Here is a 55445-nt window from a genome sequence, read left to right as displayed (position 1 = left end):
GTTGCACCAGCTAAGGAACGCGGGTATGGTGCTGCTCTTGATTCAGGAATTAGAAATGCAAAAGGTGACATTATAGTTTTTGCCGATGCTGATGATACCTATGATTTTTTAGAGGCACCTGCTTTGATTCTTAAGCTTGTGGAAGGCAATTACGATATGGTTATTGGCTCCCGGCTTGATGGGGAAATCCATAAAGGGGCTATGCCTTTTTTGCACAGATATTTAGGGACTCCTGTTATTAATTGGATTATAAATTTATTATATTCTAAAAAATTTAAGATTCGTGATAGTAATTCTGGGTTTAGATGTTTCCGCAAGGATAAATATTTGTCCTGGGATATTAAAAGTAAAGGTATGGAATTTGCTTCAGAATTATTAATAAAAGCATTGATTCATGACTCAAAAATGGAACATGTTCCCATCTCACTTTATCCAGATAAAGAGGGCAGAATTCCGCACTTAAAGACCTGGCGTGATGGAATGCGTCATCTTCTTAGAATTCTTTTTTATGGACCCCATTTGTTTGAAAGATGTGGACTTACATTATTTTTCTTCTTTTGGTTGCAGTTGTTGATTGGTTTTTTCGCTGGAAGGGTTTTATCGATTGCTGGAATGAATCTATATGGTATCCATTCAATGGTCTTTTTTTCTTTTTTATCAATCTTTGGTTTAAGTCTCTGGGGAACTGGTCTACTGATTGCAACAAAACAACCTCGAGTAAGTAAAATGTATCAGTCAATTCTATCAATGGAAGAAGACCGATTGTTTTTTGTATTACTCAGCGGTCTTGGGATCATTGTATTATCAATTGTTTTGATATTTATCCAATGGCAAAAGAGTGGGTTTGTTTTTATAAATTTAGAGCGTGAGTTTATTGTTGCTACAAATCTGAGTTTAACATTGCTCATTTTTGCACTTCAAGCAGTAACTGCTCATATTATAAAACGGGATTAGGAATGAATTTTACCAAAAGACTTGGTATCTATTTTCTCATTGTATTAATTCCGACCTTTTATCGTTGGAAGTGGAATGAAAATACAGTATTTATTTCTAGTGATCCTGAGATAAAATACTACCAAGTAGTTAATAGTTTGAATGGAGGTAATGCTGAGGAGTGTTACTTTCCTGCTAAAGAACTAGGTTTTGATATTTCAATGATCCCATTTGGTTATCCCTGGGCATTTGAATTAAAAGATGGTCGGTGTGTTTTTCAATATCCTGTTCTTTTTACCTGGCTTCAGAAATTGTATTTGTCTGCATTTTCGCTAAAGTGGCTAACGTTCTTTCCTATTTTATTTTTCTTTTTCAACTTCATTCTTTTAGACCGTATCATTTCCAAAATTGATACGAATGGTATACGGATACTATCTTCGGTTGTTATCATTCAATGTTTGACGCCGATCTTTTTGTCAACGTTAGATTATTCCGAACTGACGCTGACTAATTTCTTTTTCTTAGCGGCTGTTTTATCCTATAATTTGTTTTGCGAGAAAAAACAATTTAGATATGGAATTCTTTTCGCTGTTTCGATTGTTTTTAATTTTCAGCTTAGGCCTGAATCTACGATAGCTCTGTTACTTTATTTGAGTATTTCTTTCTTTTATGAAAGGGAAAAACTGCAACGCATAAGAGTTCTTTTCCCTTATATGATTTTAAGTATCATACTATTGGTTGTTTTCTCTATTTGGAATCAGTCTGTATATGGCCATTATTTGGGAATGCGTGGCTTGAATACAATGACTGATATGGGAACTGGGATCTCTCGAAATTTTTTGTCTGAATGGATCGCTGATCTTTGGGGAAGTGAGTTTAAGATTGGGATTTTTAAAGGTTACCCAATCCTTTTTTTAGGAGTTCTTTGTTTGTGCGGAGAAAGAAAGAAAGAGATTTTTTCTTTTTTCATAGCCGGAATTTTATTTATCCTTTGTCTACCGATTATTTCACCTTATCGAGCCGGTGTAGATATCTTTGGCATGCGGTATTATGAAAGTGGAATTTATCTTTTGATGCTTGGAGTATTTCTTTCCCTTTCGAAAAAGGATTCGCCATTAATGTATTATCTCCTCATTTTGCCGTTTGTATATTTTTGCTATAAATCAGATTTACGGGCAATTAAACAATGGTCTTCCTCTGCAAAGTTATACCAACAGGTGATGAATTCTTTTGATCATTTGAATCCAGATTTAATCGTACACAGAGGACTTTCTTTATCCTATCTTGTTGGGATTAGTTATATAAAATACCCTCAGGTGGCTGTTTATTCTAATGAGGATTGGTTAAAAGTAGAAACTATACTGAAAAACCAAGACAAAAGAATTCTATATTTGGAATGGGAGGGTAATCAGTTAGTAAACAATGAATTTCCTGAAAATATTTGGAAACAAAAGTTCGATATCAACTTTAAACTTAATCCAAAACAATATGTAATTCGATCAGAACACAACCTTGCCCATTTCAAAGGTTATGTGTTGGAAAAACCAAAGTGAAGAAAGTTATGAAATGGATCTCTACTTTTCTGCATTGGGTTACGTCGATGCGAGTGCTTAGTCTGATTCTCGGATTGTTGGTGTGTTTCCTTGTTTACAAGAGAATATCCTGGGATTCTGGAATTAGTCCATTAATCCAATCAGATTCGCAAATCAAACTTTATCAAACCATTCAATATAAAGAAAAAGGGATTCAAAACCACGAATGTTATTCCAAAAATATTGAAATTGATCCAGAGTTCAGGTTCTATCCCTTCCGATATCCTTGGGTATACTTTATTCAAGACGATGGAAGTCGGAAGGAATGTGTATTTCAATACCCGACATTCTTTGCTCAAACTTTTTCTCTCCTTCCCATTCCTTATCGTTTTCTAAATGGGATGGTTTTATTATTATATTTTTTTCTCACGTTAGGTTGTGTTTATGTCCTTCGATCTGTATTTTATGTTAGAAAAGTTGAAATTCTCTGTTTAGGTGCCATTTTATTCTTAGTAGGTTATAGTATTTCAAGTGCTATTGAGTTTTCAGAAAGCATTCCATCCCATATATTTCTATTATTTTTTTTCTATGGTGTTTTGGTTTTGGAAAGTGCAAAGAAACACCTCCAGATTACCTCTTTTTTGGCTGGAGTATCTGGAGGTATATCGGTTTTTCTTCGTTCTGAATCGGTGATTTATATCGGAATTTTAGGTTTGTTTGTTCTAATTTCGAATCGTCGCAAAATCATTCCTCTTTTAAAGATTTATTTACCCTTACTCATCGGTTTTTCTTTAGCAGTAGTACTTTTAGGTTTTTATAATTTCCATGAATTTGGTGAAATTTTTGGTGTCCGAAGTAAGGTAAGTCTCAATGATTTTGGTCGATTACATTTCAGTGATCGATTGCATTTTTTCAAAGAGTTTATTTTCGGAAACACCTACCGGACAGGTTTTTTATACTATTGTTTTCCTATGGTTTTACTTATCATAATTTCATTAATTAAGTTGAGTTTAACGCAAGTTCAGAAACTTGTGATTGGAGTCGCTTTCGTTTCATTGGTTTTTGTTGTTTTACTTAGCCCGTATTCTCAAGGCGGTTTATATCTTGGTCTTCGTTATACGGAATTTTCCTATGTATTGTTTTCAATATTCGTAATATCGTTGCTTTCTAAAGATGAACATTTTGAAAGCAAACAATGGATATTGTTATTTATAATACTGCAAATTCTTTTAGGTTTTTATCATGTAAAACAGAATTTCAAAACGATAGACTTTGTAAAAAAATATCATGAAATTTTGCAGTCCGAATGGCGCAAATTTCCTGAAGCACCAGTGGTTCATTTGAGCACATTCGATTTGTTATTAATTTCTGATTCCTTTCTGAAGAAACCGCATTTTATAGCCAATAAACAGAGCGAATTTGAGGTTCTAGAGACTAAGTTTTTTAACCAAGGTATACCGAAATTTCAAGTTTTTGTTTATGATTTTAAACCGCCCAAAGATGATAATATTTCCGATGAGTTTTATAATGAATGGGTAAACTCAAAATATGAAATTGAATCTAAATTTTATAAAAAGATTTCTGATTCTAATACGGCAGGCTATCGTTACATGCTTTGGGAAAAGAAATAGAATACCAAAGACTTAGGTTTCTAGTTTTTTCTTTAAGATTCGTTTAAGCTGTTTGTTTGACTCTTGGCAAACATTAGCAAACACTTTCGTTATTGTTTCTTCATTTTCTTTGGCAAATTTCCAAAAAATGACTAGTGGAATTAAAAATAGCTGAAAGTGAATCCGATCATAGGCTTGTTCCAAGTGCACTTGAGGTTCAAGTGACGTTAGAAGGAAAATTCCAGAGTAAATAGAAACACAAACGAAGTAGAACAATACACCGATCCGAAGATTTAAACTACCCCAGATTAGAGCAATGAGTAGAAGGACAAAAGACAATCCTTTGGTGAGCGAAAGATAAAATTTAAGAAAATACTTTGTAACCAGAAGCCAAAGGTTCCCATCCGAAATTCGTTCCATGATGAAACTTGTGTGAGAGGAGGATTGATTTATTCCTTTGAAGTCTGATGATAAAAAACTTCCCTTTCCAAATAGATACCAAGTTGGGCTCCCAAATAAAGCCAAGAGAAGTAGAGCAATCAGAAGAAATTGTAGCTTATATGTTTTTTCGATCACGTTATACAAAATACAGAATCCGAACAATACGATTGAAATCAATAAAGCTTCGCTTTTTAAATTGATTAACAAAGCAATTGTTAGAAATAACCAATAAACATTTTCCTTTTTCTCTTTTTTAATGAGAAAGAATGTCGCAATCGCTAGTGTTACAGAAACGGGGAAATCTGCACAGAGGTCAGAGATAACTAACAGGTAATTCGGATGAAATAGAAAGGCACCAGTTAGAATTAAAAATCCCCACTTCACAACTGGTTGTTTTAGGTCAAAAGTCCTTTCTATAATAAAAAAATACAAAAGTAGTAGGTATAGGTAGTTTGGAATTTTTAGAGTGATCAGAAATTCACTTACGCTGGAAAAAACAAGAGATAGGTCTGCATGAAGCAAAGGAATACCTAACGGATAATTTGGCATCCTCCAATACCCATTCCATATCGGTAGTGGGTTTCCATCAAGGATGGAGAGAGCTAACATCCGCCCCTTTCCCACCCACATTGCATAAGCGTCTAACATTCCAAAGGGATTAAGATTCCAACGAATTTCAGAAATATAACTAATCAATAGAAATAGGAATGAAAAAGAAATGATGAAAAGTATATTTTGTTTTTTGTTTTTATAATGGATTAAATGTTGGAGGAGTCGAAAAAAGCTTACTAATGCCAATACAAAAAGAAGAAAAAGGAGTCCGAGAAAAAAATCTGGGAAAAAACCTAATACAATAAAAGAGACTAGGTTTGTTAATACAAGTGCGACTAGTAGAATTTTCATTGTATCTCCCAAAAACATATTGAGTAAAATTCACCCGGTATCTTCTCTTTACAATTTTGGAAGAGTATTGCGTCTTTGTTTTCAATTTTTGAATTTTGGTTGGCTAAAACGATATAGGCTGATTTTGGATGTGCTGCCTCGAAGGATTTTAGTAGAGTAGGTGCAGAGGCCATTTGTAAAACATCAAATTGGAAAATTTGGTTATCTATATAATACAACTCTTCTTTCCCTTTTAGTTTTCGAAATTTTTCAGAAAGTGAATGGATATCATAAAAATGATTTGGATAAAAGAGATGAGGATATCCGCTTACGAGTTGTTTCATGGAATCCATGCTGCGTTTTGTTGATCGAACTTGTTTGGTTAATTCCCCCCAGGTTTGAAGAGATACTAAAAGCAGATAAGCACTGAGGATAATTGTTAAAACTGTCTTCGCTTTTTCTTTCATACGAGTTTGGATTTTAACGATAAAGATAAACCAATCTTTCATTTTGATCAAAAATTGGAAAGATAAAACTCTTTTTGGTCTATAGTCAGTTCTATTTTTTAAGGAACTTTTTGTCCGGCCAGAATGGCTTGACTAAATTCTCCAAGATTTTAGTTTTTATGAGTTAACATGCATTGTTTTTTAGTTCACTATACATCATGAAAAAAATATTAAATTCTTCTTTGTTTTCCTCATTACCTTTTCGCAATTGTTTGGTTTTTGTTTTTTTTCTCGCTTTTGCCTTTTTTCTACGGTACCCATCGTTTGGATACACCGCAATTGATTGGGATGAAATCACCTATTCCTTGATAGGGGAGGGCTGGTTGCAGGGAAAACTTCCCTACCGGGATCTCTGGGACATCAAACCTATCGGGATCTACATAATTTATGCAATCATTCATGGTTTTCTTGGGTTTTCCATTTTTGCAATCCGAGTTTCTACTTTAATTGTTGTTGTTTGTTCAGCTTATGTCATTTGGTTGATTCTCAGAAAAAGCAATCGTTCCTTTGCATTGGGTGCGGGTCTCGGTTTTTTAATACTTTTTAGTTATTTCCTAAACGGACTTTCGGGAAATACGGAATTATTTTATTTATGCCTTGAGGTAATTGGTGTTTGGTTTCTTTTTTATGGAAAGAAAAAGTATCGGTTTCTAAGCCCGTTAGTATTGGGTTTTGCATTTATTATTAAATACAATACAGCTTTTGATATTTTAGGTTTTTATCTGCTCCATTTGTATTTGCATAGAAAACATATCTTTAAGAATCCAAAATCTTTTGTCGGTTATGTTTTGTTTTATGCGATTACGATGTTACCTTTTTTCATTAGTACTATTTGGATCTTTGGGGTTGGTCTTGGTGATTCCTTTTTAGAAACTCATAAAATTTTATTTTCTAATTATGCAAAAAAAGTAACGTTTGTTGAAAAAATAGTTTCGTTACAAACATATCCGGTTCTTGCCACCATCATCCTGATTCAGTTGGGAACTTTTTTTCTTTATCTTGGAAAAAAGAAAATCCCTAAAGTTCTACTCGTTAGTTTTCTTTGGACCATCACCTCTTTTTTTGCTGCAACTTGGACGGGATATTTCTTCGAACACTATTATCTTCCCATGATCGCACCTGCCATCCTAGGTTCTTCCTTTCTCTTTCGATTTCTAAACGTAAAATACTTTTTTCGTTATAAACAAAAAGTAGCGATTGTATTTGTGATTTTCATTTTGATCCCTTTAGCTGTGATTGTCCGAAAAAGAGTCATTAAACTTTCTAAGGTATATCCTGATATTGCCAAAGAGATATTTGTCGATATACAAAATGCAAATTTGGATCCTCGGCCAGTATTTGTTGCTAAAGGAACTCATGGAATTTATTCTTTATTCAAACAAATTCCTATCAATCGAGTGATACAACCCGGTAACTTTACGGACAAAACGAACGCTAAAGCAATGTTCATTGATAACGAAGAAATTAAGGATAAAATTTCAAAAAGTAAACCTGGCCTAATTTTGTTTTGTGATTTGGATGTTTTACAAAATCCAATCACAAGTTTTGATTCTTCTTGGAACCAGGAGCTTTTGGTTTTTTATTACCAATATATCCGAAAAGATTATTATTATTTTAAGACTTATTTTCCGAACTGTCACGTTTATTTAAGGAACGGGACCCTTTAGTTTTAAAGCCGATTGTGTCTTTGGCAATATAAACGGGTCTTCCCTTCACTTCGATAAAGATTCTGGCGATATATTCGCCGAGAACACCGATACCAATCAATTGGATCCCGCCTAAGAATAGAATGATGACAAGCGTGGAGTCGTAACCAGGGACATCGACTCCTTTGAGGATCACTCGAATGATCCGATAGATTAAATAAATAAATGCACTGAAGGAGACAAAAAAACCAAAATAACTCCAGATCTTTAATGGCATCGTGCTAAACATCAAAATTCCATCTAAAGCAAAGTTCCAAAGTTTCCAGTAGTTCCACTTTGATGAACCTTTAAACCGCGCCTGCCTTTCATATTCCACGTCTATCTGCTTAAAACCTACCCAAGCAAACATTCCTTTTAAAAAACGATTTTTTTCTTTCATAGTAGAAAGTGCTTCTACTACCTTTCTGTCCATGAGCCGGAAATCTCCTACATCTACAGGAATCTCTACTTCACTCATATAGCGAATGACACGGTAAAAATGTTTTGCTGTAAATTTTTTTAAAAAGGATTCTCCTTGTCTGCCAGACCGTTTGGCCGTGACAACATCATAACCCTCTTTCCATTTCTCAATTAAAGCGGGAATCAGTTCTGGTGGATCCTGTAAATCAGAGTCAATCGGTATTACTACGTCACCTGTTGCGTAATCTAAACCTGCAGATACCGCTGCTTCCTTGCCGAAGTTTCTAGAAAAGTCGACAACCTTAATATTTGGATTTTTTTTATGATGAAAAATTAGTCTTTCTATAGTGCGGTCCCGGCTGCCATCGTTTACACAAACAATTTCATAAGTTGTTTTTAATGATTGGAGGTGGGGGATAATTCGTTCAAAGAACTCATCTGCTCCCGATTCTTCGTTATAAAAAGGAGTAATAATGGAGATCTTCTTTAGCTGACGATTCATTGTTTCCTGTCAACGATCTTTGAAAATATACGCAAGGCAACTTTTTTTACTGGTTTTTTTGTGGTCATTTCGTTTATTTCCTTTTAGAATCACTTAAGTTCCTTCAAGCAAATATTTCTTATGCACTATTATCTAATCCCACGAAAAAATCCAAAATTATTGTCTATCATTATCCCTTGTTATAACGAAGAATCTTCTCTTCCTTTCCTTAAAGAAAGACTTAACGAATTAATCAAAATTTTACCAACAAAGGTAGAAGTCATTTTTGTAAACGATGGGAGTACTGACCAAACGATTTTCCAACTGGTCTCGTGGTCAAACAGTGATCCTCAAATTCAAGTCATTAGTCTATCCAGAAACTTTGGCCATCAGTTAGCTGTTACAGCCGGAATGGACTATGCTAAAGGTGATGCTGTTGTGGTGATGGATGCTGATTTACAAGATCCCCCCGAAGTGATTTTGGAGATGCTTGCGAAGTATAGAGAAGGATTCGACGTAGTTTACGGACAAAGGTTGGCTCGTTCGGGTGAATCATTTTTTAAAAAAACAACTGCCTGGGCATTTTATAGGCTTATGAAGATTTTGGTTCATAAAGATTTGCCTTTGGATTCCGGGGACTTCCGCCTAATTTCGAGAAGGTGTTTGGATGCCTTAAATGCGCTGAGAGAAAACCATCGATTTCTTAGGGGAATGAATGCTTGGATTGGTTTTCCACAGACTCCCGTGTTTTATAAACGTGATCCAAGGGTTGCTGGCGAAACAAAATATCCATTGCGCAAAATGTTAAAACTTGCAATGAATGCAGCTGTATCTTTTTCTCCATTACCTTTGCGATTTAGCTTGGGACTTGGTATTATAGTGGCGATGATCGGATTTGGAGTTGGTGTTTATGCTTTATTCCGAGCTTTTCAACACTTTATACTAGAAATGCCAATTGTTTATAACCCAGGATGGGCCACAATTGTGACTCTCATTTGTTTGATCGGTGGTTCGATTCTTATTTCGATAGGAATTTTAGGTGAATACATTGCTCGCATTTTTGAAGAATCAAAAGGTAGACCACTCTATGTAGTTGAATTTGTAAACGGTTTTTCCATTGGAGAAAAACCAAAAAAATAATGAATAAATTGTTTGGATACATTCTGCCAGTCAGCTTTCTGATTGTCACCCTTTTGATTGCTGGGTTTACAAGACCAAGTTATAGTTTTGCTGGTGATAGCATCGCAAAAGTTTTACGGTCAGTTTTCTGGATAGAAAGCGGATTCAAAAAGCAGGGAATTCATTATCCGGCTAAAGCCATCGACCCGGAATATAAGCATTTTTATTTCAAACATTCTTATAATCTTCAGATTGACCAAGAGGGGAGTCTGATTGCGCCTTTTCCTTTTCTTAATACTGTATTAATCACACCATTCATTCAATTGAATTGGCCTGAAGGAATTGTGTACTTAGGTGCTGTTTTGTTTTGGCTATATTCTTTTTTGATATACCGTGTAACGAAGAAATGGTGGGTTTTTTTATTCATTCTTTTATTTACTCCTCTATTACAACATTTCCTTGCTTTTTCCGACATTGCACTCGCTTCTTTCTTTTTAACTTTTTTCTTAGTCACGTATTTTAAAGAGCCTCGATTTCATTTTATAACTGCAACAGCTGTCCTCTTCACTATTTTGGCTTTGTTTTTAAGAACGGAGATTCTTTTGCTTTTTGTGCTCTTGGTCATAATCCATCTTTTTTCCATTTTTAATAATAGAATAGGTGTTTACCGGAAGAAATGGCATTCCAAACGGATATTGCTTATTGTTTTGGCCATTTTTGTTTTTGTGGGTTTGAACTATTTTCTTTATGATTCGATACTTGGGCCTAGGTTCGATAATAATAAAACTGGCATTTTTCGTTTTGAAATGGATGTAATTCAAAAATGGAAAAGTCTTCTCCTTTGGGGGAATTCCAGAGTTGGTCTTTTCGGATATTCCCCTTGGCTTTTAGTCTTTATTGTTATATTTATGTTCTTCCATTCCCAGAAAAGAAAGACAATCGCAAGGAATCTTTTTTATGTTTGGATTTTAATTGTGTGTTTAGTTTCGATATTGTCACCTAACGATTCTAATATTGATTGGGGTACTCGTTATTATTCCTGTTTCAGTTTATTCCCCATTTTACTTTTATCAAATTTCAAATGGAAGAGACTGGTCGGAAGAAATAAATACATTTTGATTTTGTTCCTGGGAGTAGGTCTATTGTATTCGGTTTATATAAATTCAAAAGTTTGGAAGGAGATGAAAAATATCTCCGTTCAAATTGAGGAATTAGTAATGAAACTAAACCTAGACGCACCAGACTATTATATTGTCGAAGATCCTTCCATTGCGAATTCTCTTGGAATTATGCATGTTCGAACTCACGTCTTTTATGGCAACCCGATAGAGGTAGTAGAAAGCCTCGGTGCCGCATTGAAAGGGAAACGAGTGCGTTTTTTACTATTTCCTTTGGCCAAACTGGCAGTAGAAACGGAACCATTTTGGGGAAAAATCACCGCAAACCAGTCTTGCGTTTTTTCTCCCGTAAAACTTCGGAAAACGGTAATGTTCTCTGCCTTGTGCAAAATAGACTAAAGGTTAAAAATTAAGATTGGAAGGCAGAGAGAAGGCCTTCCTTTAATTTTTGCCTCGTAACCTCTGCTGATTTAGGCAACGTTAGTTCCTCAAGCAATTTTAATAAAAATCCTTCATCTACCAATTTCCCTTCTAACACCTTCCCAATCATCCCTGCCACCACCGCTAGAGTCTGCTCGATTGTAAAATATCCTTCCGATTCGAAAATCATCGCCATTCCCATTGCACCTTCTGTTCCGTAAAATGCCTGTTTGGTTCCGAAAACAGAGTCATACATTCCCGCAGGTAACGCATTTTTTACTTTTTCACGCATATCCAATTCACTTGGTCCGTGGCTAGTTCTATTGATGATGCTGAGTGTTACGGGATTCGTGGTTCCATGGATTCTGTGAATTTCTTCGGAAAGGAGTCGGATTTTTTTTGCGGCATCTCTTGTGATCGCATCCCGACCAAGAAAGTTCAGTTTGTAAAGATACTCTTCTAATTCATCTCCGGTGAGTTTTCCCATACAGATGATTTGGTAAAGAGTAAAGATCATATAATCCGATTCTGTATTGTCACCCAGAAGAATTTCTTTGGATTCAGTTGGGAGATACACGCGATCATAAAGAAGAATCGAAAGTTTATAGGACATTTGATCAAAAAGACTTTGGTAGGAGGCTCCTAAGAATTTTTTTGTTCTCGACCAAGCTGGTTTGAATCCATTCTGCAAAAATTCGATAGGGTTAAAAATCGTCCCAAGCACTTTATCAAAAACACCTTTGATGGTGCCCTCTAAATATTTTAAATGTAAAGATTCAATTTGGATATTGTCTTTGGCAATGGTGGCAAGCATGGTGCGGCGGAAGAAGTGGGGACTTGCGGAAATAAAAGCTAAGGGAGCATTGGATAAAGAAATCCTAAGTTCCCGGTAGAGCTCAGGCATTCCCGGTAGCGCCTGTTTTTGGTTAGGTGTCTCGAAAACTGCTGTAAACTTTCCTTTTCCGGAATGGATGTCTGTCGCCAAATACGTTTGGTCTATGTCAGAAGTGACCACCATCCCTTTGTAGTCTTCGGCAAGAATTCTAAGTTTTCCCTTACCTACAATGGTAGTCTTTCCTAAAATCGAATCTTCTGTTGTATTCAAATGGGCTAAGTCTTTGGAGTATTGGCGAAAGCTATCTAGGCCTTCTAGTATCACTTGGAAGTCATGAAACCCAACGGGAAGTTTGTCGCGAATTTCGCAGGAAAAAAATCCATCTTCATCGGCTTTGATTTTTCCAGATGTGTAGATTTTATTTCCACTGGCATCAAACACTTCCAATTTCAATACGGGCTTTCTTACCGGTGCCAGAGAAAAATCGAGAAAAGGTGTGATTTTTGTTTCTTCCCCAATAAATAGTCCTGTCACTAAATCCCATAAACCCTCAGCCTTCATGAGATCGGTTATCCCCACATCCACCACTTGGCCTCGGACATAGGAGCGCCTTTCTCTCCCTAAAGATCCTCCGCAGACTGCAATTCTTTTGATATCGGTAATGATTGGTTGTGTGGTATTTGGTTCTTGGGACATAGAATTTATGCCCTATAGCGTCTAAGAAAACAAGGAGCCGTCTATTCCTTTTTATGGTTTCACTACGATCCACCAATGATTTTGTCCGACTTTTGCAAAAGGAAGGGGAACTACATGTTGTTTCCGACCCTGTGGATCCTTATTTGGAACTGGCAGAGATCCAAAGGCGTGTGGTGGCCAAAAAAGGTCCCGCCCTTTTGTTTACCAATGTCAAAGGAACCAAGTTTCCTGTGGCCACCAATCTTTATGGATCAGAAAAAAGAATCCACCTTGCCTTTGGACCAAAACCCGTGGCGACCATCCAGCGTCTTGCCAAATTGGCTAAGGAGATTTTCCCACCAAGGTTTTCTAAACTTTGGAAGGAACGTTCCCTTGGACTTTTGCCTTTCCAAGTGGGTTTAAAACAAGTGAGAAGGGCACCAGTTCTTTCTGGTAGCGTTCTTTCTACAAACGAGTTACCTCAGCTGGTTTCTTGGCCCAAAGACGGAGGAGCCTTTGTCACCTTACCACTCGTCTATACCCAACATCCCGAATCGGGAAATGGAAACCTGGGAATGTACCGGGTCCAACTTTTTGGAGACAAAACCGTTGGTATGCACATCCAAATCCATCGAGGAGGAGGATTCCATTATTATGAGGCAGAAAAAAAAGGCCAGGCTCTTCCCGCTCACGTTTATATCGGGGGACCTCCTGCGCTCACCATTGCTGCGGTTGCTCCTCTTCCCGAAGAAATTCCCGAACTTGTTTTTGCCTCCTTTTTAATGGGAGAAAAACTTCGGATGACAAAAGACAAAGAGGTCTCACCATACCCCATCGTTGCCGATGCTGACTTTGCTCTGATTGGTACCATTCCACCTTACTCAAGAAAACCAGAAGGTCCTTTTGGTGACCACTATGGATACTACTCGTTGTTACATGATTATCCTTATATGGATCTAAATCATATCCTTCATAGAAAGGATGCGATTTGGGCTGCGACTGTAGTGGGAAGGCCTCCCCAAGAAGACCACTACATCGCAGAGTTTTTGCAAGATTTACTTTCTCCTATGTTTCCACTTGTTATGCCACAGGTACTCGGTGTTTGGGCCTATGAAGAATCTGGTGTTCACTCTCTTGCTGCTGCGATTGTGAAAGAGAGGTACTTCCGAGAAGCCTTTATGGGAGCACTTCGTATTCTTGGAGAAGGGCAGTTGTCTCTTACCAAATGTTTACTTGTGACAAACGAAAAAGTGAATCTAAAAAACTTTTCGGAAACCTTCCGAGTCATTACAGAAAGGTGTGATCCAAGAACTGATTTTTTTATCTTTAGCCATATCAGCCAAGATACTTTGGATTATACCAGTGGCACGGTGAACAAGGGAAGTAAGATGTTATGGATGGGAATTACAGAAGCCAATGCTCCTTTAAAATATCCCAACTTACCCAAAGAATTTGTCGGAAATTTCCAAGACAAACGTTTCCAAAATCCAAAAGTGTTTTTGCCCGGAGTCCTTGTGGTTAAGGGTTCGCCTTATACAAAAGATGATGGGCTTGCAGAAAAATTACTTAAGGAAAACTTAAATCCTTTCCATTATATTTTTCTTGTGGATGACGCAGAAGATGCCGTGCGAACTGATTCCGATTTTATTTGGACTATGTTTACACGGATGGAACCGGCATCGGATATTTATGCCAGAACAGAAACAAAACACAACCATATCTCTTACGAAGTCCCGATTGTGTTTGATTGCCGAATGAAACCTTGGATTCCGGAAGTTCTTGTTCCTCTTTCGGAAACCATAAAACAAGTAGATGAGAAATTTGGAAGGATGATCGATCTAATCTGATCTCATTCCATTGAATTTGACCGAATTTCAGAGAAGTTCAGATCAGATTTTTTTCTTTGTAAAAAAAGTTTATAGAAAAAAACCTTGGATAGTAAAAACTAAAACGAAGACATGGCAAAAAAACTAACTTTAGTCACTGGTGGTGCGGGCCTCATTGGTTCGCAAATCATCGAAGACCTCAATCATAATGGAAATACCGATATCTTGGTAGTGGACCATCTTGGGACTACGGAAAAATGGAAAAATCTACAGAAGAACTTTTTCCAAGATTACTACGAAAAAGATCAGTTCGAATCCCTATTCGATTCCAGAAGTCCCCTCTTAAACGATATCTCTGAAATTTACCATTTGGGAGCTTGTTCTGCTACTACTGAAAAAGATGCCACTTTTCTTATGCACAATAACTTCCATTATACGAAGAAGTTGGCCGAGTTTGCTGTTTCCAAAAGAATTCCTTTTCTCTATGCCTCGAGTGCTGCCACTTATGGAGAAGGTGAGTTTGGATATGATGACAAAGGACCAATCGAGAACTTAAGGCCACTCAATATGTATGGTTATTCCAAACAGTTATTTGATCTTTATGCAAAAAAAACGGGAATTGCTGACAAACTCATTGGTCTCAAATACTTCAATGTTTTTGGATATGGAGAAGCCCATAAGGGTGATATGCGTAGCCTAGTTCTGAAAGGTTATGAACAGATTCGTGATACGGGAGAATTAAAATTATTCAAATCCTATAAACCCGAATACAAAGATGGAGAACAAAAACGAGATTTTCTTTATGTAAAGGACGCAAGTAAAATCAGTATTTACCTTTGCAGTGAACGAAAATACGGATTGTACAATGTAGGTAGGGGAGTTGCTGAAACTTGGAATGATCTAGCGAACGCTTTGTTCGCATCCATGAACAAACCAGTGAACATCAAATACGTAGATATGCCAGAATCATTAAAAGGCAAATACCAATACTACACTTGTGCAGCGATGGAAAAGATAGGGCAAACGGGATATCCCTTCGGTTACACCAACCTAAGGGATGCTGTGGGAGAATATGTTCGTTTTTTATTAGAAGAAAAGAACTAATGTTTACTTTTTATACACTTTGACGATGGTTTGGATTAGATCTTTGAACTTTGGATCTTTCAAACTATAAAACACTTGGTTTGAAGATTTACGCGATTCTAAGATTCCGTTGTTTTTCATCTTACTTAAGTGTTGGGAAGCTGCTGATTGACTAGTACCTAGTAATTCTACAAGTTGGCCGACAGTCTTTTCTTCTTTGGCTAAGGTATATAGAATCAATAAACGAATAGGGTGAGCGATACCTTGTATCCCTTTAATGGCTTGTTCCAATTGTTGTTTCGATAGTTCTGTTTTTATTTTCATCGGTAAAGATTCCGTTATATCCTTATGACGAATGTATACTGATTTTACCTACGAAATTTTTTTCGTTTATAAAAAAAATGACAAATACATGCAATAAATTTCGGGGACCCTCGGAAGGTACCGAGGGCAAAAAGGATTAATCAAAGTTAGATTCGCACGCCACCAGAGATTTCCAAAACCACACCGGTAACTAAATCATTGGAGATGATGAACTCAGCAGTGGATGCAATTTCATCTGGTTCACCCAATCTTCCCACAGGAATGATGGATTTCCATTTTTCTAAAGCTTCTGGATTCATATCTTTTAGAACCATTTCTGTTCCTATAAACCCAGGTGCAATTCCTGCCACGCGAATTCCAAATTTGGCAAGTTCTTTGGACCAAGTTACAGTCATAGCCGCAACTCCGGCTTTCGCAGCACTGTAATTGGTTTGGCCTGAGTTTCCGTGCATAGCGATCGAAGCAATGGGGATGATCACTCCCTTCTTTTGTTCCACCATTTTTGCCGCAGCTTCTCTAGCGGTTAAAAATACACCGGTCAAATTTACATCGATCACAGATTGCCACTGGTCGATTCCCATTTTGCCTTTTACCTTTCCTGTTTCTTTGTCCACGCGAATGAGTAGGCCATCTCGTAAAATTCCAGCATTTAAAATGGCCACATCCAAACTTCCTTGGAAAGCGGCCGCTTCGTCCATAAGGCGAATGCTGTCTTCTTCTTTGGCAACATTGGCAACAATACCTGTAGTTTTGATCCCATCTTTTTGGAAGAGGGCGACGGTTTCGTCCAATTTGTCTTTTTGAATGTCCGAGAGAATGATATTGGCTCCGGCTTTACCTAAGCGGTAAGCCATTGCTTTTCCGAGTCCACCGGCAGATCCGGTGACGAGAATGTTTGCACCTTTTAATTCCATGTCCGCCAGTTTCGAAAATGGCGAACATGAGGTCTATCGAAATAGAAGGTTGATTTTCTTAGATTTCTGCCAGTTCCGCACTGCGAAACGACACATAATTGTCGTTAAATGGAATTTCCACTCGAGCTACCGTTCTATCCGCATGTGTGATGATGCGGAATAGGTTAGGGTCAACCCCTTCATTTTTGAGTAAAATCATAATGAGGGCAATGCCAAGGCCAGCACCTTCCGTGTTGTCCATATTATCCATATAGAACTCGGCGATGTCATTGTAATTCATCGACTTTTTCATTTTTTCCCGCATCCGAGCTTCTTCGGTTTTGATTACGGGTGTATTGTTTGTCACCTCAACAAGAAGTCCATCTAAGCAGTAGTGGAATTTGATTTGGACATAGACCCCACGGGCCAAACAACGTTTGCCGTATTCGTCAGCCATCTTTTCGGAAAACTTTTTGGAGTAATCTTTGATTCCCTGGAAGTAGTCGTTTTCATCGGTGATGTCTAAACCTTCATCTTCAAAGAAAACTCGTTTTTGATTGGCTTTGATTCCGTTGATGGTTAATTCTTTGGAGATGGTATAAAGCATTTCCACAAATTGGGTTTGACCCACTTCGGCAAGAATGTTGGTGATAAGACCGAGGACATATTGTTCCAATTGGCGATTCATCCGAGAAGATCGGACGACTATTTTGGATTTTGCCTTTACCAAATCGGGGATTTGTGTTTCTAATTCTACAAAGGGTTTCGCCACGAATCATTCCTTAAAGCGGGGACTTCTTCCCACATGGTTCTATTATCGAATGGGGAAATCCACAACTAAAATCTCAAGGGAAATTCATTGTTTTTCTTGTTTTTTTAGCATTTCCATGAAATAAACTCATTTTCCATTGACCAAAGAGCCTCATTTAAAATAGTGTAAAAAACCTAGCCTTGCTTGGAAACCCGCGCTTGGGTGGGAAACGTTTGCCCTCTTAGCTCAGTGGTAGAGCACTTCCATGGTAAGGAAGGGGTCACCAGTTCAAGCCTGGTAGAGGGCTTGTTTAGGGCTGTAGTTTAATGGTAGAACTAGGATCTCCAAAGTCCTTGGTGGGAGTTCGATTCTCTCCAGCCCTGCCAGATACTGCAGAATATATAGAATAGAGAACAGGACAAGGATCAATGAAAGCTACGAGTTTCATTCAGGAATGTAAAGCAGAACTTGAAAAAGTGCATTGGCCTACGCGCCAAGAGGTAGTGAGTTCTACCGTTGTCGTCCTAGTTACAGTATTTATCTTTTCCCTATTTTTATCAGCTTCGGATTTTGTTTTCCTTAAGCTGTTAAAATGGTTCTGGGCATTAGGAACATAGGTAGGGAAGTGGGCGATTCTTTAGAAAAAAAATGGTATGTGCTTCAAACTTATTCCGGTCACGAGAATAAGGTGAAGACAAACATTGAAAAGATGGTCCAACAACAAAAACTGGAAGACCAAATTTTTGCGGTAAAAATTCCTTCAATGGAAGTTGCCGAGATGAAAAACGGCAAGAAGAAGGTCACAAAGAAGAAACTCATGCCGGGTTATGTTCTCGTTGAGATGAATATGACCGATGACCTTCGATTTAAAATCCAGAACTTACCTTCTGTGTCTACTTTTGTAGGCGGAAAAGGAAAAGGTCCGGAGCCACTATCCCTGGATGAGATCAAAAATCTCTTTAGTGATGTGGGAAGTGTGGAATCGGAAGAAGTTTCGAGACCACGTTTCCTATTCAAAGTGGGCGAAACATTGAAAATTATAGATGGTCCGTTTGCTAATTTCACTGGACTTGTGGATGAAATTTTCCCTGACAAGGGAAGGCTCCGCGTTCGTGTAGAAATTTTCGGAAGATCCACTCCCGTAGAGTTGGATTACCTCCAAGTAAAATCGGAACAATAGAACTGATAGATTGACTTTTAGTAAGGAACTTGAAACGAGATGGCTGCAAAGAAAGTAGTAAAACAAATTAAACTCCAAGTGGAAGCAGGGAAAGCAAACCCGGCTCCTCCAGTAGGTCCTGCGCTTGGTCAAGCCGGACTCAATATTATGGAATTTTGTAAACAGTTCAATGAGAGATCAAAAACTCAAATGGGACTCAAACTCCCAGTGGTTATCACTGTTTATTCCGACAGAAGTTTTACATTCGTAACTAAATCTCCTCCAGCGGCCCTTCTTGTAATGAAGGCGCTCGGCTTACAAGGTGGATCTGCCACTCCACACACTGTAAAAGTGGGAACAATCAAACGAGCTCAACTAGAAGAAATTGCAAAAACTAAGATGGAAGATCTCAATGCGAACGATATGGATGCAGCAATCAACATTATTGCTGGAACTTGTCGTTCCATGGGTGTAAACGTCGAGTAATCATAGGAAACGGGAACTGAAGTCATGAAACGCGGCAAAAAGTATATCCAACTCAAAGAGAAAGTCGATCGCACTAAGGTTTATACCCTTGGCGATGCAGTCGGTTTGGCAAAAGCTACTAGTTTTTCCAAATTTGATGGAACATTAGAGATTTCGACTAAAATCAATTATAAATCTCTCCAAAACGTAAGAGGGACAATCTCTCTTCCCCACGGAACTGGAAAAACAATCAAAGTTTTGGTTTTCTGCAAAGGAGACAAACAAAACGAAGCAAAAGAAGCTGGTGCTGACTTTGTAGGAGATATGGATCTCATTGAAAAGGTTGCTGGTGGTTGGACTGATTTTGACGCCTGCGTTGCTACTCCTGATATGATGAAGGAAGTAGGTAAACTCGGTCCGGTACTCGGTCGTAAGGGCCTTATGCCAAAACCAAAAGCAGGAACTGTTACTACTGATGTTACACGAGCAGTAAAAGAACTAAAAGCCGGCCGAATTGAATACCGCCCTGACAAAGGGGGAGTGGTTCACTTAGGAGTTGGAAAATGTTCCTTCTCTGATGATAAACTTTCTGACAACATCAATGCGGTAGTGGCTGCCCTTATGAAAGACAAACCTTCCGATGCGAAGGGTGATTATCTAAAGTCTTTCTCTGTTGCGGCAACTATGGGAATCGGCGTGAAAGTCGATGTGAAAGAACTAGTAAACGCGAACATATAACGAGTAAGAACAATGGCAAATTCATCTAAAATTGAAGCAGTAGCGGAACTTAAAGGTCGTCTTGAAAAAAGACCCAATTTTATTTTAGCATCTTACAGCGGTTTAACTGTTGAAGATATGTCTAACCTTCGTGCGAAACTTCGCAAAGAAGGATCGGAAATGAAGGTAATCAAAAATAACCTCTTTCTCCGTGCTTTAAAAGAGTCTTCTGAACATAAAAATAACTCCATTGATTTTGGAGATATTTACAAAGGCCCTCTAGCAGCTATTTTCTCTCTGGATGCACTTCCAGCAGTAGCGAAAGTTTGTAAGGACTTTGCAAAAGATAAGAAGGAACTCGAAATTCGAACCGGCTATATGGACGGGGAAGTTTTGGGTAAGTCTGGAGTAGAGGCGATTGCTGGACTTCCGTCCAAACAAGAACTTCTTGCGCAAATTGCTCGTGGGATCAATGCTCCTGCAACACAAATTGCTTCTGGAATCAATCAAATCATGGCATCATTGGCACGCGCCATCAATGCTGTAGCCGAGAAAAACGGCAATTAGTAATCATAGTGATTAGTAGGATAAGGAGAATATAGGATGTCTGTTGACGCGCTATTAGAACAAATTGGAAGTCTTACACTGGTTCAGGCAGCTGATCTAGTGAAAAAGATGGAGGACAAATTCGGGATTTCTGCTGCTGCACCGGTTGCGGTAGCGGCTGTTGCGGGTGCAGGTGGTCCAGCTGCTGCTGAAGAGCCTGCAACTTTCAATATAATCTTGAAAGCACACGGTGACAAAAAGATCGACGTTATTAAACTCGTTCGCGAAATCACTGGTCTTGGATTGGCAGATGCGAAAACGCTTGTTGAAGCTGGTGGAAAATCAGTGAAAGACGGTGTTTCTAAAGACGAAGCTGCTGATATTAAGAAAAAACTCGAAGGTGTTGGGGCTCAAGTAGAAGTTGCTGCTGCCGGTTAATCGGTTGCCAATTTTTAAACCCATTCTTCAAAAATTTAGAGGCAGGGAGGCCGTAGGCGTCCCCACCTCTATTTTTTCGTTTATCATACCATCTATTATTTTGACGTCTCTAGGGAGAGTATTCCATGCATACCCGAATGCAAATTAGAAACCGGGTAAATTTCGGTAAAATTACCGACCTCAATTTACTTCCTAATCTTATCTACGTACAGAAAAAATCCTTTGATTGGTTTCTCCAGTCGGAAGTGAAAGATCCGACGAAACGTTTGAACCAAGGGTTGGAAGCGGTATTTCGCGAATCCTTCCCTATCGAATCGCCAAACAACGATATGGTCATGGAATATGGCCATTATGTCTTGGGAGAGCCGAAACGCGATCCACAAGAGTGCAAAGACACTGATTCTTCTTATGCTGTGCCTTTAAAAGCAGTCATTCGACTCATCATTAAAGATACCGGAGAGATCCGGGAACAAGTTGTCTACATGGGAGACCTTTCTGTGATGACAGACCACGGAACTTTCATCATCAATGGTGCGGAAAGAGTCGTGGTAAGCCAGTTGCACAGATCCCCTGGTATTTTCTTTTCTTACGACCAAGTGCGAGATACATTCTCTGCAAGGGTGATTCCTTACCGAGGTTCTTGGTTGGAATTCGAGATGGACAATAAGGGAATCCTTGTTGCCAAAATCGACCGTAAGAAAAAATTCCCAGCAACTCTTCTTGTAAAAGCTATGGGTATGGGCACAAACGAAGAAGTTTTACGCCTTTTCTACGGATCTAGTAAGATGAAGATTGCTGGTGCCAATCCCAAAGACCTCAAACGTTTGATTGGTCGCCGAACCATTGCTGATATCATCAATATGGAAACCGGAGAGGTCATGCTCGATGCCGGTTCCAAAATCAATGAGGATAACATCTCGATCCTTCGGGAAATGAAGGTAAAAGATGTGGATGTCATTGAATTTCCGAAAGGAAAAGACAACCCAGTTCTTATCAACTGTTTGGAAAAAGACGGTGTCAACGACTACGAAGACGCGGTTAAAAAATTCCACACGATCATGAGACCGGGCGAACCTTCCACGATTGAAAACGCAGAAGGGGAACTCCGACGACTCTTTTTCTCTCCTAAAACTTTTGATTTGGGGATTGTTGGTCGTTATAAAATCAACAGTAAGTTTGAATTTAATAATCCGAAAGACTTTGCTAAGGCTGATGAGCGTGTCCTTCGTAAATACGACATCATTGAAACCGTTCGTTACTTGGTGATGTTAATGTCAGAAGCGGAGAACTACTATCCCGATGATATTGACCACTTAGGAAACAGAAGGATCCGTTCTGTGGGTGAGCTTATCGCAAACCAACTGAAACTTGGATTTTCTCGGGTTGAACGAGTGATCAAAGAAAGAATGACAGTTCAGGAGCCGGAACAACAAACTCCGCAACTTCTCATTTCCATCAAACCAATTACGGCTGTGATCAATGAATTTTTTGGTTCCTCGCAACTTTCACAGTTTGTGGACCAAACAAATCCACTGGCAGAACTTACCCACAAACGTAGGTTAAACGCTCTTGGGCCTGGTGGACTTTCTCGTGACCGAGCCGGTTTCGAAGTTCGTGACGTTCATTATTCTCACTATGGTCGTATGTGCCCGATTGAAACACCGGAAGGTCCAAACATTGGTCTCATTCTTTCCATGTCTAGTTTCGCTCGTGTGAACGATTACGGGTTTATTGAAACTCCTTACCGACTTGTGAAAAATGGTAAAGTTCAAAAACAAGTAGAGTATCTCACTGCAGACAAAGAAGAATACCACTACATGGCGCAGTCGAATTCGACTGTCGATGAGAAGGGTGAATTTACATCCAAACTCATTTCCACTCGCCATAGAGGGGACTTTCCTTTCCGTAGCCCGGCTGAAATCCAATATATGGATTTAGCTCCTCTCCAAGTTGTCTCTGTATCTACAGCTCTTATTCCATTTTTGGAACACGATGATGCGAACCGCGCACTTATGGGTTCCAACATGCAACGACAAGCGGTACCACTCCTCACGGAAGAAGCTCCGTTTGTAGGAACTGGGATGGAAGCCCGTGCCGCTTACGACGCAGGGGTTTGTATCGTTGCGAAAAAAGATGGTGTGGTTTCTAAAGTAGATGCTACAGGCGTTTGGATCAAAGAAGACCAATCGAAAGAGATTGTTCATTACCCACTTATTAAATTCAAAAAAACCAACCAAGGAACTTGTTTTAACCAAAAACCAAACGTGGCTATGTTACATACAACCACAGGTGGAAAGGTAAGTAAAGTTTCCAAGGAACGAGTGGAACTCACGGCTCCTAACGGAGAAAAAGAAATCCACGAACTTTTCCATTCGGAAGAAGTTCAATTTGTGGCCGTTGTGAAAGAAGGCCAGGACTTAGGAATTGGAGCACCTGTTGCCGGACAAATCATCAAAGGGGAAAAATACGGTGACTTTGGTCAGATCCTACAAAAAGGAACTGTCCTTGCCAACGGTCCATCCACTGATGCGGGTTATTTGGCACTTGGTCGTAACGTTCTTGTGGCGTTTATGCCTTGGGAAGGTTACAACTTTGAGGATGCGATTCTAATTTCAGAACGAATCATTAAAGACGACGTTTTCTCTTCGATCCACATTGAAGAGTTCGAAATCCAAGCTCGGGAAACCAAACTCGGACAAGAACAAATCACTCGAGACATTCCCAACCTTTCGGACAAAGCGTTCCGTGATTTGGATGAGTCCGGTGTGATTCGTGTGGGTGCCGAAGTGAAACCAGGAGATATCCTTGTTGGGATGGTAACAACTAAAGGTGAAACTGACCTCACTCCAGAATACAAACTTTTACACTCCATTTTTGGAGAGAAGGCGAAAGAAGTAAGGGATTCCTCACTTCGTATGCCAAACGGTTTCGAAGGAACTGTCATCGATATCAAACGTTATTCCCGTGAAACTGGCGACGAACTCGCTGCTGGCGTGGAAGAAATGGTGAAAGTCTATGTGGCTCGTAAACGTAAACTCCTCGTGGGTGATAAGATGGCGGGTCGTCACGGAAACAAAGGGGTCGTGGCTCGAGTGATGGCACAAGAAGATATGCCATACATGGAAGACGGCTCTCCTGTGGATATCGTGCTAAACCCTCTCGGGGTTCCTTCACGGATGAACCTGGGTCAGATTTTCGAAACCCAACTTGGTTTTGCTGCGAAAAAACTTGGTATCAATTTTGAAACACCAGTGTTTGACGGAGCGACCGAAGGTGACGTAAATGACTTCTGCAAAAAAGCAGGATTACCAGCGAACAGCAAATTTCAGTTATACGACGGAAGAACGGGCGAAAAATTTATCAACCAAGTATTCTGCGGTTATATCTACATGTTGAAACTGGCCCACTTGGTGGATGACAAAATTCACGCGAGATCTACTGGACCTTACTCACTCGTTACGCAACAACCACTCGGTGGTAAGGCGCAGTTCGGGGGACAAAGGCTCGGTGAGATGGAAGTTTGGGCTCTGGAAGCTTATGGTGCCTCGCACACCTTACAAGAGTTACTTACCATTAAGTCAGACGACATGCTCGGACGTGCAAGAATTTACGAAGCGATTGTGAAAGGAATCCACTCGATCAAACCGGGAATTCCAGAATCATTCAACGTTCTTGTACAAGAACTCCGAGGACTGGCACTGGACATCATTATCAAAGACTCCGAAGGATTGGAAGTGGATATCTCTGATTACGAAGATGAATTCTCGAAGAACAAAAAGAAAATCAAGTTCGAGACCATTGAAAACGTTTAGGGAAGGGAAAAAGTATGAGAAATTACAATAGTTTTGAATCGATTACGATCCGTTTGGCTTCGCCGGAACGGATCAAAGAGTGGTCGTTTGGGGAAGTTAAAAAACCTGAGACGATCAACTACCGTACCCTAAAGCCGGAACGAGATGGTCTTTTCTGCGAAAAAATCTTCGGAACCACTAAGGATTGGGAATGTTACTGTGGTAAGTTCAAATCCATCCGTTATAAGGGAGTGGTTTGCGACAAATGCGGGGTTGAGGTAACTCACTCCAAAGTGCGTCGTGAAAGAATGGGGCACATTGAACTTGCTGCCCCAGTTTCGCACATTTGGTACTATCGTTCGGTTCCTTCTCGTATGGGACTTCTACTCGACATGACCATCAACCAACTCAAAAGTGTTCTTTATTTTGAGAAGTATGTGATCATTGATCCTGCTGATTCTGGTAGAAACAGAGGGGAACTCATAGATGAAGATGAATACCATAATTATTTAGATGAATACGGTGATAAATTTATCGCAGGTATTGGTGGGGACGCCATCAAAGAACTTCTCGCGCGCATTGACGTGGATGTAGAAGCTCGAGTGATCCGCCAAAAGATCCAAGATAAAAATAAAATCTCCGACAAACGTATTTTTAAACGCCTAGAAGTTTTGGAAGCGTTCCGGGATTCCGGAAACCGTCCTGAATGGATGGTGCTTGATGTAGTTCCCGTGATTCCTCCAGAACTACGTCCGATGGTGCAACTAGAAGGTGGGCGTTTTGCCACTTCCGACCTAAACGATTTGTATCGTCGTGTGATTAACAGAAACAATCGATTGAAACGCCTTCTTGCATTAAAAGCTCCTGAAATTATCGTACGAAATGAAAAACGTATGTTACAGGAAGCAGTTGATGCACTTTTCGATAACAGCCGTCGCAAACGAACTGTAAAAGGAAAAGGTAACCGACCTCTTAAATCAATTTCCGATATGCTCAAAGGAAAACAAGGCTGGTTCCGCCAAAACCTACTCGGTAAACGGGTGGATTACTCTGGTCGTTCCGTAATTGTTGTTGGTCCTGAGCTCAAATACCACCAAATGGGTCTTCCTAAAAAAATGGCTTTGGAACTATTCAAACCATTTATTATGAAACGCCTTGTGGATTTGGAGTTGGCACCAAACATCAAATCTGCGAAGAAAAAAATCGAAGCAGAAGACAAAGAAGTTTTTGATGTATTGGAAACAGTTGTGAAAGAACATCCGGTTCTTCTCAACCGAGCTCCTACACTTCACAGACTAGGAATCCAAGCATTTTTACCAATCCTTGTAGAAGGAAAAGCAATCAAACTCCATCCTCTCGTCTGTCACGCGTTTAACGCCGACTTCGACGGGGACCAAATGGCAATCCACGTTCCGCTTGCTCCAAAAGCACAGCTCGAAACTTGGATGTTAATGTTATCACCACATAACATTTTAAATCCTGCCAATGGACAACCGATCTGCGGACCAACACAAGATATCGTTCTTGGTATTTACTACCTCACTTCTGAAGTGAAAGACGGTAAGGGTGAAGGAAAATTCTTCACAGGACTCGAAGAGGTAATGTATGCAATTGAAACGAAAACCGTTGAAATTCGCTCCAAAATCTCCGTTCTCCATGAAGGAAAAATCATCGAAACAACCCCTGGAAGACTTATTTTCAACCAGGTGATGCCAAAAGGGTATGTTTATATCAACAGAACTCTCGGTGATAAAGAAACAAACAAAATCATTGCCGACGTATACGAGAAGTTTGGACCAGGTCTCACAGTTGTGATGCTTGATGAAATCAAACGACTCGGTTACCGCTATGCAACCGTATTTGCTCCTACGATTTCGATTGATGACATTCGCGTTTCTCCTCAAAAAGAGGGACTTGTAAACGATGCCAACAAAGAAGTAGAAAAAGCGGATATGGAGTATCGTAAAGGTATCATCACTAATGAAGAACGTCGTAAAAAAGTAATCGAAATTTGGACGAAAACCAATGACCGGATTACCGACGGGATGTTTAAGGAATTGGAAAAAGACCAAGGTGGGTTCAACCCAGTATTCGTGATGGCAGCATCAGGAGCTCGTGGTTCCAAACAGCAGATTCGTCAGCTCGCAGGGATGCGGGGTCTTATGGCGAAACCGTCTGGGGAAATCATTGAACTTGCAATTCGTTCCAACTTCCGTGAAGGTCTCGGAGTCTTAGAATTTTTTATCTCTACACATGGTGCGAGGAAGGGTCTTGCGGATACGGCGTTAAAAACTGCCGATGCCGGTTACCTCACTCGTCGTCTTGTGGATATCTCTCAGGACGTGATTGTTTCTGAAGATGATTGTGGAACTAAGGCAAACATCACTCTTGGAATCGTTAAAGAAGGGGAGAACGTAATTGTTTCCCTAGGAGACCGCGTATTCGGCCGTTATACGGCAGAAGATTTAGTGGATCCAGTTTCTGAAAAAGTGGTTTTCCCAAAAGACACACTCATCACAAGAGCGATTGGCCAACAAATTGAAAATCTTGGTTACGATAAAATCAAGGTAAGGTCTCCACTCACTTGCCGTTCTCGTCACGGGATTTGTACAAAGTGTTACGGTATGGACATGGCTCGCCTAGTTCCTGCCGAAATTGGGGAAGCAGTGGGAACCATCGCAGCACAGTCCATCGGGCAACCAGGAACACAGCTTACGATGAGAACTTTCCACGTGGGTGGTGCAGCATCCGCAACCATTCAGGAAAAAGAACATAAAGTTCCTTATCGTTGTCTTGTAAAATCCATTAACGGTCGTCTTGTGACAAATGCGAATGGAGCGAAAGTCTTTGCTCGTCGCGGAACCATTATCGTAAATCGTCTCATCCAAGAATTCAATACAGATACACTTTCCAGTGTTCGTATTGTGGATGGTCAACGATTGGAAAAAGGGGAAGTGTTCGCAGCGCAAGTGGGCGAATCGATAGAACAACGAATCACTTCTGACCAAGCGGGAACTGTTTCGCTCGTGGGAACTACGCTCCGCATTTTAGGGGATGACTTTGTTCTTCCTGTAAAAATCGGAACGATCCTCCGCACGGAAGAAGGCCTAATCGTAGAAGAAAACAAAGCCCTGGCTGAGTTTGACCCATACAACGAAGTTGCCGTTTCTGAAACTGCGGGAACCATTGTTTGGGAAGATTTGGAAATTGGTAAAAACGTTCGTCGAGATGTGGATCCAAAAACATCCAATATCATTTTAAAAGTTGTAGAACAGAAAAAAGACCGTTTGGTTCCGAAAGTAGTCGTGGGATCTGACGGATACTCCGTTCCGGTCGATGCACTCCTCCAATTCCAAAATGGAGACAAAGTGCGAGAAGGGGATGTGATCTTTAAAATTCCGTCTGTTGCTGAAAAAACCCGAGATATCACTGGTGGACTTCCACGAGTAGATGAACTTTTCGAAGCTCGTCGTCCGAAAGATGCCTGCACACTGGCTGAAATCGACGGTAAAATCGAAGACAAGGGTGAAATCGTTAAAGAAAAACGAATTTTATACATCGTTCCTGAAACTACAGAATTGGAAAAAGTGAAAGTTGCAATTCCGATCGGAAAACAAATCCGTGTTCGCCAAGGGGACTTTGTGAAACGGGGAGATCAGTTGGATGAAGGAAACTTCGACCCACATGATATTTTAACGATCAAAGGACCGAACGCACTTCACGAATACTTAGTATCTGAGGTTCAGGAAGTTTACCGCCTGCAAGGGGTTCATATCAACGATAAACACATCGAAGTTGTGGTTCGCCAAATGCTTCGTAAGGTGATCATCACTGATAGTGGGGACACTTCTTTTGTGAACCAACAACAGGTGGATAAATTCCTCTTTGATGAAGAAAATGATCGTGTAGAAAAAGAAGGGGGATCTCCGGCACAAGGAACTCCAGTCCTTCTTGGCCTAACGAAAGCATCCCTCAACACGGAGTCTTATTTCTCAGCGGCATCTTTCCAGGAAACTACCAAAGTTCTTACCGATGCGGCTATCAAAGGAAAAACAGACAACTTAGTTGGTCTCAAAGAGAACGTAATCATCGGTCACATGATCCCTGCGGGAACTGGTATGAAAAAATACCGAGACATCGAAGTTTTCAAGGAAATGCCTGGAGACTTAGATTGGGATCTTGAAACCGAGGAAGAGGAAGAAGAAGTATCTGAACTTTCCGAAGCAGCTCCCGTTTCCACTACCACACTCTCGAGACTAGTTGCCGAAGAGGACGAGGATGAAGATGAGTTGGAAGAAGAAGCAGAGGATGCGGAAGAAGAAGACGAGGATTAAATCCGAACCTTTTGTCCTTAGAAACTTACTTTTAGAGAGTTTCTAGGGACAAAATCATGTTTTCGTTTACAAAATGTCCCTACCTGGAATTTTGGACGAAAACGTCATTATTTTTTTAAAGACAGAGAAGTAGAAGAAGGAATCGAATGCCTACAATTAACCAGCTCATCCGTAAAGGAAGAGAAGACCAAAAGAAAAGAACTAAATCTCCTGCCCTAAAGGCATGCCCACAAAGACGTGGAGTTTGCACACGGGTAATGACCTTTACTCCAAAAAAACCGAACTCTGCACTTCGTAAAGTAGCTAGGGTTCGCCTTACTACAGGAATTGAAGTAACAGCTTACATTCCAGGGGAAGGACACAACCTCCAAGAACACAACGTAGTTCTCATCCGTGGGGGAAGGGTAAAAGACTTACCAGGGGTTCGTTATCATATCATTCGTGGAACACTGGATACACTCGGTGTGGACAAACGTCGTAAAGGACGTTCTAAATACGGCGCTAAGCGTCCTAAAGCGTAATCGGAGAAAGTAGATGTCTAGAAGAAGAGGAAAAGTTGAACCACGCCACATCGAAGGCGATCCTAAATATAACGACAAAGTGATTTCTAAATTTATCAACTGCCTAATGGTAGATGGTAAAAAAAGTGTCGCAGAAGCCGTGTTCTACGAAGCTTTAGAAGTAATTGCGAAAAAAACTGGCCAAGACCCATTTGCCGTTTTCCAAGAAGCTCTTGAAAACGCAAAACCACAAGTGGAAGTAAAATCCCGCCGAGTGGGTGGTGTAACTTACCAAGTTCCTATTGAAGTTCGTCCAGAAAGACGACTTGCTCTTGGAATCAGATGGCTTATTCGTTACAGCCGTGGCAGAAACGAAAAATCTATGAAGAATAAATTGGCTGCAGAATTTATGGAAGCTCAAAAAGGCACTGGATCTGCAATCAAGAAAAAAGAAGATATCAGAAAGATGGCAGATGCCAACAAGGCTTTCTCCCACTACCGCTGGTAATCTCTACCATTCGATTCCAATCATTGATAAGCCAGGTGATCTACCTGGCTTTTTTATTTTCTCGTGATCGTAATACAACCTTATGAGTTACCGAACTGTTGGAATATTTGCCCATATCGATTCAGGGAAAACAACCCTCACCGAACGAATTTTGTTCGAGGCGGGTAAAATTTCTGCGGTGGGTTCCATTGAAGATGGAAACACAGAATCAGATAATTTGCAGGAAGAGATAGAGAGGGGAATCTCCATTCGGACCACCTTCCATACCATTCTTTGGAAAACCACCTTTGGTGATTTCCATCTCCAGATTGTAGACACTCCGGGACATATCGATTTCAGAAACCAAGTCACGGACCTTTTGGCGGCGATGGAAACTGCCATTGTTGTTTTAGAAGCAGGATCTGTGGTCCAGTCCCAAGCGCGTCTTGTGATTGAGGAACTCCTTTTGGCAAAGGTTCCTATGGTTTTCTTTATTAATAAACTAGACCGGTTTGGTGAGGAATATCTGGATACACTTGTCTCCCTGGAGGAAATTCTCGGTGGGGCACCGGTCACTTTGTTTCAGAAGGATCCGTCTGGACGATTAGAATATTATCTTAGAGATCCGAGTGTCTTTCCCAAATCAGTAAAAGAAGAACTGATGGCTTGGAGTGATGATCTCACTATTTCTTCCTGGAGTGACCCCTCAGGCCAGACTGATTTTTCTAAGATGGGACTCCGCACGGGACCGACTGAAGGGAAACTCTATCCTGTTTACGGTGGCTCTGCCAAAACGGGGGAAGGGGTTCGGGAGCTTTTAGACCTCGTCCTTTGGACAGAACCGAAAGCTCCGTTGTCAGTGGATGGGATTCCTCTTTTTGTTCTCTCGAGAAGGACGGAGGAGGAGTTGGGGCGGTATTCTGTGGTCTATCCGAACGTTGATATTACAATTGCGATGTTAACTGCACTTGCAAAGAAAACAAGTGGCCCATCTGTGATTCCGTCTTTTTATGCAGAAAATGGCTTTTCGTTTCTGGATCCAGAGACCTTGGAACCAATTTCCACTTTGCAGCAAGGAAAACTTGTTTTATTAAAAGAGAATTCCGGCCTAATTTCCTATCCGGGCCAGGCTTTACGATTCCGAACCCAAAAAGACGATACCGTTGCTACCAATCTTTCCCAAAGGATTCCGAGTCCCTTTTCTATTGTCATCGAACCCGAACATTCCGATGATAAAGAGTTTTGGTTATGTCGCCTACAGGAACTTGTTTGGGAAGATCCAGGTTACCAAGTCCAAAACAAGGAAGATACCGGACAATTGGTACTCCTTGGGCGAGGGGAACTGCATTTGGAGATCGGAATCCGCAGAATTCGGGAAAGAACTGAAAAAAAACTCAATTTCAGTTCGATAAACATTGCCAAAATAGAGCTTCTAAAAAAAATGTCTCATAAGGTTGCCCTAGAGCATCGTGCCTTTGAAGACCAAAAGTCAAGCGGCGCGCTCATCGCAGTCCTGGAAGATACTGCCGACTTTTCGAAGCAAATTGCCTTCGAGGTAAGTCTTCCGGAAGAAGTAAAAAATTCGATAGAAACATCCTTTCAGGAAGCCTGCTTACACGGGTTTTACGGAGAGGAAGTTGCCGGTCTCAGGTTGCGTATTCTCTCGTATGAGATACCAAACGGAGATTTGCAAACCACTTTAACGCTACTGAAAGTTGCGATACTTGCAGGTGTTAAGGAATTGTTTCCATCAAACACATACTTGGTCGGACCCCTCACGGAAGTAGATGTGATGGTGGACGCAGACCACTTAGGTGTAGTTCTTTCTGATCTAAGCCGCAGAAATGCCAAGGTGGTATCCATCTGGGAAGCTGTGGCAGGGAAGAGTCACTTAAAAGCCAATGCACCGGCCCAAAACCTGCTTGGCTTTTCAGGGGCTCTTAGAAACATGACCAAAGGGATTGGCATTTCTTGGGAAAGGACTGCTTTTACCTCTGAATTTTATGCAGTTTTAAAGGAGTAAAGAACCGAGGATCGGGTCTTGCACCACGATTGAGGAGTAGATTCTAACAATGGCTAAAGAAAAATTTGACCGTTCAAAACCACACTTAAACATCGGAACAATTGGTCACGTTGACCACGGTAAAACAACACTAACAGCAGCGATCACAACGACGCTTGCGAAATTAGTGGGTGGAAAAAACAAAGCGATTGCATACGACCAAATCGACAACGCGCCCGAAGAAAAGGCTCGTGGGATTACTATTGCAACGTCTCACCAGGAATATGAAACTCCTAACCGTCACTACGCACACGTAGATTGCCCGGGACACGCGGACTATGTAAAAAACATGATTACTGGTGCTGCTCAGATGGACGCTGCGATTCTTGTAGTATCTGCCACTGACGGTGCTATGCCACAAACTAAAGAACACATACTTCTTGCTCGTCAAGTAGGGGTTCCTTACATCGTGGTTTACCTCAACAAAGCGGACATGCTCGCTGCTGATGAAAGAGACGATATGGTGGAGATGGTTAAAGAGGAAATCAAAGACCTTCTTAACAAATACAACTTCCCTGGTGATAAAACACCTTTCATCTCTGGTTCTGCATTAAAAGCACTTGAAGGTGAAGATTCTGACCTAGGTATGAAATCCATTATTAAACTAATGGAAGCAGTTGATTCTTACGTTCCGAACCCTACACGTATTGTTGATAAACCTTTCCTAATGCCAGTTGAGGACGTATTCTCAATCACTGGTCGTGGAACTGTTGCAACTGGTCGTGTAGAGCAAGGTGTTCTTAAGATCAACGACGAGATCGAGATTGTTGGTATTCGTGATACTACAAAATCAGTTGTTACTGGTATTGAAATGTTCCGTAAACTACTCGATCAAGCGGAAGCTGGAGACAACATTGGTGCTCTTCTTCGCGGAACTAAAAAAGAAGACATCGAAAGAGGTCAAGTTCTTGCGAAACCGGGTACTATTACTCCACACAGAAAATTCAAAGCGGAAGTTTACGTTCTTACAAAAGACGAAGGTGGACGTCATACTCCATTCTTTAACAACTACCGTCCTCAATTCTATTTCAGAACTACAGACATCACTGGTGTTTGTAACCTTCCTGGTGGAATGGAGATGGTTATGCCGGGAGATAACGTTACGATGTCTATCGAACTTATCCACCCGATCGCCATGGACCAAGGTTTGAAGTTCGCTATCCGTGAGGGTGGAAGAACGATTGGTTCTGGTGTTGTTGCGGAGATCGTCGAGTAATACAATGGCTGGACAAAGAATTCGCGTTAAGTTAAAAGCTTTCGATCATCGGTTGATTGACCAATCAACCTTTGAGATCGTTGCGACTGCGAAGAGGACCGGGGCTACTGTCTCCGGTCCAATCCCACTCCCAACGAAAAAAGAAATCTACACGGTATTACGTTCTCCGCACGTGAATAAAAAAGCTAGAGAACAATTTGAAATGAGAACTCACAAGAGACTCATCGATATTTTAAATACGAATGAAGATACGGTAGAAGCCCTGATGAAGCTTCAACTCCCTGCTGGAGTTTCCGTAGATATTAAATCCTAAGGATAGGATCCATGGCTAAAGGTTTAATCGGCGAAAAATTGGGCATGGCCCACATATTCAATAACGAAGGTAAAATGGTTACTGTAACCGTTTTACGCGTGGGTCCTTGTTTTGTGTCCCAGGTAAAAACATCTGCGAACGACGGTTATGAAGCCGTTCAACTAGCATTTGGTGATGCCAAGGAAAAACACATGACGAAGGCCGAAGTGGGACACATTAAAAAAGCAAATATTGCTGCTCCGAAAAAAACTCTGATTGAATTCAAAGGTTTTGAAGATGTAGCGGTGGGTGCAGAACTCAAACTTGCAGATGTGTTTGCTTTGAATGACACGGTGAAGGTAACAGGAACTTCCAAGGGGAAGGGAACTCAAGGTGTTGTGAAACGCCATGGTTTTGCCGGTGGTCCTGCCGGACACGGTTCCAGATTCCAAAGACACCCAGGTTCCATTGGTTCTAACACAACTCCTGGACGAGTGTTCAAGGGTTTGAAGATGGGTGGTAGAATGGGTTCTGAACAGAGCACTGTTCGTAACCTGAAAGTAGTAAAAATTGATGCAGACTCCAACTTGGTTTTTGTATCCGGTCCGGTTCCAGGAAGAGAACGCGGTATCGTTACGATAGAAAAAATCGGATAAATAGATAGGTAGAACATGAAAGCGCGTAAATACAATAAAGAAGGCGTATTCGTAAGCGAAGTTGAACTTCCGGCAGAACTTTTTGCTACCGGCATTTCGCTTGGAGCCATCTATGATGCGGTAAAAGCTGAAAATGCGAACAATAGACAAGGAACACATTCTACTAAGGATCGTTCTGAAGTTCGCGGTGGGGGAATCAAACCTTGGGCTCAAAAAGGAACTGGTCGCGCACGACAAGGTTCCATTAGAGCTCCCCATTTCGTTGGTGGTGGTATCATTCATGGACCAAAACCAAGAGATTATTCCTCTAACTTGTCACGCAGCGTAAAGAAAAAGGCTGTTCTCTCCATCCTTAACAAAAAGGCAGAAGAAAACAGAATCGCGATCATAGAAGACGTAGAACCTTCTTCTTACTCTACAAAATCCATCTTTAACATTTTGAAGAATATGGAAATTGCAGAGAAGGGTAACGTGGGTTTTGTAGTAGCTGGTGAAAACCAATTCCTCAAAAAATCCACTCGCAATATAGAGAACCTCAAATATGTGAACAGCAAACGAGTCGTTTGCCGAGACATCCTCTATAATAACAATTTAGTAATCTCTGAAAGCGCTTTAAAAGAGCTTCAGGCACAGTATTCTAAGAAAGGATAAGACAGTGAACCTAGAGAATGTAATCTTATCACCAGTTGTTACAGAAAAGTCGCAAGACCTTCAAACAATTGGAGAACGTATGGGAAAAAGAACTGTGAAGTATACGTTCAAAGTCCACCCGGATGCGAACAAAACTTTGATCAAACAGGCTCTGAAACAAATGTATAACGTGGTTCCGACTGCTGTAAACGTTGCCGTTTACCGTGGAAAAATGAAACGTTTTAGAAACATGCCGTCACCTAGACCTCATTACAAAAAAGCTGTAGTGACGTTTGCTGACGGAGCAAATTTGGATTTTGCTAAGGTTTAATTATGGGAATTAGAAAACTTAAACCCACTACGCAATCTAGCCGCTTCTACTCGGTTCTAGATTTCAAAGAAATCACAGAAGTGGTTCCTTACAAACCGCTCACGGCTAACGTTTCTTACAAAGCAGGTCGTGACAATAAGGGACGTATCGCTGTTAGACGAAAAGGTGGACGTAACAAAAGAAAGTTCCGGATCATCGATTTCAAACGTAATAAATTTGGAATTCCTGCGACTGTGAAAACAATCGAATATGATCCAAACCGTTCTGCGTTTATCGCACTTATTTGTTATGCTGATGGTGAATACCGTTACATTTTAGCTCCTAACGGACTGAAAGTGGGGGACAAAATTGAATCGGGCCCCGCAGCTGAGATCAAACTAGGGAATACACTTCCTTTAGATAAAATCCCGGCAGGAACAAATGTTCACAACATTGAACTTCATATCGGAAAAGGCGGTCAAATCGCTCGCACAGCAGGATCTTTCGCTGTGATCTCCGCAAAAGATGGTGACTATGTATCTCTCAAACTTCCTTCTTCGGAAATCCGTAAGGTTCGTAAAGAGTGTTTAGCAACTATCGGAGAGCTTTCCAATAAAGACCATAACTTGGTCATCATTGGTAAAGCGGGTCGTAACCGTTGGTTAGGAAAAAGACCGAAAGTAAGAGGGGTCGTTATGAACCCTGTGGACCACCCACTCGGTGGTGGTGAAGGTAGAACTTCCGGAGGTCGTCACCCAGTGACTCCTTGGGGTAAACCTACGAAGGGATTTAAAACACGTAAGACGAGACCGTCTGACCGTTTTATCGTCCAAAGACGTAAGAAAAACAGGAATAGGTAGGGTCTAGGTAATCATGGCTAGAAGCTTAAAAAAAGGTCCGTTTATTGACGACCACCTCATGAAAAAAATAACCAAGTTAAACTCCGAAGGGAAAAAAACTCCCTTCAAATCTTGGTCAAGAAGAAGTACCATTTATCCGGACATGATCGGTCACACTGTGATGATTCATAACGGCAAAGCGTTTGTTCCTGTATATGTAAACGAAAACATGATCGGTCACAAACTCGGTGAGTTTGCTCCCACTAGAACCTTTAAAGGCCACGGTGGAGACAAAAAAGTAGCGAAGAAATAGGTAGAGAGATGGAAGCAAAAGCAGTTGCGAAACACGTAAGAATCTCAGCAAGAAAGGCCCGCCTGGTTGCTGATGAAGTTCGTGGATACGATTACAAGGAAGCCATTGATATCTTGCGTTTTACAAATAAAGCAGCAAGTTCAATGATCATCAACCTTTTGAACTCGGCAGTGGCGAACGCCATCCAAATGAACGAAAGTTTGGATCCAAGTTCACTCTACGTGAAAAAAATCTATGTGGATGACGGTCCTATCATGAAACGTTTCCGTCCAAGAGCACGCGGTCGTGCTTCTAGGATCCGTAAACGCCTCAGCCACATCACTGTTGTAGTATCTGAAATCGAAAAGAAGGTTAGTTAAACTATGGGTCAGAAAGTAAATCCAATCGGACTACGAATCGGAATCACACGTAACTGGGATTCAATTTGGTATTCCAAGCAAGATTACATTAAAAATCTTCACGAAGATATCAAGATCCGTAGATTCCTTCAGAAGAAATTCAAAAACGCATCTGTTGTAAAGATCGTAATCGAAAGATTCCCTGAAAAAATCAACGTGAATCTTCATACTTCTAAACCAGGTATGGTAATTGGTCAAAAAGGCCAAAACATCGAAGCGGTAAAACAAGAGCTTAAAAAACTCGCTGATAAACCGATTGGGATGAACATCATTGAAGTGAAGAAACCGGAAATCATTGCACAAGCAATTGCAGAAACGGTAGCACTTCAAATCGAACAAAGGATGCCATTTCGTCGCGTAATGAAAGCGGAACTTCGTCGTGCGATGCGCGGTGGAGTGGAAGGTGTAAAAATCCAAATCTCCGGACGACTGAACGGAGCTGATATGGCAAGAACAGAAAAGTATATGGAAGGACGAGTTCCTCTTCATACTCTTCGTGCCAAAATTGATTTTGGATTCAAAGAAGCCCTCACCACTTTCGGTCAGATCGGTGTGAAGGTATGGACTTATACAGGTGACTACTTCCCAACAAATAAGGAAGAGACCGATGAAGACAAATACGCTGTAAAACGTAGAACGAGTTAAGAAGTACTAAAGAGATACGATAATGTTAGCACCTAAACGAGTAAAATTTAGAAAACGCCAAAGAGGGCGCTTGAAAGGTAAGGACGAAAGAGGTTCTTACGTTGCGTTCGGAGAGTATGGTTTAAAAGCTATTTCTTCCGGTCGTATCACAGCGCGACAAATCGAAGCTGCAAGGATTACTATCAACCGCCAAGTGAAACGAGGTGGGAAATTGTGGATCCGTATCTTCCCTCATCTTCCTATCACTAAAAAACCTGCCGAAACTCGTATGGGTAAAGGTAAAGGTAACCCGGAATTCTGGATTGCAGAGATTCGTCCGGGCCGCGTTCTTTTTGAAATGGCGGGTATTGATGAAGAAACAGCAAGAAAAGCTCTTCATTTGGCAGCTTTCAAACTGCCAGTAGAAACTTCATTTGTTAAGAGGAACGTTCTATGAAAGACGATTTTAAGTCACTTTCTCCAGAAGATTTGAAGAAAGAAATTCTCTCCTCTTCCGAAGAAGTTAGAAAAGCAAGATTCCAGTTTGGTGTTACAAGATCTCTTGAGAACCCAAAACTAATCCGAAATCATAAGAAGAGAATTGCTCAGGCACTTACTGTCCTTCGTGAGAAGGAACTAACTGCAAAAGGCAAACTCAAACAAATCGCACCAAAGGCTGGTTCAGCTCCCAAAGCTGCCAAAACTAGTAAAGGTAAGAAGAAGTAGGTTATGGAAGATAAAAACTCTAAAAAGTCTTTAACCATTCAGGGTGTAGTTGTGAGCGATTCTATGGATAAAACTGTAGTCATCGAGATCATCACAAGAAAAGTGCACCCACGGTTTAAGAAGATTATGACCAGAACTTCTCGAGTGAAAATTCACGATGAGAAGAACGAGTGTCAAGTTGGTGACCGAGTAATCGCTGTGGAAACAAGACCACTTTCTAAACAGAAACACCATAAACTTGTAAAGGTAATTGAGAAGGCGAAATTAGTATGATTCAACAAGAAACTATTTTACAAGTAGCCGATAACTCGGGTGTGAAAAAAGTCATGTGCGTGAAAGTGCTTGGCGGTTCCAAAAAACGCTACGCAACGCTTGGTGACGAAATCATCGTCGCTGTTAAGGAAGCACAACCTGCATACGGTCTTCGTGACGGGCAAGGGAAAAAAGTGCATAACAAAGCGGTTCAAAGAGCTGTTGTTGTGAGAACGAAAAAAGAAGTTCGTCGTCCAGACGGAACTTACATTCGTTTTGATGACAATGCCGTTGCCATCATTGATGACAAAGGAAATCCAAAAGGAACCAGGATCTTCGGACCTGTTGCCCGTGAACTTCGCGATAAAAAATACATGAAAATTATATCTCTCGCTCCGGAGGTTCTCTAGAATGGCAGCTAAATTAGCATATAGAGGCTCTGAGCCCACTAAATTCAAAAAAACGAAAATCAAAAAGGACGATGAAGTTCTTGTGATTGCGGGAAAAGAAAAAGGGAAAAAAGGGAAAGTTCTAGCTATCGACAAACGCAAAGACCGCGTTTATATCGAAGGTGTGAACAAACGAAAGAGATTCGTAAGACCAACCCAAGAGAACCCTCAGGGTGGTGCAATCGAAATCGAATTCCCAATCCATATCTCCAATGTGATGTTTCACGACACAAAGGCAGAGAACAAGGCGAAGCCAAAGAAGAAAATTAAGGCTGTACGCTTGGGCTTTGTCAAGAAGGATGGTAAATCCGTCCGAGTGACTCGACCTGAAGGGAAAGAAGTATAAGTTATGGTACCTAGGCTTAAATCAAAATACGAGAAGGAAATCCGTCCTACACTCCAAAAGTCACTCGGCTTTCAAAGTGTAATGCGAGTTCCCAAACTTGAAAAAATCGTAATCAACGTTGGTATGGGTGAAGCCCACACAAACCCAAAAGCGATGGAAGCTTGTTTGTTAGAAATTGGTCAAATTACAGGCCAAAGACCAGTAAAAACTTTCGCTAAGAAGTCCATTGCGGGTTTCAAAGTGAGAGAGGGAATGGTGCTTGGTTGCAAAGTTACCCTTCGCGGTCATCATATGTATGAGTTCCTTGACAGATTCATAAACGTGGCTCTTCCACGGGTTCGTGACTTTCGTGGTGTAAACCCCAAAGGTTTCGATGGTCGAGGAAATTACAATCTGTCTGTAAGAGAACAGATCATCTTCCCTGAGATTCATTTTGATAAAATCAATACGATCTACGGGATCAATATCACTTTCGTAACGAACACGGAAGTGGACAAAGAAGCGTTCGAATTATTCCAAGCCTTCGGTATGCCTTACCGTGCGGCAGGTAAGTAGGAGATTATTCATGGCGAAAAAATCAATGATGGAACGCCACGCCAAAGAGCAAAAATTCAAAGTGAGAGAGTACAATCGTTGCCCTCTTTGTGGTCGATCACGCGCTTATTTGCGCCGCTTTGATATGTGTCGTCTTTGCTTCCGGGACCTTGCTAGCAAGGCTCAGATCCCCGGTGTGAAAAAGTCCTCCTGGTAATTAGGTTAAGGTAAGATATGAGTCTTTCAGATCCAATCGCAGATATGCTAACAAGAATCAGAAACGCACAACAAGCTAAACATGAGCTTTGTGTGATTCCTGGTAGCAAAATCAAAAAATCCATCCTAGATCTTCTCAAAGAAGAAGGTTTTGTAGATGATATTCAAACTGTAAAAAATGGAAGTTTTGATGACTTCCAAGTGAAATTAAAATACGACACGGAAAAGAAACCGGTAATTCGTATGATCGAGAGAGTTTCTACTCCAGGTCGTCGAGTTTACATCCAATCCGGCGAAATCAGACCGTTCCGAAATAACATTGGAACACTCATCCTTTCGACTTCGAAAGGTGTGATGACTGGGAAACGTGCTCGTAAACTCAGAGTAGGAGGGGAAGTTCTCTGTAAGGTATTCTAGAGAACGATAACACCATGTCTCGAGTTGGAAAAAGTATTATCAAATTGCCTGAAAAGGTAGAAGTAAAAGCAGAAGCTGAGGCCCTTACGATTAAAGGGCCTTTAGGGGAATTAAAAACTCCGCTTTACGAAGGTGTCAGCGCAAATGTTGAAAACGGCGAATTGGTTTTTACTCGAAAAAGTGAAGATCAAAAGACTGTGGCTCTCCACGGTCTCGTTCGTTCTCTTGCGATGAACTGCGTAAAAGGTGTCACTACTGGTTGGGAAAAGAACTTAGAAATCACAGGAGTTGGTTATCGTGCTCAAAAACGCGGTAAAGATCTCGTGATGGCTCTTGGTTACTCTCACGAAGTGGTTTTCCCTGAACCTACAGGTATCAAAATTGATGTCGCAGATCAGCTAAAAATCAAAGTATCGGGAATTGACCGACAACTGGTTGGACAAGTTGCGGCTGACATTCGTTCTAAAAGACCTCCTGAACCTTATAAAGGGAAAGGAATCAAATACCAGAACGAATACATCCGTAGAAAGGCCGGAAAGACCGGTAAGAAGTAGAACGTCATGATCAACAAGACAGCTAAAAATACGAAAAGATTGAGACGAGCGGAACGAGTCAGATACAAACTCCGCTCTACATCGGAAAGACCTCGGTTGGTTTTTAACAAAACAAACCGTTACCTCACCGCACAAATCATTGATGATGCGAAGGGTGTAACTCTTGTTTATGCAACAACTCTTGAGAAAGATTTTCCGAAACATGAAAATTCTAAGAAGAGTAAATCGGCTGCAACCGAACTCGGTAAAGTAGTCGCTGATAAGGCGAAAAAAGCAGGGGTTTCCCAAGTGGTACTCGACCGATCTGGAATGGTTTACCATGGAAGGATCGCCGCTTTTGCTGATTCTGCCCGTGAAGGTGGATTGGAGTTCTAAATGATGTTAGAAGAAGAAACAAAAGAATTTACTGAGAAGGTCGTAAAAATCGACCGAGTTGCCAAAGTAGTGAAGGGGGGACGTCGTTTCTCCTTCAACGCACTTTCAGTCGTCGGCGACTCTAAAGGAAAAGTAGGAATTGGATTTGGAAAGGCGAATGAAGTTCCAGATGCCATCCGAAAGTCCATTGAATCGGCAAAAAAGAATTTAAAATCCATTCACTATATCGGTCATACCGTTCCTCACGATGTTGTGGGACAGTTCAAATCCGCACGAGTGATTTTGAAGCCAGCTTCTCCGGGAACGGGGATCATCGCGGGAGCTTCTGTTCGTTCCGTTTTGGAAAGAGCAGGAATCCAAGATGTTCTTACAAAATCATGGGGTTCTTCAAACCCAATGAACATTGTAAAAGCGACTATGGACGCATTACAGCAGTTGGAAACACCGTCCATGGCGGTGAAACGACGTGGTGTCAGCCTCAAACACTTGTTTGGGCAAGATCTATAAGAAGGAATCTGACTATGGAAGACGTGATTGTAACGCAAGAAAAGAGTTCTATTGGTATCATTCCGACACACAAAAAAACTCTAATTGCACTCGGCCTTAAAAAGAAAGGTCAATCCAAAAAACACAAAATGACTCCCCAATTGAAAGGGATGTTACGACAAGTAGGTTACTTGTTGAAAGTGGAAAAGGTATAATTGTATGGCTCAAGACAGAATTGAACAAGGCCGTGGTTTTGGTGCAAAACGCCAGAAAAAATCCACATCTCTAGGAAACAAAAACTTGGTTCCCGTTCCGGAAGGTGCAACAACCTCTCCGAAACGTGTGGGTCAAGGTCCAGGATCTGGAATGGGGAAAACCTCCACTCGTGGATCTAAAGGACAAAGAGCTCGTGCAGCTTCGATGAGACGTGGATTCGAAGGTGGACAGCTCCCTCTCCACAGACGTTTGCCAAAACGTGGTTTTACTAATATTTTCTCGGTAGAGTTCCAACCAGTTAACTTGATCTCTTTGACAAAAGCAGGTCTATCTGGGGAAGTAACTCCTGCCATTCTCAAATCTAAGTCTTTGATTAAGTCTGAAGTAGGACCAATCAAACTTTTGGGAACGGGAGAAGTGACAGTCGCCATCACCATTACGGTAGATGCTTTTTCTGCCTCTGCAAAAGAGAAAATTGAAAAAGCTGGTGGAAAAGTCATCATTAGAGAAAAGAAAAAAGAAGAGAAAAAAACTAGATAACCTATGTTTCAAACCATCGCTAACATCTTTCGAATCCCGGAATTACGATCTAAAATCCTATTTACGATCGGTATGTTGTTACTTTTTAGAATGGGAACTCACGTTACCATTCCGGGTATCAACAGTTTAATCGTAACGGGCATTACTGCCGATCCGAGTGAAGGTTTCCTCGGAATGGTGGATTTGTTTGCAGGTGGTGCTCTTCTCAAGTTCTCTATATTTGCGCTAGGGATTATGCCTTATATCTCTTCTTCCATCATTATGCAGCTAGTTATGGTTCTCATTCCTAGTTTGCAAAAAATGCAAAAAGAGGGCGAAGAAGGTAGAAAAAAGATCCAACAGTATACTAAATACGGGACTCTCATCCTTTGTGCGATCCAGTCACTTGCTGTAATTCAACTTGCAAATTCTTGGTCTACTGGATCGGGAACAGCGCAAGCTAAGTATCCGGGGTTAATCAATCCATCGGTAGAAGGTTACTTTTTACCGATTGCGATGTTATCCATCACAACGGGAACAGTACTTCTCATTTGGCTTGGGGAGCAAATTACGGAACGCGGAATTGGTAACGGGATCTCTCTCATTATTTTTGCCGGGATTATTGGTCGTATGCCAGAAGCACTCATTGCAATGTTTACTTCAGATACTTCAGATGCACTTAGCATTCTCATTCTTATCATCATCTTTATTGTTCTTATTTCTTTAACTGTGATTTTAACCCAAGGGGTTCGCCGGGTTCCGCTTAATTACGGAAAACAAATGGTGGGAAGAAAGATGGTTCAGGCACGTAGCCAATCCATTCCTTTTAAAGTCAACAGTGCCAATGTAATGCCAATTATCTTTGCATCCTCCCTTATCCTTTTCCCACAAACAATTGTTCAGTGGTTGTCGTCTAAGGGTGGTCAGTGGGCAGGTTGGGCAGTGATTATGGACTATTTTAATCCATTCTCTCAAATTTGGTATCATGCCCTCTTTTATTATGTGATTTATACATCTCTAATCATTTTCTTTGCGTATTTTTATACAGCGATTCAGTTCAATCCTCAGGAACTTGCTGATAACCTAAAAAAATACGGTGGGTTTATTCCTGGTGTTCGTCCAGGAAGCCAAACAAAAGATATGATTGAGAAAATCTTGAATCGAATCACCCTACCGGGTGCTCTTTTCCTTGCTGGTCTTGCTCTGGCTCCGTATCTCATCATTAAGTTCTTAAACCTCGGTTCGAACACCGGTGGCGGAACTTTGGTGTATACATTCGGAGGAACTTCGCTCCTGATTATGGTGGGTGTGGCTCTCGAAACTTTGAAACAAATCGAAGCACAGCTCCTTATGAGAAATTACGAAGGTTTCATGAAGAAGACTAAAATCAAGGGAAGAGTGTAACGAATGAAGAGACTCATTTTTATGGGACCCCCAGGTGCTGGAAAAGGGACCCAAGCCGACATCATCAAAGAGAAATACCAAATTCCGCAGATCTCAACTGGAGACATTCTCCGTGCTGCCGTAAAAAACGGAACCCCAATGGGGATTGAAGCAAAAAAATATATGGACGCTGGAGACCTTGTTCCAGATGCTGTCGTTATAGGCATAATTCGCGACCGTTTGGTCGAATCTGATTGTGCAAATGGATTCATTCTGGATGGATTTCCTAGGACGGTGGAGCAAGCAAAGGCTCTCTCGGAAATCCTCAAAGAGCTTCACATGGAGCTCGACTCCGTTGTCAACCTAGACGTTCCTGACGAAGAACTCGTCAAACGGTTGCTAGGTAGAGCGATCAAAGAAGGACGCTCGGATGACAACGAAGAGACCATCAAAAACCGTCTGCATACTTACAACACCAAGACGTTGCCCCTGATAGACTTTTATAAAGGCTCTGGGATCCTTCGGCAAATCAATGGTTTGGGAAGTATGGAAGAAATCACTAACACTATTTTAAAATCGATCTAGTAGGAGATAGACCCTGGCTAAGGAAGAAGCAATCACCATCGACGGAACCGTTTTAGAACCGTTACCGAATGCCATGTTCCGTGTGGAACTGGAGAACGGTCATAAAGTTCTAGCACACATTTCGGGAAAAATGCGTATGCATTATATCCGTATATTACCCGGCGATAAGGTTACTGTAGAACTTTCTCCTTATGACTTAACCAAGGGTCGCATCACTTACAGAAAGAAATAGGGAACTATAATGAAAGTTAGATCATCAGTTAAAAAAATCTGTCCAGAATGCAAAGTCATTCGCAGAAAAGGTGTAATCCGAGTGATTTGCACGAACCCAAAACACAAACAAAGGCAAAGATAGAAAGATATGGCACGTATCGCGGGTGTTGATTTACCATCAAACAAAAGAATTGTGATCGGTCTTACATACGTATTTGGTATTGGTAAGACATCCTCTCAAAGTATCCTGAAAAAAGCAGGAATTGACGAATCTATCAGGGTGAAGGACCTTTCGGACGAACAAGAAGCCGCGATCCGTAGAGTCATTGAAGAATCATACCAGGTAGAAGGGGATCTTCGTTCTGAAGTCAACCTAAACATCAAACGATTGATGGACGTTGGTTGTTACAGAGGTTTTCGCCACAGACGAGGACTTCCAGTCAACGGACAAAGAACAAGAACCAACGCTAGAACCCGTAAGGGTGTCAAGAAGACCGTTGCCAACAAGAAAAAGGCACCGGGTAAATAGAGGACTCATCCATGGCTGAAAAAGACGCTAAGAATAAAAAAGATACCAAAAAGGTTAAGAAAAAAGAAAAGAAGAACGTTCCACGGGGTAAGGTGTATATCCAAGCTTCGTTTAACAATACAATTGTATCTATTACGGATATGGTAGGAAATGTTCTTTCTTGGTCTTCTTCTGGAATGATGGGTTTTCGTGGATCTAAAAAATCCACTCCCTATGCTGCGCAAGTTGCTGCTACCAATGCTGCTGAGAAAGCAATCGAAGCTTCTGGTCTTTCCGAAGTCGATGTAATGGTGTCAGGTCCAGGAATTGGACGAGAGTCTGCCATTCGTTCTTTAACTACGAAAGGCCTTGCAATCAAACTCATTAAAGACGTAACTCCGCTCCCACACAATGGGTGCCGACCACGAAAAAGAAGAAGGGTGTAGGAATTATATATGGCACGTTACAGAGGTCCAGTTGTTAAATTGATGAGAAGAGAGGGGTTAAACCTCTTTCTCAAAAATAGTCATACATTACATAAAGAAAAATCTTCCCTTGAAAAGAGAAAGTACCCACCAGGTCTTCCTCCTAAGAAAAAAGGAAAGATCACTGAATACGGAGCTCAGCTTCGTGAAAAACAAAAAGTTAAACGTGCTTACGGAGTTTTAGAAAAACAATTCCGTAGATACTTTGAAGAAGCAACGCATACTCCAGGGATTCCTGGTGAGAACTTACTACAATTCCTCGAAAGAAGATTGGATAACGTTCTCTATCGTATGGGTTTTGCCGTTACAAGAAGACAAGCACGTAACTTTGTTGCACACAGACATATTTTAGTGAATGGCCACCGAGTCGATATTTGTTCTTACCGAGTGAACATAGGTGATAAAATCGAAATTCGTGAGAAATTCCAAAAGTCTCCGTTTATCGAAGAAAATATCAAACTCGCTCAAGCAATCAATCGAACTGCTTCTTGGGTAAGTGTAGATTATACCAAGTTCTCTGGAGAAGTGTTATCACTTCCAACAAGAGATCATATTGATATCCCTGTGAAAGAACAGGTAATCGTAGAGTTGTACTCGAAGTAAGAATTTAGAGAAGAAGGATACGACATTGTCTCCAAAGAATTTATTAAAAGGTTTCAAAAGACCCAAAAAAATCGAATTCACTACCGATGTGAATACACCAAACTATGGTAAGTTTGTTGCAGAACCTTTCGAAAGAGGAATTGGTACAACGATCGGTAACTCCCTTCGTCGTACGCTTATGTCTTCTATCGAAGGTGCTGCAATTTCCGCGATTCGAATTGAAGGAGTCTCTCACGAGTTCTCTTATATCGAAGGTGTAGCTGAAGACGTTACTCGTATCATTCTTAACTTAAAACAAGTTCGAATCAAATACGAGCCTGAAGACAAAGAAGCAAGTAAAGTAATCCACTTAGAATTAAAAGGTGCAGGTTACTTTCGTGCAGCGGATCTCGCTGTTGATTCTTCTATTGAAATCATGAATCCAGACCTTCATATTGCAACTCTCAATGAGGACGCAAATTTGATTATGGATTTGGAAATCCAAAGAGGACGTGGTTACGTTCCTGCTGAGGACAAAAAGAAAGATATCGAAGTATTGGGAACAATTCCAATCGATTCTATCTTTTCTCCAATCCAAAAAGTATTGTTTGAAGTATCGGAAACTCGTGTTGCACAACGTTCTGATTACGAAAAACTTACTATGGAAGTTTGGACTGACGGTTCTGTTTCTCCAGAAGACGCAGTAGCACAAGCAGCAAAAATACTAAAAGACCACTTGACTGTATTCATCAACTTTGAAGAAGAAATTGAAGAAGAAGAAGAAGAATTAGATGAAGCTGACGAAAAACTAAAAGCAGCTTTATCTAAACATGTAGAAGAATTGGAACTATCAGTTCGTTCTACTAACGTTCTTCGAAGTCTGGAAATTGACTTCATTGGTGAACTCGTTAAGAGATCAGAAGACGAAATGACTAAATCAAAACATTTCAGCGAACAAAGTTTACAAGAGTTGAAAGCAAAACTTTCTTCAATGGGACTTTCGTTCGGTATGAGAGATTTTTAAGATGAACAAACGTAATAAAGTTAAACAACTCAACAGATCCGCAGATCATAGAAAAGCTATGATTCAGAATATGGTAATCTCGCTTCTTCGCCACGAAAGAATTGAATCTTCCGTTGCGAAATTGAAAGTAGCGCGTTCTTATGCAGAACGAATCATCACGAGAGCAAAACGCAATTTAGATGTTAACCTTGCAAATCTTGATGAACAAAAGAAAAATGCAGCCATCCTGCACAATACACGATATCTTTATAGCCATCTAGGTGACCAAGAAATCGTAACTAAACTTTTGAAAGATCTCGCCAATCGTTATGCAGAAAGAGTCGGCGGATACACTAGAATCATTCGTTTGGTGAACCGTCCGTCTGACAATACAGCAATGGGAATTTTGGAACTTGTGGATCGCAAAACTCAAGATGAGTTAAAAGCGGAAACAAAAGCAAAACGCGAAGAAAAAAAACCTGCAAAAAAGGAAGAAAAACCTAAAAAAGTAAAAAAAGAAAAAGTAGCTACTAAGTAAGACAATTTTCTTTTTTAGAGTTTTTAAGAGAAGCCTGCTCATCCGAGTAGGCTTTTTTTTATTGCAATCGGTTAAATATCCGCTAGGATTCTACATTCCAAACGAATGACTCCCACCCTTTCTACATCCGATTCTATTTGGCATACTGCATTTAGTTCCAGTCCCATTGGGATGGCTTTGACCGATATGGAAACTGGCCTTTATGTTGATGCCAACGATGTTTATTGTAGCTGGCTTGGTCGGACAAGGGAAGAGGTGATTGGTAAATCCACTCTCGATTTAGGGATTTATTCCAATGCAAATGATCGGGAAGCGATCTTGGCGGGTTTAAAGAGAGATGGTTTCATACTAAATTTGGAAGTTCCTCTCATTAGTAAATTAGGTGCTACTGTCACAATTCTATTCAGCGGTCGAATTGTTGAAAATGGAAAGTATCTTCTTTCCGCTGGTCAGAATATTACTTCGTTAAAGGAGAAGGAATACCTCGCTGCCGTTTTACAAAACGAACTAGTCATCAGCAAAGAATTATTTGAAAGTGTTTTTCGTTTGAACCCAGCAGCTGTTAGTCTATCTAATGTGGAGACAGCCGTGTATGATGATGTCAATGAGGCCTATTGCCGTCTCATTGGTTATACAAGAGAAGAGATTATAGGACGCACTTCTTATGATCTAAATATATGGATTACTAAATTTGATCGGGAAAGATTAAAGTCAGAGCTTCTCAAAAAAGGTTGGAGTACCGGAATGGAAGCAAGCATTCGAACGAAGTCTGGAGAAATCCGTCATGTGGTATCTGGAAATACCATTTTGCAAACCAAAGGTCGACCTACACTTCTAGCCATCCTCATTGATGTGACCGAATCCAAACAAAATAAAGAGGCTCTCGAATTTGCTGTAAAAGAGAGAACAAAGGAACTCAATCGGATCTTGGAGGATTTACAAAAAGCACAAGACCAATTGATCCTTTCTGAAAAAATGGCCACCTTGGGACAGTTAGTTGCAGGAGTTGCTCATGAAATCAATAATCCACTCGCAGCCATTGCTGCCTTTAGTGAACAAATCTACAATCGAATGGGAAATTTTGGCACTCGTTTGTTTCAAATTAAAGAATGTTTTTCTAAATATTCAGATAAAGAGATCAATGAGATTATTTCCTGGGTCATCGAGTTATTTACAGTCAAACCGAAGTCTTATAACTTTTCCGATTCACGGAAGGCAAAAAAAACTTTAGAGGGTATTTTCAACAATTTGCAGATTGAATCTGCATACGATTTAGCAGATCGAATTGTTGATCTCGGTGTTTCCGATTTCATTCTCGAAAATGAAAATTTTTTACCACATTTCAAATCATCACCTCTTTTGGATTTAGTTCTATCAGAATTGAATACTTTACGTAGTATTGAATCCATTCGTTTGGCGGTAGAACGGACTTCAAAAATTGTATATAGCTTAAAAAACTATGGTCGCTTTGATCGAAACGAAGCAAAATCGGAAATCAATTTGGTAGATACGATTGAAACGGTGATTACTCTATATCAAAGTAAAATGAAATCAGGTGTGGAGTGCATTCGTGTCTATAATGCGAAACCTATCATTTTAGGTTACCCGGATGAACTGATACAAATTTGGACCAATCTCATTTACAATGCCTTACAGGCCATGGCTTTTAAGGGATCCTTAACCATCCAAGTGGATGAGTTGGAAAAAGAAGTTGTGGTTCTGGTAAAGGACAATGGACCGGGAATTCCGATCGGCATCCAGAAAAGAATTTTTGAACCTTTTTATACAACAAAAGAGAAAGGAGAAGGAACGGGACTTGGTCTTGGAATTGTAAAACAATCTGTGGAAGAAAGGCACCGTGGCCGGATCCAATTCCAATCGGAACCCGGCAACACGGAGTTTCAAGTGACCTTACCTAAAATCTAGCCAACTGCATTTGCAATTTTTCCGCAATCAGATCAAAGTCCTCATTCTGAATTACGGTTCGGTAAGCTGCAGTCACAATGGGATGTCTTTTTTCATCTAGTTGGATTAGGTTTGGTAGAACTTTTAATCCATAAAATCCATTGGTGATTTTTTCTGGTCTTGTGCCATAAGCCAAATCATACCCATACTTTCTATCTCTAGTATCTGATCCGAAACATGCCAACATAAAGTCTGTCATTCCTGAAAGACCATTGAAGGTAGTCGGATCCCCACCCAGTAAAACTCCGATAGATACCATTTCGTTGAAAAAACGATTACTCAAATGAAAGAGTGTATTATCCACATTTCCACCTAACTCTCGTTTGAAATAACCTTCTACAAGTCCCATCGCAAGTGCATAAATGGTTTTTAAGGCACCTCCGAGTTGGACTCCTTTGGTGTCTCTTGAGTTGATGGCAGGTCTTGTGAAAACATAGTTATTGGTAAGAAGTTCTTTCAGTTTTGGAATGAGAGAGTCTTCGAAAGCAGAGATTTCAAATCCAGAAATTTTACGTTCCATAATTTGGTCTGGATAACAGGCACCGGAAACTACAGCAAGCCGGTCCCTTTCAATGAGTAACAATTCATGAAGGTCTTCCAAAATCAGTCCTTTTTTGGAACCAGTAAATCCTTTGATCACATTGACCACGGGGGATTTGTTTTTTTGCAGGTAAGTTCTTATTTTTGAATAGATGTTATCAAATTCCCAGGGATTGGTTCCTTGGATGAAGAGAGTTGCCGATTTCAAAACTTCTGGTTTGTCCGAAAATTCGATGTTTGGTGGTAGTTTGTAAATGGGATAATGGACCACATCACGCCTTTCTTCGTTACTTTGTTTTACCATTTCGGAATCGGGACTGTAGATCGTGACTTTGACATTTTTATTTGCCATCACACAAGCGAAAGCCACGGACATATTGGATGATCCAATGATGACCACATGTTCCTCCGGTTTTTTCGGAAATGAAATGAGTTGGTTTGTTTCTCTCACGTCTCCTTTGTAGAGGTTGCGATAAGTTCCATGTTTGTGTTTGTTTAAATTGCTACCCACAAGTAAAGCAAGGTTATCGATGATAAACTGCTTTTTGTCTCCAGTACCTGGGAAAGAAATTTGTTCAATGTGAGAAGGAAAGCTCAACATTTCCTTTTTTGTGAGTTCCCCAACAAGGACTGGTTTTCCGATCACAAGTTTCCCTACGGCTTGGTTAAATAGTAATCCTTCTATCGGAAGGATTTTCTCTGTTCCCTCCAAAGAGATGGGGAGAATGACTTTGTTGGCAACATAATGGTACACTGTGTCCACAAAAGGCATAAGCCTACCGTCACGAGACCGGGTTCCTTCTGGGAAAATAGAAATGACCTTTCCATCAGCTTGTAATTTCTGCGAGTTCCGGAAGGCTCGCATATTGATTTTTGTCATTACATCGGAAAGAGATGGGTTGTCCGCCATATCCTTTTTGGAACAAACAAGAAGGGTTCCAAACATATAGAGTCCGAGGCGAGTGAAGTCTGGTTCAAAAGCCAAACGCCCTGCAATAAAGACTAGAGATTCAGCAATCTTTCTTCCTTCGGGGCCTGAATTGTAGAGAAGAGTGAAGATGGCTGGTGCATCTAAATGGCTTAAATGGTTGGATATGAGAGTGACTGGATACTTTCCTATGACTCCATCTAAGAGTTTTAAGTTTTCGATTCCTTCCACTTTGAATTTCTTCATAATGGGATCGAGAAACTTCAGCATAAAGTCACGGGGTTGGGTACGGATGTCCGTATACACGCCGATTTCTTCCAGACGTTCTGGTTCTTGAAAGATATCCATGACCTTCGGTTTCGGTGTGCCTTGTGAAAGAACTAAAAACTCTTCTAAAATGGACTTTGCTTCGGATTCGGTAAGACCCGATTTTACAAATAGGTGGATGTTCTCAAAAAATTCTTTATGCCAGCGACCCAAAGTGGCTTCTTTTTCTGTCATGTATGCCTCTAAACCGACATTAAATTACTGAAAACTTTCGATTTGTCTATTCGATTTTTACAATTGATTGCGTAAATCCAGGATTTCTCTAAACTGACTTCTTGGGTGATCGAGATCCCGGTATGAATCAAAAAAACAAATCAATTTCCTCGGAACAAAAATGGATTCCGGATGGATTTCATTTTTTAGGCCCCGAAGAAAGCAAAAACCGGCGGATTTTACTACAAACATTTTCGGAACTCTTTGAGAAAGAGGGGTATTCTGAAATCAATCTTCCTTCCTTTGATTATTCTAATTCGTTTCGCTCTCATTTGGATCATGGAGTGGAGAGTTTACTTGTTACCAAAGATTGGGATGGGAATGAACTCTCTCCAGGAGTTGACTTAACACTCCAAGTGGTAAAGGGAATGGCTGCTCGTTCCCATTGGGAAGAGAACCAAAATGTATTTTACTTTGCACGTAAGATTCGTGACCACAAAAAACGAAATGCGTCAAGAAGAGAAATTCTGCAAATCGGCGTGGAGTCTTTAGGTAAAAGTGATCCCAAACATATCATTTCACAAATCCAAATCCTAAAGAAACTTTGGACGAGTTCTGTCCCATCGGTTCCGTTTACCATCGTATTTGGACATTCCTCATTTTTCAGATCCATACTAGAAATTTTAGGTTGGAATGAGGAACAAACAAAAGTTCTACGCCAACTTCTATACACAAAAAATGTTCCGGAACTTGTCTCTCTAGCTGCTAGAGAAAATACCTCTGAGTCCCATTTGGAGATGATCCAACTTCTTCTGCGACCAATTCCTGTGGCGGATATGCCAAAATTTAAGGAATCACTTCATAAGATTTTAGATCCAAAGGAATGGGAAACTCTGAAAGGCGATTTGGATTCCATCATTTCTTTTTTTGGAGAATGGACAAAGTCCATGGAAGGAACACCAAGCATTTGGGATCCTTCTCTTGTTCGTGATCTCTCTTATTATACAGGTTTTATGTTTCAAGGATATGTGGACCGTGATCCTGAACCGGTGTTTGCCGGTGGTGTTTATAATGAATTGTATGAAAGTTTTACCGGAATTAAAAAGGATGCCTGTGGTTTTGCCCTGCATTTAGATTCCATAGAAGAAATAGTAAATAAGGTTAAATGAGGGAATTATGCCTGCAAATTTAGTTGTCGGAGCACAATGGGGTGATGAAGGAAAGGCTAAGGTAATTGATTACCTTTCCAAAGATACAGATATTATTGTTCGGTACCAAGGTGGCGCAAACGCCGGTCATACCGTGGTTGTGGGTGGAAAGAAGTACATCTTCCATCTCGTACCTTCTGGCATTATTTATGACAATACTACTTGTGTCATTGGGAACGGGGTGGTACTTGATCCTGAGTATTTTCTAAAAGAATGTGCTGATTTGGAATCTCATGGGTTTCGAGTGAAAGAAAAATTGCTTATCAGTGATTCTTGCCATATTCTTTTGCCTTACCATCGTTTGATCGATGAAGCAAGAGAAGCAGGTTCTTCTCCAGAAAGGAAGATCGGAACGACAAAGAAGGGAATTGGAATGTGTTACGCAGACAAAATGCTTCGTAACGGAGTTCGTGCTGGTGACCTTTTAGATAAAGAAAATCTAAAAAGAAAACTCACTCATATCTTGGAAGTGAAAAACCAAGAACTAGTGAAATATTATGATTTAGAACCAGTCAATATCAATGAAATGTATGATTTCCTTTTGGATTTTGCGGATAAAATCGGCAAAAACATTGTGAACACGGTGTATTACTTAAACTCTGAGTTAGAAAAAGGCAAACGAGTTCTTTTGGAAGGGGCACAAGGTACAGGGCTTGATATTGATTTTGGAACCTACCCTTATGTAACTAGTTCCAATCCTACAACGGGAGGAGCTCTTGCTGGTTCTGGTGTGAGTTTTCGGTATTTAAAAGATGTAATCGGTATCACTAAGGCTTATGCAACCCGTGTGGGTGAGGGACCTTTCCCTTCGGAAATTTTAGGCGAAGCTGGGGACGTGCTACGGAAGTTAGGTGGAGAATACGGATCCACTACTGGAAGACCAAGAAGGTGCGGTTGGTTTGATGTACAAATGATCAAACATGCAGTGACTGTGAATGGAATCAATTCTCTAGTGCTTACCAAAATTGATGTTTTAAGTCATTATGATTCCATTCCTGTAGTCATAGGTTATGAATACAAAGGTAAGAAGTTAGATTTTTTTCCATCCCAAGGATTAGAAGACGTCAAACCGTTGTTTGCTGAATTCAAGGGTTGGAAGGATGATATTGCTGGAATTAATTCCTTTGCTAAGTTACCTCCACTTTGCCAATCTTACATCAAGTCACTTCAGGAGTTGGTACATACAAAGATTAGTATTGTTTCGACCGGACCGGATCGTGAACATACGATCATCATGGATTAAAAAAAACGAGGTGGTTTGAATCTTTTTTTTAAGTAGTTGTTGACCGAGAAAGGTCCTTCGATATTCTTGGCTACAGAACGAGTCGTTAGCTCAGCTGGTAGAGCAATTCCCTTTTAAGGAATGGGTCCGGGGTTCGAATCCCCGACGACTCACATAAGAGTTTTTCTAACTCATAGAAAGTTCTTCTAAAACGGTGCCATCGTCTAATGGTTAGGACACAAGGTTTTCATCCTTGCAATCGGGGTTCAATTCCCCGTGGCACTACCAAACAAACTTCCCTCAAGTAACATTTTTCACAAACCCCTCTCTGGTACTCTGCTTTGCATTTTTCTATGATTCCCACTCGAGTTAAGTAAAAGTCGTATAACAACGGATCGTCTGGTTTGAGCCGCAGAAAAAAATCTTTGATAAGATAAGCATCACTCGATCCAAAACTTTTGCGAGTGGTGATTCCTAAAATCCGAATTAACTTTTGGATATGTACATCTAAAGGGAAGGGAATTTGATTGGGTTTGATTTTTTGGTAAATTCCAAAATCAGGATAAGAAGTTCTTACCATCCAGCGTAAAAATAAGGAAAGGCGTTTTTTCGGGGACTTCGCTGTGGACTTACCAATTAAGAATTGTAGGCCGTATGTGAGAGTTTTTTTACCCAAGGTGGTCTGAATTTCTTTTTCCCAGTAGCTTTGGAAATTTTGGATAGAGCTTTCTTCCAAAAAGCGATCCTCGTTGTCTAAAAACTTAGATTCCCAAAGGGGAGATTTCTTTTTTGATTCCGAAACCACCCTGGCAAGTGTTTGGAAGAATGTTTGGTTGTCTTTTTTTGTTTGGAACCGATATACTTTTAGTTCTTTTAGAACGGATTGGAATTCGTTACCAGAGTCCCGCAAGGTTTGGTAGGGAGAGGGGCCAAGAAGAACAAATAGAGGTTTTAAAAAACCTTGGATACTTTTGACATTCCCATAAGCATAAAGACAGGAGATCAAGGAGACTACTTCTATATCCAAAGGATCATTGTATTGTTTTGGAAAACAGATCGGATCTGTATCCAGATAGGTAAGGTTTTGGTAGTTGTTTTTAAGAGCTTCTAACTTCGAATGTAGTAGTTCAAAATCAATCGGCATTCTTCATCGCAATGTAAGTTCTGGATGTAAGTTTTCTTCCAATCCGTTCTTCCATAAACTGGCTTGCTTTGATGAGAGAATCCAATTGAATTCCTGTATCATACCCTTCCTTATGAAGAAAATAGACTAAATCTTCCGTGGCCACGTTTCCTGCAGCCCCTTTGGCATAAGGGCAACCGCCGAGTCCTCCCGCCGAACTATCAAAACTTCGAAGCCCCATACTCAGTGATTGTTTTATATTGGCGATAGCCATACCATAG

Annotated in this window: 63 protein-coding genes and 4 tRNA genes (2 of these 67 running past the window's edge); 57 read left to right on the top strand and 10 right to left on the bottom strand. The window is 40.6% G+C overall.

What is annotated here, in order from left to right; translation table 11 throughout:
• The 3 genes in view from LEP1GSC199_RS11790 to LEP1GSC199_RS11780 are tightly spaced (at most 8 nt apart) and all read left to right on the top strand, a layout consistent with a single transcriptional unit that may run on beyond the window.
• Positions 1–954 carry the 3' portion of a glycosyltransferase family 2 protein gene (locus tag LEP1GSC199_RS11790; RefSeq protein WP_002982468.1) on the top strand. It extends 186 nt beyond the left edge of the window, so 954 of the gene's 1140 nt are visible here — the last part of the coding sequence; its start codon lies beyond the left edge, outside the window; it ends in the stop codon at positions 952–954.
• A gap of 2 nt (positions 955–956) precedes the next feature.
• Positions 957–2486, top strand: coding sequence for an LA_3751/LA_3752 family putative glycosyltransferase (locus tag LEP1GSC199_RS11785; protein WP_002982935.1), 1530 nt, complete (start codon positions 957–959; stop codon positions 2484–2486).
• Between the two features lie 8 nt (positions 2487–2494).
• Positions 2495–4096, top strand: coding sequence for an LA_3751/LA_3752 family putative glycosyltransferase (locus LEP1GSC199_RS11780; protein WP_232420764.1), 1602 nt, complete (start codon positions 2495–2497; stop codon positions 4094–4096).
• A 12-nt stretch (positions 4097–4108) separates the two neighbouring features.
• Here LEP1GSC199_RS11780 and LEP1GSC199_RS11775 read toward each other — a convergent pair whose 3' ends face one another.
• Both LEP1GSC199_RS11775 and LEP1GSC199_RS11770 read right to left on the bottom strand, forming a co-directional pair.
• Positions 4109–5419, bottom strand: a complete 1311-nt coding sequence (locus tag LEP1GSC199_RS11775) for a hypothetical protein (protein WP_002982504.1) — start codon at positions 5417–5419, stop codon at positions 4109–4111.
• Entirely contained in the window at positions 5416–5907 is a 492-nt protein-coding gene (locus LEP1GSC199_RS11770) for a hypothetical protein (RefSeq protein WP_002983262.1), read from the bottom strand. Before LEP1GSC199_RS11770 ends, LEP1GSC199_RS11775 begins: the two co-directional genes overlap by 4 nt.
• A gap of 155 nt (positions 5908–6062) precedes the next feature.
• On the opposite strand from LEP1GSC199_RS11770, the gene LEP1GSC199_RS11765 reads away from it, so the two are divergent.
• The gene (locus tag LEP1GSC199_RS11765) at positions 6063–7571 is read left to right on the top strand and encodes an ArnT family glycosyltransferase (RefSeq protein ID WP_083901948.1); all 1509 of its coding nucleotides are present in this window, start codon (positions 6063–6065) and stop codon (positions 7569–7571) included.
• On the opposite strand, the gene LEP1GSC199_RS11760 is transcribed toward LEP1GSC199_RS11765, so the two are convergent.
• Positions 7519–8511, bottom strand: a complete 993-nt coding sequence (locus tag LEP1GSC199_RS11760) for a glycosyltransferase family 2 protein (protein ID WP_039926671.1) — start codon at positions 8509–8511, stop codon at positions 7519–7521. The genes LEP1GSC199_RS11765 and LEP1GSC199_RS11760 overlap by 53 nt on opposite strands.
• A gap of 120 nt (positions 8512–8631) precedes the next feature.
• Between LEP1GSC199_RS11760 and LEP1GSC199_RS11755 the strand changes: the two genes are divergently transcribed.
• Together LEP1GSC199_RS11755 and LEP1GSC199_RS11750 are read left to right on the top strand one after the other, a co-directional pair.
• Complete coding sequence (locus LEP1GSC199_RS11755) at positions 8632–9630, top strand: glycosyltransferase family 2 protein (protein ID WP_002982271.1); 999 nt, start codon at positions 8632–8634, stop codon at positions 9628–9630.
• Positions 9630–11126, top strand: coding sequence for an LA_3751/LA_3752 family putative glycosyltransferase (locus LEP1GSC199_RS11750; RefSeq protein ID WP_002983065.1), 1497 nt, complete (start codon positions 9630–9632; stop codon positions 11124–11126). Before LEP1GSC199_RS11755 ends, LEP1GSC199_RS11750 begins: the two co-directional genes overlap by 1 nt.
• Positions 11127–11136: 10 nt before the next feature.
• Here LEP1GSC199_RS11750 and LEP1GSC199_RS11745 read toward each other — a convergent pair whose 3' ends face one another.
• Positions 11137–12678 carry a phosphatase domain-containing protein gene (locus tag LEP1GSC199_RS11745; protein WP_002982845.1) on the bottom strand — a complete coding sequence of 514 codons (1542 nt, stop codon included), beginning with the start codon at positions 12676–12678 and terminating at the stop codon, positions 11137–11139.
• A 53-nt stretch (positions 12679–12731) separates the two neighbouring features.
• Here LEP1GSC199_RS11745 and LEP1GSC199_RS11740 point away from each other — a divergent pair, with 53 nt between their 5' ends.
• Entirely contained in the window at positions 12732–14504 is a 1773-nt protein-coding gene (locus tag LEP1GSC199_RS11740; RefSeq protein ID WP_002983139.1) for a UbiD family decarboxylase, read from the top strand.
• Between the two features lie 111 nt (positions 14505–14615).
• Positions 14616–15587, top strand: coding sequence for an ADP-glyceromanno-heptose 6-epimerase (gene rfaD / locus LEP1GSC199_RS11735; protein ID WP_002982959.1), 972 nt, complete (start codon positions 14616–14618; stop codon positions 15585–15587).
• A 3-nt stretch (positions 15588–15590) separates the two neighbouring features.
• Here the strand turns inward: rfaD and LEP1GSC199_RS11730 are convergent, their stop codons facing one another.
• From LEP1GSC199_RS11730 to LEP1GSC199_RS11720, 3 genes are all read right to left on the bottom strand, one after another.
• Positions 15591–15890: an ArsR/SmtB family transcription factor gene (locus LEP1GSC199_RS11730; protein ID WP_002973834.1), complete on the bottom strand. Its 300-nt coding sequence runs from the start codon at positions 15888–15890 to the stop codon at positions 15591–15593.
• A 146-nt stretch (positions 15891–16036) separates the two neighbouring features.
• Positions 16037–16804, bottom strand: coding sequence for an SDR family NAD(P)-dependent oxidoreductase (locus LEP1GSC199_RS11725; RefSeq protein WP_002983168.1), 768 nt, complete (start codon positions 16802–16804; stop codon positions 16037–16039).
• Between the two features lie 58 nt (positions 16805–16862).
• A complete protein-coding gene (locus LEP1GSC199_RS11720) occupies positions 16863–17555 on the bottom strand; it encodes a hypothetical protein (protein ID WP_002982489.1) in 693 nt (230 codons plus the stop codon).
• A 214-nt stretch (positions 17556–17769) separates the two neighbouring features.
• Here LEP1GSC199_RS11720 and LEP1GSC199_RS11715 point away from each other — a divergent pair.
• The 45 genes from LEP1GSC199_RS11715 (at position 17770) to LEP1GSC199_RS11505 (ending at position 49624) form a co-directional block, all read left to right on the top strand.
• A tRNA-Thr gene (locus tag LEP1GSC199_RS11715) sits at positions 17770–17841 on the top strand.
• Positions 17842–17846: 5 nt separating this feature from the next.
• A tRNA-Trp gene (locus tag LEP1GSC199_RS11710) sits at positions 17847–17920 on the top strand.
• Between the two features lie 42 nt (positions 17921–17962).
• Positions 17963–18151, top strand: coding sequence for a preprotein translocase subunit SecE (gene secE, locus LEP1GSC199_RS11705; RefSeq protein ID WP_002973751.1), 189 nt, complete (start codon positions 17963–17965; stop codon positions 18149–18151).
• A gap of 8 nt (positions 18152–18159) precedes the next feature.
• Complete coding sequence (gene nusG, locus LEP1GSC199_RS11700; RefSeq protein WP_002982569.1) at positions 18160–18714, top strand: transcription termination/antitermination protein NusG; 555 nt, start codon at positions 18160–18162, stop codon at positions 18712–18714.
• A gap of 39 nt (positions 18715–18753) precedes the next feature.
• Complete coding sequence (rplK, locus tag LEP1GSC199_RS11695) at positions 18754–19179, top strand: 50S ribosomal protein L11 (protein WP_002983315.1); 426 nt, start codon at positions 18754–18756, stop codon at positions 19177–19179.
• Between the two features lie 24 nt (positions 19180–19203).
• Entirely contained in the window at positions 19204–19896 is a 693-nt protein-coding gene (gene rplA / locus LEP1GSC199_RS11690) for a 50S ribosomal protein L1 (protein WP_002982419.1), read from the top strand.
• Between the two features lie 12 nt (positions 19897–19908).
• Positions 19909–20442 carry a 50S ribosomal protein L10 gene (gene rplJ, locus LEP1GSC199_RS11685; RefSeq protein WP_002982678.1) on the top strand — a complete coding sequence of 178 codons (534 nt, stop codon included), beginning with the start codon at positions 19909–19911 and terminating at the stop codon, positions 20440–20442.
• Positions 20443–20478: 36 nt separating this feature from the next.
• A complete protein-coding gene (rplL, locus tag LEP1GSC199_RS11680) occupies positions 20479–20859 on the top strand; it encodes a 50S ribosomal protein L7/L12 (protein WP_002983005.1) in 381 nt (126 codons plus the stop codon).
• A 125-nt stretch (positions 20860–20984) separates the two neighbouring features.
• The gene (gene rpoB, locus LEP1GSC199_RS11675; RefSeq protein ID WP_002982822.1) at positions 20985–24671 is read left to right on the top strand and encodes a DNA-directed RNA polymerase subunit beta; all 3687 of its coding nucleotides are present in this window, start codon (positions 20985–20987) and stop codon (positions 24669–24671) included.
• Between the two features lie 14 nt (positions 24672–24685).
• On the top strand, positions 24686–28984 hold the full coding sequence (rpoC, locus tag LEP1GSC199_RS11670; protein WP_002982510.1) for a DNA-directed RNA polymerase subunit beta': 4299 nt from the start codon (positions 24686–24688) through the stop codon (positions 28982–28984).
• A gap of 146 nt (positions 28985–29130) precedes the next feature.
• Positions 29131–29505 carry a 30S ribosomal protein S12 gene (gene rpsL / locus LEP1GSC199_RS11665; RefSeq protein WP_002982211.1) on the top strand — a complete coding sequence of 125 codons (375 nt, stop codon included), beginning with the start codon at positions 29131–29133 and terminating at the stop codon, positions 29503–29505.
• 13 nt (positions 29506–29518) lie between these two features.
• Positions 29519–29992 carry a 30S ribosomal protein S7 gene (gene rpsG / locus LEP1GSC199_RS11660; RefSeq protein ID WP_002982515.1) on the top strand — a complete coding sequence of 158 codons (474 nt, stop codon included), beginning with the start codon at positions 29519–29521 and terminating at the stop codon, positions 29990–29992.
• A gap of 82 nt (positions 29993–30074) precedes the next feature.
• Positions 30075–31994, top strand: a complete 1920-nt coding sequence (locus tag LEP1GSC199_RS11655) for an elongation factor G-like protein (protein ID WP_002983276.1) — start codon at positions 30075–30077, stop codon at positions 31992–31994.
• 49 nt (positions 31995–32043) lie between these two features.
• A complete protein-coding gene (gene tuf / locus LEP1GSC199_RS11650) occupies positions 32044–33249 on the top strand; it encodes an elongation factor Tu (protein ID WP_002982552.1) in 1206 nt (401 codons plus the stop codon).
• A 4-nt stretch (positions 33250–33253) separates the two neighbouring features.
• On the top strand, positions 33254–33562 hold the full coding sequence (gene rpsJ, locus LEP1GSC199_RS11645; RefSeq protein WP_002974412.1) for a 30S ribosomal protein S10: 309 nt from the start codon (positions 33254–33256) through the stop codon (positions 33560–33562).
• A gap of 11 nt (positions 33563–33573) precedes the next feature.
• The gene (rplC, locus tag LEP1GSC199_RS11640) at positions 33574–34197 is read left to right on the top strand and encodes a 50S ribosomal protein L3 (RefSeq protein WP_002983046.1); all 624 of its coding nucleotides are present in this window, start codon (positions 33574–33576) and stop codon (positions 34195–34197) included.
• Between the two features lie 15 nt (positions 34198–34212).
• Positions 34213–34848, top strand: a complete 636-nt coding sequence (gene rplD / locus LEP1GSC199_RS11635) for a 50S ribosomal protein L4 (protein ID WP_002983252.1) — start codon at positions 34213–34215, stop codon at positions 34846–34848.
• Positions 34849–34852: 4 nt separating this feature from the next.
• Positions 34853–35158 (top strand): 50S ribosomal protein L23, encoded by a 306-nt coding sequence (locus LEP1GSC199_RS11630; RefSeq protein ID WP_002973792.1) that lies wholly within the window; start codon positions 34853–34855, stop codon positions 35156–35158.
• A 2-nt stretch (positions 35159–35160) separates the two neighbouring features.
• Entirely contained in the window at positions 35161–35997 is an 837-nt protein-coding gene (gene rplB / locus LEP1GSC199_RS11625) for a 50S ribosomal protein L2 (protein ID WP_002983255.1), read from the top strand.
• A 13-nt stretch (positions 35998–36010) separates the two neighbouring features.
• Positions 36011–36289 carry a 30S ribosomal protein S19 gene (gene rpsS / locus LEP1GSC199_RS11620; protein WP_002974021.1) on the top strand — a complete coding sequence of 93 codons (279 nt, stop codon included), beginning with the start codon at positions 36011–36013 and terminating at the stop codon, positions 36287–36289.
• 8 nt (positions 36290–36297) lie between these two features.
• Positions 36298–36648, top strand: coding sequence for a 50S ribosomal protein L22 (rplV, locus tag LEP1GSC199_RS11615; protein ID WP_002983030.1), 351 nt, complete (start codon positions 36298–36300; stop codon positions 36646–36648).
• A gap of 3 nt (positions 36649–36651) precedes the next feature.
• Positions 36652–37332, top strand: a complete 681-nt coding sequence (gene rpsC / locus LEP1GSC199_RS11610; protein ID WP_015680059.1) for a 30S ribosomal protein S3 — start codon at positions 36652–36654, stop codon at positions 37330–37332.
• 22 nt (positions 37333–37354) lie between these two features.
• A complete protein-coding gene (gene rplP, locus LEP1GSC199_RS11605; protein ID WP_002974545.1) occupies positions 37355–37768 on the top strand; it encodes a 50S ribosomal protein L16 in 414 nt (137 codons plus the stop codon).
• Positions 37765–38037: a 50S ribosomal protein L29 gene (gene rpmC, locus LEP1GSC199_RS11600; RefSeq protein ID WP_002982886.1), complete on the top strand. Its 273-nt coding sequence runs from the start codon at positions 37765–37767 to the stop codon at positions 38035–38037. Before rplP ends, rpmC begins: the two co-directional genes overlap by 4 nt.
• Before the next feature lie 3 nt (positions 38038–38040).
• Positions 38041–38310: a 30S ribosomal protein S17 gene (rpsQ, locus tag LEP1GSC199_RS11595; protein WP_002982819.1), complete on the top strand. Its 270-nt coding sequence runs from the start codon at positions 38041–38043 to the stop codon at positions 38308–38310.
• Entirely contained in the window at positions 38307–38699 is a 393-nt protein-coding gene (rplN, locus tag LEP1GSC199_RS11590) for a 50S ribosomal protein L14 (RefSeq protein WP_002974152.1), read from the top strand. The genes rpsQ and rplN overlap by 4 nt, the downstream gene beginning before the upstream one ends.
• A 1-nt stretch (position 38700) precedes the next feature.
• Positions 38701–39084, top strand: coding sequence for a 50S ribosomal protein L24 (rplX, locus tag LEP1GSC199_RS11585; RefSeq protein ID WP_002983170.1), 384 nt, complete (start codon positions 38701–38703; stop codon positions 39082–39084).
• Positions 39085–39087: 3 nt separating this feature from the next.
• A complete protein-coding gene (gene rplE, locus LEP1GSC199_RS11580) occupies positions 39088–39639 on the top strand; it encodes a 50S ribosomal protein L5 (RefSeq protein WP_002982447.1) in 552 nt (183 codons plus the stop codon).
• A gap of 10 nt (positions 39640–39649) precedes the next feature.
• Positions 39650–39835, top strand: a complete 186-nt coding sequence (locus LEP1GSC199_RS20945) for a type Z 30S ribosomal protein S14 (protein WP_012476296.1) — start codon at positions 39650–39652, stop codon at positions 39833–39835.
• A 17-nt stretch (positions 39836–39852) separates the two neighbouring features.
• Positions 39853–40251, top strand: a complete 399-nt coding sequence (gene rpsH, locus LEP1GSC199_RS11575) for a 30S ribosomal protein S8 (protein WP_002982987.1) — start codon at positions 39853–39855, stop codon at positions 40249–40251.
• Between the two features lie 14 nt (positions 40252–40265).
• Entirely contained in the window at positions 40266–40805 is a 540-nt protein-coding gene (rplF, locus tag LEP1GSC199_RS11570) for a 50S ribosomal protein L6 (RefSeq protein WP_002982285.1), read from the top strand.
• Between the two features lie 6 nt (positions 40806–40811).
• A complete protein-coding gene (gene rplR, locus LEP1GSC199_RS11565) occupies positions 40812–41180 on the top strand; it encodes a 50S ribosomal protein L18 (RefSeq protein ID WP_039926661.1) in 369 nt (122 codons plus the stop codon).
• 3 nt (positions 41181–41183) lie between these two features.
• Positions 41184–41687, top strand: coding sequence for a 30S ribosomal protein S5 (rpsE, locus tag LEP1GSC199_RS11560; RefSeq protein ID WP_002973816.1), 504 nt, complete (start codon positions 41184–41186; stop codon positions 41685–41687).
• Positions 41688–41701: 14 nt separating this feature from the next.
• The gene (gene rpmD / locus LEP1GSC199_RS11555; RefSeq protein ID WP_002982965.1) at positions 41702–41881 is read left to right on the top strand and encodes a 50S ribosomal protein L30; all 180 of its coding nucleotides are present in this window, start codon (positions 41702–41704) and stop codon (positions 41879–41881) included.
• A 4-nt stretch (positions 41882–41885) separates the two neighbouring features.
• On the top strand, positions 41886–42422 hold the full coding sequence (rplO, locus tag LEP1GSC199_RS11550; RefSeq protein WP_002982732.1) for a 50S ribosomal protein L15: 537 nt from the start codon (positions 41886–41888) through the stop codon (positions 42420–42422).
• Between the two features lie 3 nt (positions 42423–42425).
• Positions 42426–43805 (top strand): preprotein translocase subunit SecY, encoded by a 1380-nt coding sequence (gene secY, locus LEP1GSC199_RS11545; protein ID WP_002974039.1) that lies wholly within the window; start codon positions 42426–42428, stop codon positions 43803–43805.
• A 3-nt stretch (positions 43806–43808) separates the two neighbouring features.
• Positions 43809–44369, top strand: coding sequence for an adenylate kinase (locus LEP1GSC199_RS11540; protein ID WP_002983181.1), 561 nt, complete (start codon positions 43809–43811; stop codon positions 44367–44369).
• 13 nt (positions 44370–44382) lie between these two features.
• Positions 44383–44601: a translation initiation factor IF-1 gene (gene infA / locus LEP1GSC199_RS11535; RefSeq protein ID WP_012476295.1), complete on the top strand. Its 219-nt coding sequence runs from the start codon at positions 44383–44385 to the stop codon at positions 44599–44601.
• Between the two features lie 9 nt (positions 44602–44610).
• On the top strand, positions 44611–44724 hold the full coding sequence (rpmJ, locus tag LEP1GSC199_RS20940; protein ID WP_002983148.1) for a 50S ribosomal protein L36: 114 nt from the start codon (positions 44611–44613) through the stop codon (positions 44722–44724).
• Positions 44725–44730: 6 nt separating this feature from the next.
• Complete coding sequence (gene rpsM, locus LEP1GSC199_RS11530; RefSeq protein ID WP_002982948.1) at positions 44731–45111, top strand: 30S ribosomal protein S13; 381 nt, start codon at positions 44731–44733, stop codon at positions 45109–45111.
• Positions 45112–45122: 11 nt separating this feature from the next.
• Positions 45123–45536, top strand: a complete 414-nt coding sequence (gene rpsK / locus LEP1GSC199_RS11525; protein ID WP_002974369.1) for a 30S ribosomal protein S11 — start codon at positions 45123–45125, stop codon at positions 45534–45536.
• Between the two features lie 9 nt (positions 45537–45545).
• Positions 45546–46178: a 30S ribosomal protein S4 gene (gene rpsD, locus LEP1GSC199_RS11520; RefSeq protein ID WP_002983303.1), complete on the top strand. Its 633-nt coding sequence runs from the start codon at positions 45546–45548 to the stop codon at positions 46176–46178.
• Between the two features lie 25 nt (positions 46179–46203).
• Positions 46204–47181 carry a DNA-directed RNA polymerase subunit alpha gene (locus tag LEP1GSC199_RS11515; protein ID WP_002974165.1) on the top strand — a complete coding sequence of 326 codons (978 nt, stop codon included), beginning with the start codon at positions 46204–46206 and terminating at the stop codon, positions 47179–47181.
• 1 nt (position 47182) lies between these two features.
• Positions 47183–47698, top strand: a complete 516-nt coding sequence (rplQ, locus tag LEP1GSC199_RS11510; protein WP_039926655.1) for a 50S ribosomal protein L17 — start codon at positions 47183–47185, stop codon at positions 47696–47698.
• 105 nt (positions 47699–47803) lie between these two features.
• The gene (locus LEP1GSC199_RS11505) at positions 47804–49624 is read left to right on the top strand and encodes a PAS domain-containing sensor histidine kinase (RefSeq protein WP_002982388.1); all 1821 of its coding nucleotides are present in this window, start codon (positions 47804–47806) and stop codon (positions 49622–49624) included.
• On the opposite strand, the gene LEP1GSC199_RS11500 is transcribed toward LEP1GSC199_RS11505, so the two are convergent.
• Positions 49614–51632, bottom strand: a complete 2019-nt coding sequence (locus LEP1GSC199_RS11500) for a 1-acyl-sn-glycerol-3-phosphate acyltransferase (RefSeq protein WP_002983294.1) — start codon at positions 51630–51632, stop codon at positions 49614–49616. The genes LEP1GSC199_RS11505 and LEP1GSC199_RS11500 overlap by 11 nt on opposite strands.
• A 122-nt stretch (positions 51633–51754) precedes the next feature.
• Here LEP1GSC199_RS11500 and LEP1GSC199_RS11495 point away from each other — a divergent pair, with 122 nt between their 5' ends.
• The 4 genes from LEP1GSC199_RS11495 to LEP1GSC199_RS11480 all read left to right on the top strand — a co-directional run bounded on the left by LEP1GSC199_RS11495 (position 51755) and on the right by LEP1GSC199_RS11480 (position 54329).
• Positions 51755–52780 (top strand): ATP phosphoribosyltransferase regulatory subunit, encoded by a 1026-nt coding sequence (locus LEP1GSC199_RS11495; protein WP_002983013.1) that lies wholly within the window; start codon positions 51755–51757, stop codon positions 52778–52780.
• A 7-nt stretch (positions 52781–52787) separates the two neighbouring features.
• Positions 52788–54062, top strand: coding sequence for an adenylosuccinate synthase (locus LEP1GSC199_RS11490; RefSeq protein WP_002982830.1), 1275 nt, complete (start codon positions 52788–52790; stop codon positions 54060–54062).
• 79 nt (positions 54063–54141) lie between these two features.
• Positions 54142–54214, top strand: a tRNA-Lys gene (locus tag LEP1GSC199_RS11485).
• Positions 54215–54254: 40 nt separating this feature from the next.
• Positions 54255–54329: transfer RNA gene (locus LEP1GSC199_RS11480), tRNA-Glu, on the top strand.
• On the opposite strand, the gene LEP1GSC199_RS20935 is transcribed toward LEP1GSC199_RS11480, so the two are convergent.
• Together LEP1GSC199_RS20935 and LEP1GSC199_RS11470 are read right to left on the bottom strand one after the other, a co-directional pair.
• Positions 54289–55185: a TIGR02757 family protein gene (locus LEP1GSC199_RS20935; protein ID WP_083901952.1), complete on the bottom strand. Its 897-nt coding sequence runs from the start codon at positions 55183–55185 to the stop codon at positions 54289–54291. The genes LEP1GSC199_RS11480 and LEP1GSC199_RS20935 overlap by 41 nt on opposite strands.
• Positions 55175–55445, bottom strand: partial view of a hydroxymethylglutaryl-CoA lyase gene (locus LEP1GSC199_RS11470; protein ID WP_002982455.1) — the final stretch only. Its footprint extends 629 nt past the window's final position; 271 of the gene's 900 nt are visible here — the last part of the coding sequence; the start codon falls outside the window, past its right edge; the stop codon is at positions 55175–55177. Before LEP1GSC199_RS11470 ends, LEP1GSC199_RS20935 begins: the two co-directional genes overlap by 11 nt.

Source organism: Leptospira vanthielii serovar Holland str. Waz Holland = ATCC 700522 (assembly GCF_000332455.1).
Lineage (GTDB): Bacteria > Spirochaetota > Leptospiria > Leptospirales > Leptospiraceae > Leptospira_A > Leptospira_A vanthielii.
Note: the sequence above shows the minus strand (reverse complement) of the source record. Positions and strands in the feature narration are given on the sequence as shown.

Bases quoted from the DNA above. Each gene is read 5' to 3' on its own strand.
- rpsD (WP_002983303.1), top strand. From the start codon at position 45,546: ATGGCACGTTACAGAGGTCCAGTTGTTAAATTGATGAGAAGAGAGGGG.
- rpsQ (WP_002982819.1), top strand. From the start codon at position 38,041: ATGGAAGATAAAAACTCTAAAAAGTCTTTAACCATTCAGGGTGTAGTT.
- rplQ (WP_039926655.1), top strand. From the start codon at position 47,183: ATGAACAAACGTAATAAAGTTAAACAACTCAACAGATCCGCAGATCAT.
- LEP1GSC199_RS11730 (WP_002973834.1), bottom strand. From the start codon at position 15,890: ATGAAAATAAAAACAGAACTATCGAAACAACAATTGGAACAAGCCATT.
- rplN (WP_002974152.1), top strand. From the start codon at position 38,307: ATGATTCAACAAGAAACTATTTTACAAGTAGCCGATAACTCGGGTGTG.
- rpmD (WP_002982965.1), top strand. From the start codon at position 41,702: ATGGAAGACGTGATTGTAACGCAAGAAAAGAGTTCTATTGGTATCATT.
- rplJ (WP_002982678.1), top strand. From the start codon at position 19,909: ATGGCAAATTCATCTAAAATTGAAGCAGTAGCGGAACTTAAAGGTCGT.
- secE (WP_002973751.1), top strand. From the start codon at position 17,963: ATGAAAGCTACGAGTTTCATTCAGGAATGTAAAGCAGAACTTGAAAAA.
- rplL (WP_002983005.1), top strand. From the start codon at position 20,479: ATGTCTGTTGACGCGCTATTAGAACAAATTGGAAGTCTTACACTGGTT.
- LEP1GSC199_RS11760 (WP_039926671.1), bottom strand. From the start codon at position 8,511: ATGAATCGTCAGCTAAAGAAGATCTCCATTATTACTCCTTTTTATAAC.
- LEP1GSC199_RS20945 (WP_012476296.1), top strand. From the start codon at position 39,650: ATGGCGAAAAAATCAATGATGGAACGCCACGCCAAAGAGCAAAAATTC.
- rplR (WP_039926661.1), top strand. From the start codon at position 40,812: ATGATCAACAAGACAGCTAAAAATACGAAAAGATTGAGACGAGCGGAA.
- secY (WP_002974039.1), top strand. From the start codon at position 42,426: ATGTTTCAAACCATCGCTAACATCTTTCGAATCCCGGAATTACGATCT.
- LEP1GSC199_RS11495 (WP_002983013.1), top strand. From the start codon at position 51,755: ATGAATCAAAAAAACAAATCAATTTCCTCGGAACAAAAATGGATTCCG.
- rplD (WP_002983252.1), top strand. From the start codon at position 34,213: ATGAAAGCGCGTAAATACAATAAAGAAGGCGTATTCGTAAGCGAAGTT.
- rpoC (WP_002982510.1), top strand. From the start codon at position 24,686: ATGAGAAATTACAATAGTTTTGAATCGATTACGATCCGTTTGGCTTCG.
- rpsE (WP_002973816.1), top strand. From the start codon at position 41,184: ATGTTAGAAGAAGAAACAAAAGAATTTACTGAGAAGGTCGTAAAAATC.
- rpsG (WP_002982515.1), top strand. From the start codon at position 29,519: ATGTCTAGAAGAAGAGGAAAAGTTGAACCACGCCACATCGAAGGCGAT.
- LEP1GSC199_RS11655 (WP_002983276.1), top strand. From the start codon at position 30,075: ATGAGTTACCGAACTGTTGGAATATTTGCCCATATCGATTCAGGGAAA.
- rplB (WP_002983255.1), top strand. From the start codon at position 35,161: ATGGGAATTAGAAAACTTAAACCCACTACGCAATCTAGCCGCTTCTAC.
- LEP1GSC199_RS11780 (WP_232420764.1), top strand. From the start codon at position 2,495: ATGAAATGGATCTCTACTTTTCTGCATTGGGTTACGTCGATGCGAGTG.
- rplA (WP_002982419.1), top strand. From the start codon at position 19,204: ATGAAACGCGGCAAAAAGTATATCCAACTCAAAGAGAAAGTCGATCGC.
- rpsC (WP_015680059.1), top strand. From the start codon at position 36,652: ATGGGTCAGAAAGTAAATCCAATCGGACTACGAATCGGAATCACACGT.
- rpsJ (WP_002974412.1), top strand. From the start codon at position 33,254: ATGGCTGGACAAAGAATTCGCGTTAAGTTAAAAGCTTTCGATCATCGG.
- LEP1GSC199_RS11725 (WP_002983168.1), bottom strand. From the start codon at position 16,804: ATGGAATTAAAAGGTGCAAACATTCTCGTCACCGGATCTGCCGGTGGA.
- LEP1GSC199_RS20935 (WP_083901952.1), bottom strand. From the start codon at position 55,185: ATGCCGATTGATTTTGAACTACTACATTCGAAGTTAGAAGCTCTTAAA.
- rplF (WP_002982285.1), top strand. From the start codon at position 40,266: ATGTCTCGAGTTGGAAAAAGTATTATCAAATTGCCTGAAAAGGTAGAA.
- LEP1GSC199_RS11785 (WP_002982935.1), top strand. From the start codon at position 957: ATGAATTTTACCAAAAGACTTGGTATCTATTTTCTCATTGTATTAATT.
- rpsS (WP_002974021.1), top strand. From the start codon at position 36,011: ATGGCTAGAAGCTTAAAAAAAGGTCCGTTTATTGACGACCACCTCATG.
- LEP1GSC199_RS11775 (WP_002982504.1), bottom strand. From the start codon at position 5,419: ATGAAAATTCTACTAGTCGCACTTGTATTAACAAACCTAGTCTCTTTT.
- LEP1GSC199_RS11505 (WP_002982388.1), top strand. From the start codon at position 47,804: ATGACTCCCACCCTTTCTACATCCGATTCTATTTGGCATACTGCATTT.
- LEP1GSC199_RS11765 (WP_083901948.1), top strand. From the start codon at position 6,063: ATGAAAAAAATATTAAATTCTTCTTTGTTTTCCTCATTACCTTTTCGC.
- LEP1GSC199_RS11540 (WP_002983181.1), top strand. From the start codon at position 43,809: ATGAAGAGACTCATTTTTATGGGACCCCCAGGTGCTGGAAAAGGGACC.
- rplK (WP_002983315.1), top strand. From the start codon at position 18,754: ATGGCTGCAAAGAAAGTAGTAAAACAAATTAAACTCCAAGTGGAAGCA.
- rpsL (WP_002982211.1), top strand. From the start codon at position 29,131: ATGCCTACAATTAACCAGCTCATCCGTAAAGGAAGAGAAGACCAAAAG.
- rplE (WP_002982447.1), top strand. From the start codon at position 39,088: ATGGTACCTAGGCTTAAATCAAAATACGAGAAGGAAATCCGTCCTACA.
- rpmJ (WP_002983148.1), top strand. From the start codon at position 44,611: ATGAAAGTTAGATCATCAGTTAAAAAAATCTGTCCAGAATGCAAAGTC.
- rplO (WP_002982732.1), top strand. From the start codon at position 41,886: ATGGCTCAAGACAGAATTGAACAAGGCCGTGGTTTTGGTGCAAAACGC.
- rpsM (WP_002982948.1), top strand. From the start codon at position 44,731: ATGGCACGTATCGCGGGTGTTGATTTACCATCAAACAAAAGAATTGTG.
- LEP1GSC199_RS11740 (WP_002983139.1), top strand. From the start codon at position 12,732: ATGGTTTCACTACGATCCACCAATGATTTTGTCCGACTTTTGCAAAAG.
- rpmC (WP_002982886.1), top strand. From the start codon at position 37,765: ATGAAAGACGATTTTAAGTCACTTTCTCCAGAAGATTTGAAGAAAGAA.
- rplX (WP_002983170.1), top strand. From the start codon at position 38,701: ATGGCAGCTAAATTAGCATATAGAGGCTCTGAGCCCACTAAATTCAAA.
- tuf (WP_002982552.1), top strand. From the start codon at position 32,044: ATGGCTAAAGAAAAATTTGACCGTTCAAAACCACACTTAAACATCGGA.
- LEP1GSC199_RS11750 (WP_002983065.1), top strand. From the start codon at position 9,630: ATGAATAAATTGTTTGGATACATTCTGCCAGTCAGCTTTCTGATTGTC.
- rplP (WP_002974545.1), top strand. From the start codon at position 37,355: ATGTTAGCACCTAAACGAGTAAAATTTAGAAAACGCCAAAGAGGGCGC.
- rpoB (WP_002982822.1), top strand. From the start codon at position 20,985: ATGCATACCCGAATGCAAATTAGAAACCGGGTAAATTTCGGTAAAATT.
- LEP1GSC199_RS11755 (WP_002982271.1), top strand. From the start codon at position 8,632: ATGCACTATTATCTAATCCCACGAAAAAATCCAAAATTATTGTCTATC.
- rplC (WP_002983046.1), top strand. From the start codon at position 33,574: ATGGCTAAAGGTTTAATCGGCGAAAAATTGGGCATGGCCCACATATTC.
- rpsH (WP_002982987.1), top strand. From the start codon at position 39,853: ATGAGTCTTTCAGATCCAATCGCAGATATGCTAACAAGAATCAGAAAC.
- LEP1GSC199_RS11770 (WP_002983262.1), bottom strand. From the start codon at position 5,907: ATGAAAGATTGGTTTATCTTTATCGTTAAAATCCAAACTCGTATGAAA.
- LEP1GSC199_RS11500 (WP_002983294.1), bottom strand. From the start codon at position 51,632: ATGACAGAAAAAGAAGCCACTTTGGGTCGCTGGCATAAAGAATTTTTT.
- LEP1GSC199_RS11490 (WP_002982830.1), top strand. From the start codon at position 52,788: ATGCCTGCAAATTTAGTTGTCGGAGCACAATGGGGTGATGAAGGAAAG.
- rpsK (WP_002974369.1), top strand. From the start codon at position 45,123: ATGGCTGAAAAAGACGCTAAGAATAAAAAAGATACCAAAAAGGTTAAG.
- rplV (WP_002983030.1), top strand. From the start codon at position 36,298: ATGGAAGCAAAAGCAGTTGCGAAACACGTAAGAATCTCAGCAAGAAAG.
- LEP1GSC199_RS11745 (WP_002982845.1), bottom strand. From the start codon at position 12,678: ATGTCCCAAGAACCAAATACCACACAACCAATCATTACCGATATCAAA.
- rfaD (WP_002982959.1), top strand. From the start codon at position 14,616: ATGGCAAAAAAACTAACTTTAGTCACTGGTGGTGCGGGCCTCATTGGT.